Raw genomic sequence first — 55903 nt, forward strand, 5'->3', positions numbered from 1 at the left:
CGGTGGTCGGCTCATGGCGTAGGTCCTCCTCTCAAGCCTGGCACCCGCGGGCGGCTGATGGCTCAACCGCGGTGCAAGAAGCGTAACGACAGCCACCGTGCCCGCACCACTCGCCGGGTACGGTCCGACCCCCGATCCGGGGGTTTTCCGGCGCGGCTGAGGGCAACCCCTTCACCCTGTCGTTGCCCGCAGGTATGGAGTGAACATGGACATCATCACGCCTCGACAGCCCAGCCGCCTCGAAAGCGAACCTGGCCAGCAGGTCCCGGTGCCGACGGAGCCGGTCTCCGACGACGCGGAGTTCGAACCCACCATCGTGCGCGGCCGGGAATGAGACTATGACAGCTGTCATGGTGCCCGGGGCCGTTTTCTGCTGTACTGGGTTTCATGACAGCTGTCATAACCGAGCTGACCGCCGGGGACGCCGTGCAGCGGCTGCTGCTCGCCTGCTCGTCGCAGAGCCTGCGGCAGCGCTTCTTCCTCGGCGGCGAGCCGGACCCGCATGACGTCTGGCGCCGCTACCGGCGGTTCCCCCTGGCCGGCCCGCCGGCCGGGCTCGCGCTGCTGGCCTCGGTCGGCGGCGTGCCGGTCGGCCTGCTGAACCTGGTGCCCGAAACCCCGGTGGTGGCGGAGCTGGGCGTGCTGGTCGCGGACCCGTGGCAGCGCCGCGGCATCGGCCTCGGCCTCGCACAGGCGGTCTGGCGCTCGGGCCACTGGGCAGGTCGCACGGTGCACGCCACCGTGCGACCCGGCAACGTCGCCGCGACGGCCTTCCTGCGACGGCAAGGGTTCCACGCGGTCGCGACCTTCGAGCACGCGCAGTGCGAGTACGAGCTGGAGCTGCCGGCAGCCGGTACCATGACGGCTGTCATGGAGGAGGTGGCGAGATGACCCGGCCTGCCCGCGAGCGGATGGTGTTCAGTGCTGCGCAGCTGATCAGGACCCAGGGCGTCAGCGGGACCGGGATGCGTGACGTCGTGGCACACGCCGAGGCCCCCCGCGGCTCGCTGCAGCACTACTTCCCCGGCGGCAAGGAGCAGCTCGTCGACGAGGCGCTCGCCTGGGCGGGCTCCTACGCCGCCCGCAAGGTCCGCCGGTATGCCGCGGCACTGACGGAGCCCACGCCCGGCAAGCTGTTCGAGGCGATGGCCGGGCAGTGGCGCGAGGAGTTCACCAGTGCGGGATTCGCCGCCGGCTGCCCCCTCGTCGCGGCGACGGCGGACAGCGCCGCCGCGAGCGAACGGCTGCGCGCCGCGGTCAGCAGGGCGTTCGAGGGCTGGCAGGAGCCGGTGGCCGGGGAGCTGCGGCGGATGGGCGTCCCGGCGGCGCGCAGCGCGTCGCTCGCGCTGCTGATGATCAGCGCACTGGAAGGCGCGATCGTGCTGGCCCGCGCGCACCAGGACCTGGCCCCGCTCGACGCCGTGACCAGGGAGCTCGCTCCCCTGCTGGACGCCGCAGCCGGCTGAACAGGGCACTCCCGCCGAATGGAATTCGGAGCACGGTTCGTTCGTTGAACGATGCGGAGATTCCGGAAGGGGGTGATGATCATGGCGAAAAGGACCGAACGGCGCAGCGAGGAGCCCGACTCCGTGCGCGTCTACCTGGACGCGATCGGCAGGGTCCCGTTGTTGACGGCGACCGAGGAGGTCGACCTCGCCAAGCGGATCGAAGCGGGGGTGTACGCCGCCGAACTGCTCCGCCGCGCCGACGCGGGCGAGCAGGACGAGCAGGAGCTGCCCGCCGGGCGCAGGGACCTCGAGCGGATCGCCCGTGACGGCAGCCGCGCCAAGGACCACATGATCAGGGCGAACCTGCGCCTGGTGGTGGCCGCGGCACGCAAGCGGCGCGAGCGGTCGGTACCGCTGCTGGACCTGGTGCAGGAGGGCAACCTCGGCCTGATCCGCGCCGTGGAGAAGTTCGACTACGCCAAGGGCTACAAGTTCTCCACCTACGCGATGTGGTGGATCCGGCAGGCGATGCAGCGCGGTGTCGCGTTCAACAGCCGCACGATCCGGGTGCCCGAGCACGCGAACGACCAGCTGGCGAAGCTGGAGCGGGTGGAGGCGGCGCTGCGGTCGGACGCCGACCACGACCCCACTCCGGAGGAGCTGGCGGAGGCCGCCTCGCTGCCGCTGGCCCGGGTGATCGAGCTGAAGAGCGTGGCCAGGGTGACCACGAGCCTGGACGTGCCGATCGGCGACGGCGAGGTCGAGCTGGGCGACCTGATCGGCGGCACCGAGGACGACCCGGTCGGGGACGCGATCGAGCGGGCGGCGGCGACGCAGCTGCTCGACGCCGCGCTGGAGACCCTGCCCACGCTGGCGAAGAAGGTGATTTCGCTGCGGTACGGGCTCGACGACGGCCGTCAGCGGACGCTGCAGCAGGCCGCCGAGCAGGTCGGGGTGACCCGCGCCCAGGCACGGCGGCTCGAGCAGGAGGCGCTGTCGGAGCTGCGCGCGCCGGACCGGCGTGCGGCGCTGCTCCCGGTCGCCGGCTGACCCGCAGGCGGACGAACGCCCGTGGCCACGAGTGGGCCGCGGGCGTTTTTCGTGCGGACGCGCGCGGCGTTTGCCGCTAGGTTTCCGGTATGGCCAAGGACGAGGCGGTGGAGCTCGAGGTCGGCGCCCGGACGGTGCGGATCTCGCATCCGGAGCGGGTGTACTTCCCGGCACGCGGGGAGACGAAGCTCGACCTCGCGCGCTACTACCTCGCGGTCGGCGACGGCATCGTGCGCGCGCTGCGCGAGCGCCCGTGCATGCTGCACCGGTTCCCGTCCGGGGTCGGCGGCGAGAAGGTGCACCAGAAGCGCGTCCCCGCGGGGGCGCCCCCGTGGCTGGAGACGGTGCGGGTGCACTTCCCGCGGTACAACCGCGACGCCGACGAGCTGTGCGTGACCGAGCTGGCCCACGTCATCTGGGCGGTGCAGATGTCCACTGTGGAGTTCCACCCGTGGAACTCGCGGCGCGCCGACACCGAACGGCCCGATGAGTGGCGCATCGACCTCGACCCCGGTCCGAAGAGCGACTTCGCGCGCGTGCGCCGGGTCGCCCACGTCGCCCAGGAGGTGCTCGGCGAGCTCGGCGCGACGGGCTGGCCGAAGACCTCCGGCGGTGACGGGCTGCACGTGTACGTGCGCATCGAGCCGCGCTGGGGTTTCCACGAGGTCCGCCGCGCCGCGCTCGCCTTCGCCAGGGAGGTGGAGCGCCGTGCCCCGGACGAGGTGACCACGACCTGGTGGCGCAAGGACCGCGACCCGGCGAAGGTGTTCGTCGACTACAACCAGAACACCCGGGACCACACGATCGCGAGCGCGTACTCGGTGCGCGGCGTCCCGGAGGCGACCGTCTCGACGCCGATCACGTGGGACGAGATCGACGACGTGGAACCGCAGGACTGCACGATCGCGACGGTGCCCGGCCGCTTCGCCAAGCTCGGCGACCTGCACGAGGGCATCGACGAGGCCGTGTACTCCCTGGACACCCTCCTGGAGTGGGCCGACCGCGACGGCCTGGAGTGAGCCTCTGGCCCCGCCGGGCCCGCTCCGGGGGCTACGGCTACCCGGCCGTGGCCGGGTAGCCGTACGTCCTACGCCCGCGCCAGGCCACGCTCCACCGCGGCGATGATCTGCGGCCGCAGCTCCTCCGGGCGGATGATGGCGTCCACCGAGCCCACCCGCTGGGCCCGCTGGATCGAGTGCACGCCGTCGAACTCGGTGGCCACCTCGCCCAGTTTCTCGGCCCGCACGGAGGCCCGGACATCGGCCAGGCGGGTGACCAGTGCTGCCCGCTCGGCTCCCTCCGCGGAGGCGATCCCGGCTTCCAGCTCCGCCACGCGCGGGTCGCGGGCGGTGCGCATGTTGACCTCGCCGGCGAACACGACCGCGGCGGCGGGCGCGCCGCCGAGCACGGAGGCGTACGAACCGTCCACGGCGAGCACCGTCATGTTCGGGTTGAGCGTCTTGGAGAACACCACGAATGCGCCACCGTGGTACCGCGAAATGACGCAGAACACGATGGGACCGCGGAAGTTCACGATCGCCCGGCCGATCTCGGCGCCGTACTCCAGCTGCAGCTTGCGCATCGACTCCGGCGAGCCGTCGAACCCCGACAGGTTCGCCAGCACCACCAGCGGCCGGTTCCCGCTCGCCGCGTTGACCGCCCGCGCGACCTTCTTCGACGAGCGCGGGAACAGCGTGCCGGCGGTGTAGGTGTCCGGGCCGTCGGTGGGCGGGAACCCGCGCCGCGGCACCGACCGCGACTCGATGCCCACCAGGCACACCGGCAGCCCGCCAAGGTGCACGTCCTGCACCACCGCGGTCTCCGCGTCCGCCATCCCGGCCCAGCGCTCCAGGATCGGGTGGTCCTGATCGGACAGTGCCCGCATCACCGTGCGGATGTCGAACGGCTTCTTCCGGTCCGGGTTGGTCTCGCGGGAGAAGACCTCCCCCACCGTGGTGAAGTCGCTGTCCACCACCGCGTGCGGGTAACCGGAGACGTCCCGGTCGAGCGGGTCGGTGGTGCCGGCCCGGCGCGGCCCCTCCTCGCCCGGCGCCACATAACTGTGGTCGTAGTGCGACAACAGCACGCCGTACGCGGCCGGCAGGTCCGGCGCCCAGTACTGCGCCTGGCCGTTCGGACCCATCACCCGGTCGTAGCCGCCGATGCCGAAGTTGTCCTCGGCCGACACTCCGCCGGAGAAGTCCAGCGACTCCTTCCCTGTCAGCACCATGGCCGAGTCCGGGGTCATCACCAGGATCCCCTTGGTGTGCATGAGCATCGTGGCCTCGGCGTTCCAGTACGGCTGGGCGCCGACGTTGATGCCGGCCACCACGATGTTGATCTCGCCGCCGTCCTGCGTGAAGTGCACGATGCGGCGCAGCGCGGCCGCGATCCAGTCCATGTTCTCGGTGCCCGAGTCCATCGCGATCCGCGCGCCCGCCGACAACGCGTACCACTCCACCGGCACCCGCCGCCGCTCGGCGAGGTCCAGCGCGGCGATGATCCGGGCGCACTCCGGTTCGGACAGCGCGCCCAGCGCCTTCGTCGGGTCGCCCAGCAGCACCACCCGGGTCATGCCCTCGGGGTACCGCTCGGTCGGGGTGGTCGCCACCCCCGCCACGATCCCGGCCTTGTTGAGCCCCTTCGGCCGGTCCACCGGTGCCAGCGCACCTGCGTCGTCGAGGTCGTACTCGGTGAACGACCCGCCAGGCCCGGCGATCATGCCGGTCAGCTCGTACGGGTAGGCCGTGCCGCGCCGCCGCGCCCGCAGCACCTTCTGGCCGTAGTCGTCCAGCGGCTGGACCGGCTCCGACGGCGGTTCGGTGAGCGCCAGCCGGACACCGGTCGCCGCGTCGTAGGAGATGCGCACGGCGACCGGGTACGGCTGCCCCGTCTCCGCGTCGCGCTGACGGCCGAGGAAGAGCACCTCCTCGACCCCGGCGCCGGCCGTCGTGGGCAGGACGCGCCGCGCGATCGCCTGCAGGTCCTCGCGCGTGAGGTCGCTCGCGGGCCAGACGTAGAGGACGATCCGGTTGGTGTCCAGCCGCTTCTTCGCCGGACGCTGCGCCTGAACCTTGCGGATCGCGTCGAGACAGGCGGCGAGCGCGCCCTCGACCGCGGGCAGCGCGTGGATGCGGCCCTCGTCGTCGCGCAGCGGGGTCAGGTCGCGGACCTGGGCCATCGCGACGAGGCGCTCGTCGGAGGAGTTCTCCGGCGCGACACAGCGCAGCAGATAGACGTCCTCGTCGGCCGACGGCAACCGGGTCAGGTCGAACTCCCGCAGCCGCCACAGCTGCAGCCGCTGCCCGATGAGCGGGTGCAGGCCGCGGATGAGCCTGTCCTCGGCCAGCCCGGCTTCGGCCGGCCGGAACGTGAAGTGGTGGTGCAGCACGGCACCGCTGGTGCCGGCCACGGTCGTGGTGATCCGGCGCAGCCCGGCGGGCAGTCCGGCGGCCGTCAGCGCGGCACGCAGCTCGCCGGCCATCGCGTCCACATCTGACGGCTGGTCCGGCCAGGTGAGGTAGATGTCGGCCGCCGTGGCCCCGTCCACCTTCGCCACCGCCGCCAGCGCCTCGGCCAGCTCGCCGAAGTCGGCGACCGTCGCCAGCAGCCGCTGGGGTTCGCCGTCGAGCTCGTAGCCGCCGGTGACGAACGGCCGGCCACCGACCGGCTCGCTGCGCACGCCGGAGAGACCGTGCTCGCGGTAGTAGCGGCGGCACAGGACTTCGAGCAGCGGGCCGACCTGCGCGGCCGGGCGGCCGATGCGCTGGCCCAGCAGCCGCACGAGCGGCTCGGGGCTGGCGACCATGGCGGCGATGCGCTCTTCGCGGTCGGCCGCGTCCGGATGCCGGTCGAGGTGGCGCAGGTGGCCACGCACCCGGCTGTAGACCTCGGCGCGGGTGCGCCGCAGCAGCGGCTGGGCGAACCAGCGGAACACCAGGCTGCGCGCGAGGTCCCCGATCACCGGGAAGCGCAGCTGGGTCGCCACGATCAGCCGCTCCAGCGCCTGCCCGACGGTCTGCCGGAGCTCGCCGCCGGGCGGCGCCTCGGTGAGCCACTGCTGCAGCAGCGCGGTGACCACCGCCGCGTCGGCGCCGGCGCGCTGCTGCGCGAGGAAGATCCGGAACACGGCCTCCTCGAGCGCCGGCGTGCGGTCCAGCCCGTCGACCCCGTAGTGGCCCAGCACCCGGGTCAGCCGGCCCTGGAAGGTCTCCGACAGCCCGGCGCGCTCGGCGTCGAGGCTCTGCAGATACGTGTGGAAGTGCTCGCGCGGGCTGTGCACCCGCGTCTCGGCCTTGGTCTCCTCGCCTTCGGGCTTGTTGCGGCTGAGCTCGGACAGGTCGGCGAAGACCTCCAGCAGCCCGACCTCGGCCTCCAGCGGCCGCCTCGGCAGCTCCGCGCGCGCGGCGAGGTAACCGGCCAGCGGGCGGCCCCCATCGCGCGGGTCGACGTCGAAGCCGAGCAGCATGCTGCGCAGGTCCGCCAGGCCTCGCTCGGCACGGTGCTCGGCGGCGAGCGTGTCGGGCTCCGCGGGCAGGTCCAGCTCGACCGCGGCCGCGCCGGGCGAGGCCTCCGCGGCCGCGTCGCCGAGCGGTTCCAGGCGCAGCAGCGGCGCGCCGGTGCCGACCTGGCTGCCGACGGAGACCACGCATTCGCGCAGCAGCGCGCGGAACGGCGCCCGCAGCACCGTCTCCATCTTCATGCTCTCCAGCACCAGCACCGGGGCGCCGGCCTCGACCTCGTCGCCGGCCGCGACCGGCGTGGCGACCACCAGCGCGGGCGCCGGGGAACGCACGACCCCGCCCTCGTCCCGGCTGACCCGGTGGGTGACGCCGTCGATCTCGACCAGGTGGATCGGCCCGTGCGTGCCGGTGACCAGGCGGAACCGGTGGCCGTTGAGGTGGATCTGCCCGGTGTGCTCGTCGAACCGCTCCAGCACCGCGTCGACGGTGCGCACCTCGTCGCCGGTGATGAACCCGACGCGGTAGCGGCCAGGACCGGTCTCGGCGACGGTCAGCCGGTAGGCCGCGCCGCGCAGCTTGAGGTCGACCGGGCGGCCGCTCTCGTGCTGCACCTGCGGGCGCCCGCCGTGCGCGGTGGACAGCAGCCGCTGCAGCTCGACCCGCTTCTCGTCCTGGTAGGCCTCGATCCCGGCGACCGCGAGCGCGACACCGGAGTGCTGCTGGGACACCAGCCTGCCCTCGCCGCGGACCCGGTCGATCCAGCCGGTGTCCGCGCTGCCGTCGATGACCTCCGGCTCGCCGAGCAGGTCCAGCACGAAGCTCTTGTTCGTGGTGCCGCCCTCGATGACGACGGTCGTCTCCCGCATCGCGCGGCGCAGCCGGGACAGCGCCTCCTCACGGGTGCGACCGTAGGCGATGATCTTCGCGATCATCGAGTCGAAGTCGGCCGGGATCTCGTCGCCCTCGCTCACCCCGGTGTCGACCCGGATGCCCGGTCCCGCGGGCAGGTCGAGCAGCGCGATGCGGCCGGGGGCCGGCGCGAAGTCGCGGTCGGGGTCCTCGGCGTTGAGCCGGGCCTCGACCGCGTGCCCCAGCTCCGCGGGCGGCGTGCCGGTGAGCTTCCCGCCCGCGGCGACGTGCAGCTGGGCCTTGACCAGGTCCATCCCGGTGGTGGCCTCGGTGATCGGGTGCTCGACCTGCAGCCGGGTGTTCACCTCGAGGAACGCGAACAGCCGCTCCTTCGGGTGGTAGAGGAACTCGACGGTCGCGGCGCCGCGGTAGCCGACGGCCACCGCGAGCCGCTCGGCCGCCGCCTTGAGCTCGCCCGCCTGCTCCGCGGCCAGCACCGGCGAGGACGACTCCTCGATGATCTTCTGGTTGCGCCGCTGCACGGAACAGTCCCGCACGCCCAGCGCCCACGCGGTGCCCTGGCCGTCGGCGATCACCTGGACCTCGACGTGCCGGGCGCCGGTGACCAGGCGCTCCAGGAACACCACCCCGCTGCCGAAGGCGCGCTCGGCCTCCAGGCTGGTGCGCTCGTAGGCGTCGGTGAGCTCGGCGGCGTTCGTGACCACGCGGATGCCGCGGCCGCCGCCGCCCGCGGTGGCCTTGAGCATCAGCGGGTAGCCGATCCGCTCGGCCGCCGCCAGCGCCGCGTCGAGGTCCTCGACCGGGCCGCGGCTCCACGGCGCGACCGGGACGCCGACCTCCTCGGCGAGCAGCTTGGCGCCGATCTTGTCCCCCAGCTTGCGCATCGCGTCCGGGTCCGGGCCGATGAACGTCACGCCCAGCTTCTCGCACAGCTCGGCGAACGCCGGGTCCTCGGCGACGAAGCCCCAGCCGACCCACGCGGCGTCGGCGCCGGTCTCGACCAGCGCGCGCTCCAGCACGGCGAGGTCGAGGTACGGGCGCGCCGCCGCCGGGCCGAGGAGGTAGGTGCGGTCCGCCTCCCGCACGAAGGTGGCCGTGGCGTCGGCATCGGTGTAGAGGGCCACCGTCTCGATCCGCGGCCCGCCCTCCGCGTTGAGCTCACCGACGGCGTGGATGAGCCGCATCGCGGCCTCTCCCCGGTTGACGATCGCGACACGACTGAACACCGAATCGAGCCTCACCTAGTTGACGACACACGGACGCGGCCCCCTGGCCGCCCGTCCAGCATCCCGCTTACCGGCCGGTAGATGCTCGTCCGTGGTGTTGCGTGCCGGAGGGCGATTTTTGTGGGAACCCTCCAAAGGCGCGGCCTGACCGGCCACTTCCCGGCACCCCTCCCGCACCGGTGCCGGTGAGAGCCTGGTCACCCGGCTGCTCGCGGCGCCGGTTCCGGGGCGCGGTGGGCGTGCGCCTGGATGGCCGCGGCGATGTCGGGCAGCCCGAGGACCTCGTGCACGAGGCCGGTGTCGATCGCCGCGCCGGGCATGCCGAAGTACGCCGAGCTGGCCTCGTCCTGGGCGAACACCGTCCCGCCGCAGTGGGAGACGGCGCGGATGCCGGCCTGCGCGTCGTGGCCCTTGCCGGTCAGCACCACCGCGAGCGCGCGGGGGCCGCAGGTGACGGCGAGGGTGGCCAGCAGCAGGTCGGCCGAGGGCCGGTACGGCGGCGCGTTCCCGACGTCGAGCAGCCCGATGCGTGCCTCGGACGTGATGAGCAGGTGCCGGGCCGCGGGCGTGACGAGCACGGTGCCGGGGACGAGCTCGTCGCCGTTGGCGGCTTCGCGGACCGGTAGGGCCGTGCGGGTGCGCAGGATGGCGGCGAGCTGACTGGGGTGCTCCGGGGCCAGGTGCTGGGCCACGACCACCGCGGCGGGCAGGTCGGTCGGCAGCGGCGCGAGGACCTGACTCAGCGCGTCGAGGCCACCGGCGGAGGTGACCAGGGCGACGACCGGGAACCGCAGCGCGTACGGATCCGGCGCGCTCACGGCCGGGACCCCCCGGCTGGGACGGCCCTGGCATCTCTGTGCCCGCACATGAACCCATTCTCACAGACCGCGGCGAGCGTCCAGGATTCGGCGCGCGGCGGCCCTGCGCGGCGGTGCCGGCGCGGTGGGCTGGAAGGTGGGCGCGGGGCAGCGGGAACACCTCGGTGGCATGGTCATCGGGCACCTGCCCTCGGCGACGCGGCTCAGTCCCGGCGGCCGTTACGATCCCGCGGAGATGGTGGCGGACAACGTGTTCCGTCGCGCGTTCGCGCTCGGGCCGTTCCTGCCGGGCTGGAGGCGGATGCCGGCCGAGCTCCTGCACGCGATGGACGAGCCCCTCTCCCCGGGCGAGGCGATCATCACCGGTTCGGTCGTGCAGGTCCCGGTGGCGCCGGGCGACGAGGTGCGGGCGGACTTCCCCCGGGGTCGGCGCAACCGCTCTCCGGAATCGTTACACCCACCGTAGGTAACTATGACCGTCCACTCCCGGAGTTCGGTGACGACCACTGGTTGTAACGAATCGGGGTATGCTCCGGCGCATGGTGCGAACACGCCGGGCAGCGCAGCCGGACACCGCCGCCCAGCGCCCCGGTGGCCGCCCGCGCGACGCGGCGCTCGACGAGGCGATCATCCTGGCGACGAGGGAACGCCTGGTGCGCGACGGCTACTCGCAGATGACGATCGGCGACATCGCGGCCGACGCCCAGGTCAGCCGCCCGACGCTGTACCGCCGCTGGACCAGCAAGTTCGACCTGGTCGTCGACGCGCTGGACTACGGCTTCCGCAAGCAGCACGACATGTACACCCTCGACCTGAGCGCGCTGGAGCCGCGCGAGGCGTTCACCGAGGCCGTCCGGCGGCTGAACCCCGCCTACTACAACCCGGACGCGATGGTGCTGATGGGCAACTTCGCCGGCGAGGCCGGCCGCACCCCCGAGCTGCTCGAGATCCTGCGCAAGCACGCCGTCGAACCGCGCGTCACCCTGCTCGAACGGGTGCTGGCCGAGCTGCGGGAGCGCGGCGCCGTCCAGGACGGCATCGACACGCACACCATCGCCACGATGTGCTTCGGCAGCTACTTCGCCGCGTTCTACCGCGGCGAGCGCACGAAGACGATCCCGGAGAAGGTCGTCGCCGTGCTGTGGCCGGCGATCGCCACGAAACCCAGACGACCTCAGGCCAAACGCGCCGGCGCGTGACTCGGCCTGGACGTCTGCCCACGGCGGCGACACCCAGCGCCGGCATTTCCCCGCGATCTGGAGCGCGCTGCTCGCCGCGCGGGCGGAGGGCGTGGGCGGCGTGCTCACCACTGTCCTGCGCTACGAGGTGGGCAAGGTCCTGGGCGCGATGCGGCGCACGCCGGGCCGCCGAGGGGCGAAGATCGGCATGCCCCCTCCCGATCGTGCCAGAATGGCGTTCGACGAGAGGGAGAGGCGCTTGGCCTGGAACGGGAAGGGGCTGCCCCCGGTCGCCGCGCGGCGGATCGAGCGCGCGCGGGGGTCGGGCGTTCGCACGTCGCTGCTGTCCGTGCCGGCCTCGGTCGCGGTCGAGAGCGCCGGGCTCGACACCGTCGGCGAGGTGATGGGCTGCGTCGTCCAGCAGCGGGTCCCGCCGATGATGCTCACCCCGCTGTCGCTGACCGTCGACTACCGCCCCTACGTGCTGGCCTGGCGGCAGGGGTGGGCGACGGCGCTGGACCGGCTGCGCGAGGAGGCCGCCCGGCTCGGTGCGAGCGGCGTCGTCGGCATCCAGCTGACCCGGCAGCCGCTGACCGACCTGACCGAGGAGATCGTCGCGCTGGGCACCGCCGTCCGCGACCCCGCGGCAGCGGCGCGCCCCCGGCCGTTCACCACGACCCTGCCGGGCACGGACGTCGCCAAGCTCCTCGCCGGCGGCTGGGCGCCCGTCGAAGTGATCGTCGCCGTGGCCGTCACCGGCATGTACCGCGACTACTCGCTCCAGCGGCAGACGTCGGTCTTCGCCGGAAACATCGAGGTGGACGCGCTCACGGCACTGGTGACGCGTGCGCGGTCGGAGGCGCGCCGCGACTTCGCGAACCTGCTGCGCCGCAGTGGGTCGGACGGCGGGATCGTCTCCTCGATGTCGCTGGAGATGCTGCCGATGCAGGAGACCACCGCGGGCGCCCGCGCGGACATCCTCGGCACCGGAATCGCCCGTACGACGCGATCCGCGCCGGCCGGGACGTTGAAGATCATGCCCCTGGGCAACGGGAGGAAACCCGGATGACATCCACCGAAGGACTGCCCGAGGACGCCAGGCACCGGCTGGCGGAGATGCGCCCCGGCCAGTCGACGGAGCTGTTCACCTCCGACCTGAGCGTCAACGAGTTCCTCCTGGTGCGCGAGGCCGGGTTCCGCCCGCTGGGCCTCGTGCTCGGCACCAGCGTCTACCACGTGGGCTTCCAGATGCGCCGGTGGGGACGCAACCAGGAGCTGGAAACGCTGTCCACCGCGATGTACCACGCCCGCGAGCTCGCGATGGACCGGATGGAGGCCGAGGCGGACCTGCTCGGCGCCGACGGGATCGTGGGCGTGCGGCTGGAGATCGACTTCAAGGAGTTCGGCACCGACCTCGCGGAGTTCATCGCGGTCGGCACCGCGGTGCGGGCCGAGGAGCCGGGGCAGTGGCGCAACAACGCCGGGAAGCCGTTCACCTCGGACCTCTCGGGTCAGGACTTCTGGACGCTCGTGCAGGCCGGGTACGCCCCGCTGGGCATGGTGATGGGCTCGTGCGTCTACCACATCGCGCACCAGCGGATGTTCCAGGCGCTGGGCAACATCGGCCAGAACGTGGAGATCCCCCAGTTCACCGAAGCGCTCTACGACGCGCGGGAGCTGGCGATGAGCCGGATGCAGACCGAGGCCGAGCAGCTCGCGGCCGAGGGCATCGTCGGCGTGCAGCTGCTGTCGCTGCCGCACCGCTGGGGCGGGCACACCACGGAGTTCTTCGCCATCGGCACCGCGGTGAAACCGTTGCGGCCGGACCACCTGATCGCCAAACCACAGCTCGTGCTGCCGCTGGTGGACTGATGGGTGGCGAGATGATGGAGGTGCACCTGCTCGCGGCGGCGCTGCGGGCGGACCGCGCGGACGTCGAGTCCTACGCCAGGGTGCTCTCCGACGCGCTCGGCCAGGCCCTGCCCGCCGGGATGGTCGAGGTGGAGCGCCGCCGGCGGTTGCGCGGCGAAGGCGAGCCGGTGGCCGTGCGGGTGCGCACCGACGACCGCGAGCTGGAGCTGCGCACGGCCCGGCACGGCGGGGTGAGCGCCGAGATCCGGCACGTGGTGCGCGGCGTGGTGATCAGCAGGCGCACGGTCGGCGTCGACGAGTGGCTCGAGGCGCTCGCCGGGGAGCTGGCCAAGCTCGCCGCGCGCGACGCCGCGGCGCACAACGCGCTGTCGAGGCTCCTCGAAGGCTGAGCCGCTCGCTCACAGGATGCGCCCCAGCTGGTCGGCGTTTTCCCGCAGTACCGGCAGGAACTCGTCGTACAGCTGCGCCACCGAGACCCGGCTCGCCATCGCGCTGACCGACATCGCCGCGACGGTGCGGCCGCGGGAGTCCCGCACGGGCACGGCCATCGACCGCAGCCCGAGCTCCAGCTCCTCGTCGGTGGTCGCGACGTCTTCGGCCCGGGCCTTTTCCACCCGCTGCCGGATTTCCTCCGCGCTGGTAGGGGTTTTCGGCGTGCGCGCCTTCGGCCGGGCAGTGTCCAGATAGGACTCCAGTTCCTCGGGCGTGAGCCCGGCCAGCAGGACGTGGCCCGTCGCCGAGGCATAGGCCGGCAGGGTCGCCCCGGTGCGCACCCCGGTGTTGACGATCCGCAGCACCTCGCTGCGGGCGACGAACAGCGACTCGCCGTCCTGCAGCACCGCGAGCGAGGCGGACTCCTGCAGCGCCTCGCGCACCGCGGCCAGATGCCGCTGGGCCAGCTGCGGCAGGGCCGAGCTCTCCACGTAGGTGTCGGCCAGGCGCAGCATCCTCGGCGTCGGGAAGAAGTACTTCCCGTCATGGGTCAGGTAGCCCAGCTCCACCAGCGTCAGCAGGCAGCGGCGCGCGACCGCCCGGTTGAGCTCGGTGAGCCGCGCGGCGTCGCTGATCGTGAGCTTCGGCGTGGCCCGGCTGAAGGCTTCGAGCACCGCGAGCCCCTTGGCCAGCCCGGCCATCCCCTCGGCAGCAGGCATCGCACTCCTCACACCGATCTTGACAAGGCAGCGAAACCGGCGTTTGACTGTTCGCGTAGTAGACGCTCGTTCGTTATCCGAACAATAGCACGAGCGGTCAGAGCTGTCGAGAGAAGGAGGCCGGATGGATCGCCTCAGCGGCACGACTGCCGGGCAGGCGCGGGACCGGACATGGCCGCGCTCGCTGACGCAGGTGCCCTACTGGGCCTTTCAGGACGAGGCGGTTTACCGCGCGGAGCAGGAGCGGCTCTTCCACGGCCCGTACTGGAGCTACCTCTGCCTGGAGGCCGAGCTGGCGAAGCCCGGCGACTTCTGCGCCACGTTCATCGGCGAGCAGCCGGTGCTGGTGACCCGGGACGTCGACGGGGAGGTCTACGCGTTCGAGAACCGGTGCGCGCACCGGGGCGCGCTGATCGCGATGGCCGACCACGGCCACGCCCGCGACTTCACCTGCGTCTACCACGCCTGGACCTACAACCTTCAGGGCGACCTCACCGCGGTCGCCTTCGCCGAGGGCATCGGCGGCAAGGGCGGGATGCCGCCGGAGTTCTGCATGGCGAAGCACGGGCCGCGCAAGCTGCGGCTGGCGGTCGTGCACGGCCTGGTGTTCGGCAGCCTGTCCAACGAGGTGCCCGACATCGAGGAGTACCTGGGCGAGGAGATCCTCGACCGGATCGACCGCGTGCTCGGCGGGCGCCGGCCGGTGGTACTGGGCCGGTTCACGCAGATGCTGCCGAACAACTGGAAGCTGTACGTGGAGAACGTCAAGGACTCCTACCACGCCAGCATCCTGCACCTGTTCTTCACCACGTTCGGGATCAACCGGCTGTCCCAGCGCGGCGGGATCATCGTCGACTCCAGCGGCGGGCACCACGTGAGCTACTCGGCGATCGACCGCTCGGCGGCGGCGAGCACCGAGTACAGCGAGCAGCGCATCCGTTCCGACAGCGAGTACCGGCTCGCCGATCCCTCGCTGCTGGAAGGGTTCAGCGAGGTCGGCGACGACATCACGCTGCAGATCCTGTCGGTGTTCCCGGGGTTCGTGCTGCAGCAGATCCAGAACTCCGTCGCGGTGCGCCAGATCCTGCCGCGTTCGGTGGAGCGCACGAAGCTGAACTGGACCTACCTCGGCTTCGAGTCCGACACCGAGGAGCAGCGACTGGTCCGGCTCAAGCAGGCCAACCTGGTCGGCCCCGCCGGCTACGTGTCCATGGAGGACGGTGGCATCGGCGGCTTCGTGCAGCGCGGGATCGCGGGCGCCTCGGGCGAGTACGCCACGGTGCAGATGGGCGGGGAAAGCGCGGCGTCGAGCGAGAGCCGGGTGACCGAGGCGTCCGTACGCGGCTTCTGGAAGGCCTATCGCGGGGCCATGGGCTACGACCTGGCCGACAGCCCGCCGGACGACACCCGCCCGGGCCGGCACCGCCGGGCGCGCGTGTCGCGGGCCGGACGGGAGGACGCGTGATGGACAACTCGGTCGCCATCGGCCGCGCGCAGGCGCGCTACGTGCGGTGCATCGACGACGGGTCGCTGGACGACTGGCCCGGCTTCTTCACCGAGGACTGCCGGTACCGGGTCACCACGGCGGACAACCACCGGCGCGGCCTGCCAGCCGGGCTGATCTGGGCCGATACCAAGGGCATGCTGCACGACCGGGTCTCCGCGCTGCGGGAGGCCAACATCTACGAGCCGCACAGCTACCGGCACATGCTGGGGCAGCCGGCGATCCTCGCGGAGTCCGGTGGCGAGGTCGAGAGCGAGACCTCGTTCCTGGTGCTGCGCATCACCGGCGGCGGCCCGACGGACGTCTTCGCCAGCGGGCGCTACGTCGACCGCTACGTCGTCCGGGACGGCGAAGCCCTGCTCCGCGAACGGGTCGTCGTCTGCGACAGCTCCGAGATCGACACACTGCTGGCGTTGCCGCTGTGAGCGCCGATCGCGTGCTGCTGGCGATCGGCGACCCGAACGGGATCGGGCCGGAGATCGCGGTGAAGGCGGCGAAAGCGTGCGAAGACAACGCGCCGGTGCTCGTCGGGGACCGCCCGGTGCTGGAAGACCTCGCGGCCGGTCAGGGCCTGGTGCTGCGGGACCACGAGACCGGCCGTCCGCCTGAACCCGGGGTGCTCGACCTGGTCGACGTCGGGCACCTGCCGCCCGGCGAGCACCTGCCGGGCGTCGTCAGCGCGGAGGCGGGCGCGGCGGCAGTCGCGTACGTGACCGCGGCGGTCCGGCTGGCGCTCGGCGGCGGGTTCCGCGGCGTGGTCGCGGCCCCGCACTCCGAAACGGCGGTGCACGCGGCGGGCATCCCGTTCCAGGGCTACCCCCCGTTGATCGCCCGGCTGACCGGCGTGCCCGAGGACCGGGTCTTCCTGCTGCTGCTCGGCGGCGGCCTGCGGATCGTGCACGCGACCCTGCACCGGCGGCTGGCCGACGCGATCGCGAGCCTGTCCCCCGGACTGGTCGTCGCGGCGGGCGCGGCCCTGCACGACGCGCTGGAAGCCATGGGCGTGGCCGATCCCCGGATCGGCGTGTTCGGCATCAACCCGCACGCGGGCGAAGGCGGTCTGTTCGGCGACGACGACGAGCGGGTCACCGCTCCCGCGGTCGCCGCACTGACCGAGCGCGGCCTGGCCGTGACCGGGCCTGCCGGGGCCGACGTCCTGCTCACCTCCGGTGGCTACGACGGGTTCGTCGCGATGTACCACGACCAGGGCCACATACCGGTGAAAGTGCTGGCGGGCAAGACCTCCGCCGCGATGACCGTCGGGGCCGGCGTGCCGTTCTGCAGCGTCGGGCACGGCACCGCGTTCGACATCGCCGGACGCGGGCTCGCCGACCCGGCGGCGCTCCTGCGGGCGCTGCGGCTGTTTTCTCCTGCGAAGGCGAGGATGTGATGAACCTGCCCATCCGGGTGGCGGGCACCGGGATCGAGTTCCCGTGCGCGCCCGGCCAGACCGTGCTCGAGGCCGCCGAGAGCGCCGGCTGGTCCATTCCGTACTCCTGCCGCAAAGGCGTGTGCACCACCTGCGCCGGTGGGCTGTGCGCGGGCGAGCTCGCCGTGCGCGGCCGGGGAACGATCGCCGGACCGGCGGAGGGCATCCTGCTCTGCCGCGCCGAACCGCTCGGCCCGGTCGAGATCGCCCCGCGCCGCATCGCCGCCCAGCAGCCGCCGGAGCGCAAGACGCTCACCACCGTCGTCTACCGCGTGCGGCGCCCCGCGCCCCGGGTGACGCTGCTGGACCTGCGGTTCCCGATCGGCAGGCGGGCGCCGTTCCGCGCCGGGCAGTTCCTCGACGTGCAGCTGCCCGGAGGCGACACGAGGCCGTATTCGCTGGCCAACTCCCCGCAGCACAACGACGCCGCGGAACTGCACGTGCGGACCGAGCCCGGCGGCCGGTTCTCCGAGGAGATCGTGGGCGGGCTGCGCCCCGGCGACACCGTGACCGTCGAGACGCCGTTCGGCGAGTTCGTGCTCGACGACGGCGACGGTCCGGTGCTCCTGCTGGCCACGGGCACCGGCTTCGCCCCGATCAAGTCGATCGTCGAGGACCAGATCGCCCGGCGGCGCAGGCGCCCCGTCCACCTCTACTGGGGCGGGCGCACCGAGGAGGACCTCTACCTGGGCGACCTGGCCCGGCGCTGGGCGGCCCGGCACGACTGGTTCAGCTTCACCCCGGTGCTGTCCCGTCCCCCGGCGGGCTGGGGTGGCGCGACCGGCTGGGTCCAGCAGGCCGTGCTCGCGGACTTCCACGATCTGGGCGACCACGAGGTCTTCGCCTGCGGCAGCGAAGCCATGACCACCACCGCACTCGCGACGCTCACCCGGGAGGCGGGCCTGCCCGCGGACCGGTTCCACGCCGACGCCTTCGTCCCGGCGGCCGAGGCCGTCGCGGTCCCCGACTGACCCCCTCCCCTGCCGAAAACGAGGTTCCAGTGTCTCCGACGACGCAGTCACTCAGCCTGCCCGAGTTCATCGACGACAGGCGCACGAGCCTGTTCCAGTACGCCGCGATCGCCCTGTGCGGGCTCGTGATGTTCCTCGACGGCTTCGACACCCAGTCGATCAACTACCTCGCGCCGCACATCGCGAAGGAGTGGGGCCTGTCGAAGCAGTTGCTCGGCCCGATCTTCTCGGCCGCGCTGGTCGGCCTGATGGTCGGCTACCTCGTGCTCTCCCCGCTGTCGGACCGCTTCGGGCACAAGCGGCTGATCATCGCGGGCACCACGGTGTTCGGCGTGTGCACGCTGGTCTCGGTGTGGTCGGGCAACGTCAGCGAGCTGATGGTGCTGCGGTTCGTCACCGGCGTCGGGCTCGGCGCCGCCGCGCCGAGCGCGATCGCGCTCACCGCCGAATACAGCCCGAAGCGGTTTCGCGCCAGCTTCGTGCTCGCGATCTACTGCGGGTTCTCCCTCGGTTTCGTGGTCGCCGGGCTCGTCTCCGGCTGGCTCATCCCCTCGCACGGCTGGCGTTCGGTGTTCGTCGCCGGGGCCATCGCCCCGCTGGTCCTGGTGCCGCTGATGATCCGCTGGCTGCCGGAGTCGCTCGCGTTCCTGATCGGCAGGGGCGCCGCCCCGCTGCGGGCCTACCAGCTCTGCCGCCGCATCGACCGCGGCCTGCCCGCGGACGCGCGGCCGGAGTTCCACGTGCCGAGCGCGCCCGCCGGCAAGCGGGTGCGCATCCGTGTCCTGCTGACGCGGGAGTGGGTGCTGCGCACGCTGCTGCTGTGGCTGGTGTTCGCGATCAACCTCGGCGAGTTCTACGCCCTGCAGAGCTGGCTGCCCTCGATGCTCACCGATCTGCACTATTCAGCCTCGGCGGTCGTCAGCGCGACCACGATGACGACCGTCGGCGGGATCGCGATCGCCCTGCTCGTCGGCCCGGCCATGGACCGGCTCGGCGCGTTCGGCTCACTGGCCGTGCTCTACGTCGCGGGGTTCGTGTTCCTCGCGGCCACCGCCCCGGCCCTGCACGCGCCGGTGTGGGTGCTGCTGGTCGCGGCGTTCCTGGTGGGCTGCGGCGTCAGCGGCGGGCAGAAGAGCCTCATCGCGCTCGCCGCGGTGTTCTACCCCGCGGACGTCCGGTCGACGGGAGTGGGCTGGGCGCTGGGCATCGGCCGGGTCGGCGGCATCCTGGGCCCGCTCGTCGTCGGCGCGGCGCTGAGCGCGGGCTGGTCCGCGGGGACGGTCTTCTACGCGCTGGCCGTGCCGATGCTGGCATCGGCGCTCGTCGTGGTCTACCTGGGCCGCCGTGCCCGGCGGGAGGCGGGCGCCCTTCCCGAACCCGCCGAAGCCCGCAGCTAGACCTGGGAGAGAACGCCCTCGGCCGATGGGTTCCCGGCCGGTTCGGTCGCCCTTCAGGTCGCGTTCGGGCCCGGATCGGCTGGTTCGCCCGCGAGGTGGTGGCCGCCTTCCCGGACGCCGCCTGAGGCCGCGCCGCCGGAAAGCTGGTGGTGCTTGCCTCACGATCGCGGCCGGCAGCGCCACCGCGTCGAGCCGGTTCGCCGAACAAGACAGTGGGCGGTGGTGACCACGTCCAGTCCCGGGCCCGAGCAGTCAGGAGCGCGGGGCGTTCCTCTCCTTGGGGCGCACCGCTTCCTTGCGAACCTCCGCCTGGGTGGCCCGCTCCCGCTCCAGCCACTCGGGGCCTTCGGCCTTCAGCGCCTCGATCTGCTCCGTGGTCAGCGGGTCGGTGATGCCACCGCGGGCCAGGCCGCCGATGGAGATGCCCAGTTTCGCGGCGATGACCGGGCGGGGGTGCGGGCCGTTGCGGCGCAGCTCCCGCAGCCACTCGGGCGGGTCGGCCTGCAGCGCGTTCAGCTCGTCGCGCGAGACGACACCCTCCTGGAACTGCGCGGGGGTGGCTTCGAGGTACACACCCAGCTTCTTCGCCGCCGTCGCGGGCTTCATGGTCTGGGTGGTCTTGTGCGACGTCATGGGGCCAAGGGTATCGAGCGGATGCGTCACCACCGGCCACGCCCGGTAACCTGGCGCGGTGACAGACCCGGAGTTCAAGCTCGGCTACGTGCCGGGGGTGACGCCCGGCAAGTGGGTGCGGACGTGGCACGAGCGCCTGCCCGGGACCCCGCTGACCCTCCTCGGGGTGCCCGCCGCGGATGCGGCCGCCCTGGTGCGCGACGGTGCCGCCGACGCGGTGCTGCTACGGCTGCCGGTCGACCGGACGGGCCTGCACGCGATCCCGCTCTACACCGAGACGACCGTGGTCGTCGTCCCGAAGGACCACCTCGTCGCCGCGGCCGACGAGGTGTCCGCGGCGGACCTTGCCGACGACGTCGTGCTGCACCCCCTCGACGACACCCTCGACTGGGAGCACCCGCCGGGGCTGCCGGCGCTCGACCGCCCCGCCACGACGGGCGACGCCGTGGAGCTGGTGGCGGCGGGCGTGGGCCTGCTCGTCGTCCCGCAGTCGCTCGCCCGGCTGCACCACCGCCGGGACCTCACCTACCTGCCGGTCACCGACGCGCCGCAGTCGCGCGTCGCGCTGTCGTGGCCGGAGGAGGAGACGACCGACCTGATGGAGCAGTTCATCGGGATCGTCCGCGGGCGCACGGTGAACAGCACGCGCGGCCGCCCGGCGGCCGCGCCTCAGCCGAAGGCGAAGCCGAAGCGCCCCGAGGCCGCCACGAAGACCCGGCAGCGAGGCGCGCCCCAGCGCGGTAAACGAGGCAAGCCCCGCCGCCGCTCGTAGCGGCCGTCAGCCCGCGCCCGCCGGAGCCCGCCTCGACGTGGGTGACGAGGCGCCGCCGGAGGCCAGGAACGCGGCCACCGGCAGGGTCGCCGCGCCGCGCGCGACCGCGTCCGGGCCGAGGGCGCCCAGCTGGATCGACGTCTGCGAGAACGGCAGGCGCAGGGAGTGCTCGCGTGCGGCCTCGCGGATGCGGGGCAGCAGCGGCGCCATGGCGAGCCCCGCCCAGCCGCCGATGATCACCTGCTTCGGGTTGAGCAGGTTGACGAGGTTGGCGATGCCCACGCCGATGCGCAGCGCGGTCTCGTCCAGCACCCGCCGGGCGGCGTCGCCCGCCGCCGAGCTGTCGCCGGCCAGTTCGACGATCCGGCCGAGCGCGTTCTCCTCGCCCGGTGCCGCCAGGGCGGCCGCGCCGTCGGCCTCCAGGTAACGCGCGATCACGGCCTCCGCGCCGACGTAGGCCTCCAGGCAGCCCCGCGCGCCGCACCGGCACAGCCGCCCGCCGATCTCGACGTTGGTGTGGCCCCATTCGCCCGCGCTGGTGCTCGAACCGCGCAACAGCGCGCCGTCGGCGATGAGGCAGGCGCCGGCGCCGGACCCGATGAGCAGGAAGACGGCGCTGTCGGTGGTCCGGCCCGAGCCGAACCACATCTCGGCCTGCCCCATCGTCGCCGCGCCGTTGTCGACGAACAGCGGCAGCCCGGTGTGGGCGCGCAGCAGCTCCTCCAGCGGCACCCCGTCCCAGCCCACCGTCTGCCCGTGCACCACCGCGGACGGCTCCTGCCGGACGATGCCGGGCACGCCGATGCCGACCCCCAGGATCCGCCGGTCCGTGCCCGCGGTCAGCTCCGCGAGCCCGCCCGCGATCCCCGCGACCACCTGCCGCGGGTCGGGGCGCGCGCCGTCCACCGGGATGTCGGTCGCCGCCTGCTCGCGCAGGCCGAGGTCGAACCGTTCCACCCGGATGCGGGTCTCGCCGACGTCGATGCCGACCACCTGGAACCGGGCGTCGTCGACCCGGAGCAGGATCCGGGGCCGGCCGCCCTCGGACTCGACCGCGCCGGCCTCGACGACGACCCCGGCCTCGATCAGGTCGGCGGCCACGTTGCTGACCGAGGCGGAGCTCAGCCCGGTCGCCTGGATCAGGTCCTGGCGGCTGAGCGGACCGTGGAAGTACAGCTCGCGCAGCAGCCTGGCCCTGTTGGCCCGCCGCAGGTCGCGGACGTTCCTGCGCCCGGCGTCGGTCATCCGACCACCCTTCGTGCTCCCGCCGCCCGTCGCGGCCGTCCGATTCTCCCCCACGCCCACTGTTGACGCCCGACTTGCCTCACCTGTTAAATCACACCTCGAACTAACTCGTGAGAAAAGTCACGTCCCCGTCCCCATCAGGCTTTCCGACGTCGAAAGGCCCGGCCATGCGCACGTCCACGCGTGTCAGATCCGCCCTGCTCACCATGGTCGTCTCGGCCGCGCTGCTGACCGCGTGCGGCTCCGGCGGCCAGTCGGGCCCGGGCGGGCAGCCCACCATCACCTACTGGGCCAGCGACCAGGGCAGTTCGATCGCCGAGGACGTCAAGGTGCTCACCCCCGAGCTCGACGCGTTCACCAGGCAGACCGGGATCAAGGTGAACCTGGAGGTCATCGGCTGGAGCGACCTGCTCAACCGGATCCTCGCCGCGGCCACCTCCGGGCAGGGCCCGGACGTGGTCAACATCGGCAACACCTGGTCCACCTCGCTGCAGGCCACCGGCGCGTTCCTGCCCATCTCCGCCGACGTGCTGAACCAGATCGGCGGCACCGGGCGGTTCCTGCCCAACGCGATCGCCGCCACCGGTGCGCCGGGCAAGGACCCGGTCGGCGTCCCGCTGTACTCACTCGCGTACGCGCTCTACTACAACAAGGCGATGTTCGCCGCGGCCGGCATCCAGAACCCGCCGGCCACCTGGGAGGAGTTCGTCGCCGACGGCAAGCTGCTGACCCACGCCCAGCAGTGGGGCGTCAGCGTGGAGGGCGCGAGCACGTCGGAGAACGCCCACCACGCCTTCACCTTCAGCCAGCAGCAGGGCGGCGGCTTCTTCGACGCCTCGGGCAAGCCGACCTTCAACACCCCGCAGAACGTCGCCGCGATCAAGCAGTACGTGGACTTCGTGGCGGCGGACAAGATCGCGAACCCCAGCGACGCCGAGTACTCCAACGGCACCGAGGCCGTGCAGGACTTCGCCACCGGCAAGGCCGCGATGATGCTGTGGCAGACCGCCGACGCGCAGCTGGGCAACTACGGCATGGACCCCGCGCAGTACGGCGTCGTCCCGGTGCCGTTCCCGGCCTCGCCGCCGTCCGGCGCCAGGCACGTCGACTCGATCGTCGCCGGCATCAACATGGCCGTGTTCGCCGCCACCAGGAACCAGGACGCGGCGCTGCAGTTCGTGAAGTTCATGACCAGCAGGCAGACGCAGATCGACCTCAACAAGGCCTACAGCTCACTGCCCTCGGTCACCGACGCCTACTCCGACCCGGCCTTCCAGACCCCCACCGCCAAGACCTACCAGCAGATCCTCACCGACTCGGCCGCGCCCATGCCCGCGGTCACCGAGGAGAGCCAGTTCGAGACCGCGATGGGCACGGTGCTGAAGAACCTGTTCGCCGACGCCGCGAGCGGCAAGGCCGTCACCGAGCAGGCGGTGGCAACCCAGCTCGACCAGGCGCAGCAACAGCTGAACGCGGGCGGCTGACCGGCGGCTCCTGCCGTCCCCGCGTCGCGATCCGGTGCGGGGCGGCGGCGCTCGCCGGCCGGCACCACCTGGAAGGACCTCCTGCGATGACCGTCGCCGCGGAACCCACCCGCACGCACGCGGCCCACCCACCGCCCGCCCCCGCGCCGAAGCGCCACCCGTGGCAGCGGGTGGCGCGCCTGGGCCTGCCCTACCTGCTCCTGCTGCCCGCCGTGCTCTTCGAGCTGCTCGTGCACGTGGTGCCGATGCTGGTCGGCATCTTCATGAGCTTCAAGCAGCTGACCCAGTTCTTCATCCGCAACTGGAGCGCGGCCCCCTTCGCCGGGCTGGCCAACTACCGGTTCGCGCTCGACTTCGACGGCGTGGTGGGCCAGAAGCTGCTGCACTCCTTCGAGGTCACCTGCGGCTTCACGGTGCTGACCGTCGGCGTCTCCTGGCTGGTCGGCACCGGCGCGGCCGTGCTGATGCAGGACCCGTTCCGCGGCCGCGGCGTGCTGCGGACCTACTTCCTCGTGCCCTACGCGCTGCCCGCCTACACCGCGGCGATCACCTGGGAGTTCATGTTCCAGCGCGACAACGGGCTGATCAACCGGCTGCTGGTGGACGACCTGCACCTGTTCAAGGAGCCGCCGTTCTGGCTGCTCGGCCCGAACAGCTTCTGGGCCCTGGTGGTCACCGCGGTCTGGCGGACCTGGCCGTTCGCCTTCCTCGTCGTGACCGCGGGGCTGCAGAACATCCCGGGCGAGCTGTACGAGGCCGCCGCCCTCGACGGCGCCGGCGTGTGGCGGCGGCTGCGCTCGGTCACGCTGCCGCAGCTGCGCCCGGTCAACCAGGTGCTCGTCCTGGTGCTGTTCCTGTGGAACTTCAACGACTTCAACACCCCCTACGTGCTCTTCGGCAACGTGGCCCCGCCGCAGGCGAACCTGATCTCCCTGCAGATCTACGACACGTCCTTCCACAGCTGGAACTTCGGCTCCGGCTCGGCGATGTCGGTCCTGCTGCTGCTGTTCCTGCTGCTGCTCACCACGGCCTACCTGCTCGTCACCAACCGGAGAGGGAAGGCCGATGGCTGACCGGATCGCCGCACCGCCCCGCCGGTCCCCGATGGCGCCGCCGCCGTCGTTCCTGTGGACCCGCCGGATCGGGCTGACCCTGCTCGGCCTGCTCACGTTCGTCCCGCTCTACGTGCTCAGCAGCTCGCTGAAACCGCTGCGGGACGTGCAGGCGCCGTTCGAATGGATCCCGGCGCACCTGACGCTTCGGCCGTACGTGGACATGTGGAGCACCGTGCCCCTCGGGCACTACTTCCTCAACAGCCTCGTCGTGTGCAGCTGCTCCACCGCGGTGTCCGTGGTCGTGGCGATCCTCGCCGCCTACGCGGTCAGCCGCCACCAGTTCCCCGGCCGGAACCTGTTCAGCCTCACCGTGCTCTCGACGCAGATGTTCCCCGGCATCCTGTTCCTGCTGCCGCTGTTCCTCATCTACGTCAACATCGGCACCGCCACCGGCGTGCAGCTGTCCGGGTCCCGGCTGGGGCTGGTGATCACCTACCTGACCTTCACGCTGCCGTTCTCGATCTGGATGCTGGTCGGCTACTTCGACTCGATCCCGCGCGAGCTCGACGAGGCGGCGCGGGTGGACGGCAACGGGCCGATCGGCGCGCTGGTGCGGGTCATCCTGCCCGCCGCGGTGCCCGGCATCGTCACCGTCGCGGTCTACTCCTTCATGACCGCCTGGGGCGAAGTGCTCTTCGCGTCGGTGATGACGACCGACGCCACCCGCACCCTGGCCGTCGGGCTGCGCAACTACGCCTCGCAGAACGACGTGTACTGGAACCAGATCATGGCCGCCTCGCTGGTGATCAGCGTGCCGGTGGTGGCGGCTTTCCTGCTGCTGCAGCGGTACCTGGTCGCCGGGCTGACCGCAGGCTCGATCAAGTGAGGCCTGTTTCCCTTCCACCGCACCGAAACCCGAGGAGCCCCATGCCTTACCCCGACCTCACCGCCTTCGGCCCGGACTTCCGCTGGGGCGCGGCGACCGCCGCGTACCAGATCGAGGGAGCGGTCGCCGAGGACGGCCGGTCCCCGTCCATCTGGGACACGTTCTGCCAGGTGCCAGGGGCGATCGAGGGCGGCGACACCGGTGAGCGGGCGTGCGAGCACTACCACCGCTGGCCCGAGGACGTCGCGCTGATGCGCGCGCTGGGCCTGACCTCCTACCGCTTCTCCGTCGCCTGGCCCCGGGTCGTCCCCGGCGGCACCGGCGCGGTCAACCAGGCCGGCCTCGACTTCTACGACCGCCTCGTCGACGCCCTGCTCGAGGCCGACATCCGGCCGAACGCCACCCTGTACCACTGGGACCTGCCGCAGGTCCTGCAGGACCGGGGCGGCTGGCCCGCGCGGGAGACCGCGGCCGCGTTCGCCGACTACGCCGCCGTCGTCGCCGCCCGGCTCGGCGACCGGGTCGCCGACTGGGCCACCCTCAACGAACCGTTGTGCAGCGCGTGGATCGGCTACCTGGAAGGCCGGATGGCGCCCGGGCTCACCGACCTCGCCGCCGCCGTCCGCGCTTCCTTCCACCTGCACCTCGGGCACGGCCTGGCCGCGCAGGCGGTCCGCGCCGCCTCCCCCGGCGAGGTCCGGCTCGGGATCATCAACAACCTCAGCCCGTGCGAACCGGCGAGCCCTGACGAGGCCGACGAAGCCGCGGCGCGCCGCGCCGACGGCCACATCAACCGGTGGTGGCTCGACCCGGTCCTCGGCCGCGGCTACCCCGAGGACATGCGGGCGGTCTACGGCGTGGACCTGCCCGAGCGCGAGGGCGATCTCGCCACGATCGCGCAGCCGCTGGACTGGGTCGGCGTGAACTACTACTTCCGGCAGGTCGCCGCCGCCGACCCGGGGGGCGGCGCGCCGTTCTTCCGGCAGGTGCCGGTGCCCGGGCCGCGGACCGCGATGGGCTGGGAGGTGCACGCGGCCGGGCTCGAGAAGCTGTTGCTGCGCCTCACCCGCGAGTACGGGGTGCGCGAGCTGATGGTCACCGAGAGCGGCGCCGCCTACCACGACGAGGTCGGCCCGGACGGTCAGGTGCACGACGCCGAGCGCGGCGAGTACGTGTCCGAGCACCTCGCCGCCTGTGCCCGCGCCGCCGCGGCCGGCGCACCGCTGACCGGGTACTACGTCTGGTCGCTGCTGGACAACTTCGAATGGGCCTACGGCTACGACAAGCGCTTCGGCCTCGTCCACGTCGACTACGCCACCCAGGCGCGCACGATCAAGGACAGCGGCCACCGCTACGCGGACCTCATCCGGGCGCACCAGCTGGGCACCGTGCCCACCGGTCAGCCCGGGTAGCTGCGGCCCTTCCAGGTGGCGCCCCGCCCGCGCCAGTGCCGCACCGCGGAGTCCACCGTCATCAGCAGGTACAGCGTCGCGGTCACCGGCAGCAGTGCCGCCGCGGCCACCGGCTGCCGGTGGTGGCGCAGCATCGGGACGAAGGTGAGGGCCATGACGAGCCACGCGGCGGCGGCCGGGGCCCACACCAGCTCGTCGCGCAGGAGCGCGCCGGCCACGGTCAGCGCGGGCGGGGCGAGGAAGACCAGCGCCAGGCCAGCCACCGTGCCGGCGAGCAGCAGCGGCGAGTGCCGCAGCTGGGTGTAGGCGCTGCGGGAGATCATCTGCCACAGCGACCGCAGCGTCGGGTACGGGCGCAGGCTGCGCGCGTGCTCGGCCAGCCCGAGCCAGATCCGCCCGCCGCTGCGCTTGATCGCGGTGCCGAGCGCGACGTCGTCGATGATCGCACCGCGGATCGCCGCCACTCCCCCGGCGCGCTCCAGCGCGTCCCGGCGCACCAGGCAGCAGCCGCCGGCCGCGGCGGCCGTCCGCGCGCGCGGACGGTTGACCCGGCGGAACGGGTAGAGCATGGCGAAGAAGTACACGAACGCGGGCACGATCAGCCGTTCCCAGCCGGTCCGGGTCCGCAGCAACGCCATCTGGGACACCAGGTCGCGCTCCCCGGCGGCTTCGACCAGTGCCACCAGCGACTCCGGGTCGTGTGCGATGTCGGCGTCGGTGAGCAGGAGGTGGTCCACCTCGCCGGCCACCGTCACCCCGTGCGCGAGCGCCCACAGCTTGCCCGTCCAGCCCGGCGGGACCGGCGGCGGCGAGGTCACGGTCAGCGGCAGTCCCGGCTGCTCGCGCGCGAGCCGTTCCGCCACCGCCGCCGTGCCGTCGCCGCTGCCGTCGTCGACCAGGATCACCCGCGCCGCACCGGGATAGCGCTGGGCGAGCAGGCTGGGCAGGGTCGACGGCAGCACGTCCGCCTCGTCGCGGGCGGGGACGACGACGGCGACCGACGGCCACCGCGCCGGGGTCCGCCGTGGGGGCAGCCGTTGCCCGGTCCGCCAGAAACCGCCCTGGCACAGGGCCAGCCACACCCACGCCGCCAGCGCCACCCAGGCCACCACCCGTACGACCATCACGGGAGCACCCTGTCAGATCAGCTCTCCCGCGGCTGCCCGGCCGTCCGAAGTGGACGTCGACGAGGTCGTCGTGCGCCCGACGGCACAGCGCTGACCACGGTTGACTACGATTCCGCGGGTGCACGCCTACGACGATCTCGAGTACCTGGACACCTCGGCTCTGCCGCCGCGACAGCAGCGGATCCTGGTCGCGATCCGGGACTGGGTGGTGCGGTACGGCTACTCGCCGAGCACCCGCGAGATCGGCGACGCGGTCGGCCTGCGCTCGTCGTCCTCGGTGTCGAAGCACCTGGCGAGCCTGGAGGACAAGGGATTCCTCCGCCGCGGCAGCGCGGTGTCGCGGCCGATCGACGTGCGGATGTTCCTGCAGGAGCCCGGGCAGCGCGGGCCGGGCGAGGACTCGGTGAGCGTGCCCGTCGTCGGCCACATCGCCGCGGGCACCCCGATCTCGGCCGACGAGCACGTCGACGACGTGCTTACCCTCCCCCGCGGGCTCGCCGGCCGCGGCACCGTCTTCGGCCTGCGGGTGCGCGGTGACTCGATGATCGACGCCGCGATCTGCGACGGCGACATCGTCGTGGTGCGCCAGCAGCCCGAGGCCCACACGGGCCAGATCGTCGCCGCGATGATCGACGAGGAGGCGACGGTCAAGGTGTACAGCCGCCGAAGCGGGCACGTGTACCTCGAGCCGCGCAACCCCGCCTACGACGTCATCGACGGCGACAACGCGGTGGTCCTTGGCATCGTCGTCTCGGTGCTGCGCAGCGTCTGACCCTCACCGGTACCGGGCCGTGCTCCCCCGGGGAATGAGCGTCGGCGCGAACCGCCGCGTCACGGCGGGCAGGCCCGCCTCGATCTGCACCAGCTGCTCGACGGCGGCGTCCGCGATCTCGGCGAAGGGCACCCGGACGGTGGTCAGCGGCACCGGGAGCCGCGCGGCGAGCGGGATGTCGTTGTAGCCCACCACCGACAGGTCCCGCGGCACGCGCAGGCCGGCGCGCTGGACGGCCGACAGCAGCCCGACGGCGGTGTCGTCGTTGACCGCGAACACCGCCGTGGGGCGCGGCTCGGTGGCCAGCAGCAGCCCTCCGGCGTCCTCGCCGCTTTCCATGCTGAAGCTCGACGGGTAGATCAGCTCAGGGGCCACCGCCAGCCCGGCCTCCCGCAGCGCGTCCTCGTAGCCCGCGCGCCGCCCGAGCGCGCTGGACGCGTGGTCCGGCCCGGCGATCAGGCCGATCCGGCGGTGCCCGAGGTCGAGCAGGTGGCGGGTGGCGAGGTAGCCGCCGAGGCGGTCGTCGCCCACCGCGGCGACGCTCTCGCCGAACGTGCGGACCGCGAGCACGTGCGGCACCCCGCGGGCGAGCAGGTCCTGGCAGAAGCCGCCGTCGACCCGGGCGGTGGTCAGGATGAGCCCGTCCACCCGCCGCCCGAGCAGCATCGACCCGTTCTCGCGCTCCAGCTCCGGGTCGTCGTGCGACGTCGCGACCAGGGCGTGGTACCCGCGCCGGACGCAGGCGGCGGAGATCTCCTCGTACAGCATCGCCATCACGGTGTCGGTCAGCCGCGGCACCAGCACGCCGACGGTCCTGGTCTGCTGGCGCCGCAGGTTGGCCGCCGAGGGGTTCGGCTCGTACCCGATGCCCTCGGCGATCTCCCGGCGGGCTCGCGACGAACTACGAGACGTTCCTGCTCACCCGGCTGCTCGCGGGCGTGGGGATGGGCGGGCTGTTCGGCCTGTCCTTCTCCATGTTCACCGAGTGCTGGCGGACCAGCCGCCGCGGCACGATGGGCGGGCTGATCCAGTCGATGTACTTCCTCGGCGAGATCGTCACCGTCGGTGTGTTGTTCGCCTGCCTCACCTGGTTCGGGCACGACTTCGGCTGGCGCGTCGGCTACGTCGTCATCGGCGTTGTCAGTGTCCTCATCGGACTGGCGGCCTTCCGGGTCCTGCCCGAGTCCCGGCACTGGCTCGAGTACCAGCGGCAGCTCAAGGCCGGCACGCTGCCGCCGGAGCTGCGCCGCACCAGGGTTCCGGTGGTCGACGTGTTCCGGTCCAACGTGGTCTACGGCAGCGTGGTGTTCATGGCGTTGTCCACGGCGATGTTCCTGACCACGAACTCCGTCGGCGCCTACCTGTCGACCTACCTGCTCAAGACCCAGCACCTGCCGCTGGGCACCACGAGCCTGGTCGCGCTGGTCGGCTACGTGTGCACCATGATCGCCTACTCGGTCACCGGAGCCCTGTCCGATCTCGTCCGCCGCAAATTCGCGTTCCTCTACAGCTGCCTGTTCGGCGTGCTCGGGTTCGCCTGGTTCCTCGTCCAGGTCAGCACGCACACCGACCACGTCGGCCCGGCCTTCTGGAGCGACAGCACGTTCTGGGCGCTGATGATGTGCGCCGCGGCGTGTGGCGGGTTCGGCGTGCTGGGCGTGTGGATGTCGGAGTACTACCCGACGCGCATCCGGTCGACCGGAGCCAACAGCAGCTACTACGTCGGGCGGGGTCTGGGCGCGGGGGTGTACCCGCTGTTCGCCCTGGCCCTCGCCGGCACGGTGCCGATGGCGCTCGCCCTCGGCATCCTGGGACCTCTGGCGGGCATCGTGTTCTCCGCGATCGCCCCCGACCGGACGGGCCGCACGATCAAGGCCCTGGAATAGCGGTCCGGCACGTCCCGGTTGCGGCCTAGAGCCGGATGGACTTCTTGTTCATGAACTCCTCGATGCCCGCCGCCCCGAGCTCGCGGCCCATGCCGGAACGCTTGATGCCGCCGAAGGGCAGGTCGGCCTGCGAGCCGCCGGCGCGGTTGAGGTAGACCATGCCCGACTCGATCCGCCCGGCGACGCGCCGCATCCGCCCGGGGTCGGTGCCGAACACGCTGGCGCCCAGCCCGAACGGCGAGTCGTTGGCGATGGCGACGGCGTCGTCCTCGGTGCGGGCGCGGAAGACCAGCACGACGGGGCCGAAGATCTCCTCGTAGTAGGCGTCCATGTCCGGGGTCACGTCGGTGAGCACCGTGGCCTCGAGGTAGGCGCCGGGATGCACGCGCTCCCCGCCGGTGCGCAGCGTCGCGCCCTGGGCGACGGCCTTGCGCACCTGCCCGGCCACCTCGTCCGCCGCGGAGATCGACGCCAAGGGCGGCAAGGTGGTCGCCGGGTCGGCCGGGTCCCCGGGCACGTAGTGGTCGGCGACGCGCGCGGTCAGCTTCTCCACGTACTCCTCGTAGATGTCGTCCAGCACGATCATCCGCTTGGGCGCGTTGCACGACTGGCCGCAGTTGCGCATCCGGGCGGTCGCGGTGGCACGGACCGTCTCGTCCAGGTCGGCGGTGTCCAGCACGATCAGCGGGTCCGAGCCGCCGAGCTCCAGTACGCAGCGCTTGAGGTTGCGGCCCGCCTCGGCGGCCACCGAGACGCCGGCCTGCTCGCTACCGGTGAGGGACACGCCCTGGATGCGCGGGTCGGCGAGGATGCCGGGAACCTGTTTGCTGGAGGCGAAGGTGTTGACGTACACGTCCTCGGGCACGCCCGCCTCGCGCAGGATGTCCTCGATCGCGGCCGCGGAGCGGGGGCAGATGGAGGCATGCTTGAGCAGGATCGTGTTGCCCAGCACCAGGTTCGGCGCGACGAACCGGGCCACCTGGTAGCAGGGGAAGTTCCACGGCATCACGCCGAGCAGCGCGCCGATCGGTTCCTTGGCGATGACCGCGTGGCCGCCCTTGATCGTGAGCGGCTCGTCGGCGAGGAGGTCGGGGCCGTGGGTGCCGTAGTAGTCGAAGATGTCGGCGACGACGCCGATCTCGCCGCGGCCCTCGCTGACGCGCTTGCCCATCTCGAGGGTCATCACGGCGGTCAGCTCGGCGGACCGCTCGGCGAACAGCTCGCCCGCGCGGAGCACGATCTTCGCGCGGTCGGTCACGGGGACGTCCCGCCAGCCGGGGTACGCGCGACGCACGCGGCCGATGGCGTCTTCGACCTGCTCGGCCGTCGCGTTCGGGATCTCCTCGACCAGCTCGCCGGTGGCCGGGTTGGTGACTGAGTACATGAGGACGCGAGCCTCCATCGCTTCAGGACAGCACCTCGAACATGAGGAGGTTAGCATACTGTATACGGAATGCGGTGGCGTTGAGGTGGGGCGGCGGTGGGGGCGGCGGTGGGGGTGGGGGTGGGGGTGGAGTGGCGGGGTGGCTCGCGGGTGCGGGAGTGGGCGGCGGCTCGTCCCGGGGGTGGTCCCGGGGGATGCCGGAATGGGGTGGCGGGGGTGGCTCGCCGGGGATGGTGCGAGAGATGCCGGATTGGCGTGGCGGGGGCTCGCGGTGGTGGGAGTGGCGGGGGGCGGCTCGCGGGAGCCGGGGTGGGCGCGGGGCGGCTCGCCGGGGGGTCCCGAGGGGATGCCGGCGCGTCTCGCCGGGCTGCCGGGGTCTCCCCAGGGCCGCACCGGTGAGCCACAACCTGCCCGCTCGCGCGGCGCGAGCGGGCTACTCCCGGCACGAGTGACCCACCGGCGCGGCGCGACTCGCCCAACCGCGCGGGCATGAGTTGACCACCCGTACGGGCCCGAGCCAGCCGCCCGCGCGCCACGACCCGCCCACCGGCGCCTACACGACTTGCCCACTCGCGTGGCACGACCCGCCCAATGACGAGTGCACGAGGTGCCCACTCGCGCGCCACGACCCGCCCACCGGTGCCCCCGGTGACCCACCCCCGAGACGCCTAACTCCCCAGCTGCTGCTGTATCCACCCGACCACGACGTCCACCCGCGCGAGGATCTCGGTGCCAGGCTGCGGGCACTCCGGCCCCGAGTCCTCGATCGCCACCAGCTCGCCGGTCACGTCGTCCGCCGAGACGAAGTACGGCGCGCCCGAGTCGTCGTGGCAGGGGCTGTTCTCCACGGTCCGCGGCACGAGCGGGTCGGCCTCCAGCGTGCTCGCCTTGATCTTCGACACCTCGAACTGACCCCGCTTGAGGTGGTCCGACGGCACGACGACCGTCGCCGACGTCGAACCCCACCCCGCGAACTGCAGGTGCTGCCCCGCCGTCGGCGGGCGCCCGGGCAGGGTCAGCGGCACGATGCCGGTGACCGGCGTGCTCAGCTTCGCCACCGCGAGGTCGTTCACCGGCGACTGCCGGACGTCCACCACGTCCGCCGTCCGGCCGTCGGGGTCGCCGTCCCTGGTCTTGCCCACCGTCACGGTCATCCGGTACTGCGGCCTGCCCCCGACCCGGGCGCCATCGATGTCATGGAAACAGTGCCCCGCCGTGACGATCCAGTCCGGGTCGATCAGCGCCCCGCTGCACCCGCCGTCGCGTACCCCGCCGCCCGCGACCGGGATGTCGTGCGAGGTCAGCTTCGCGTTGAACGGCAGCACAGGCAGCACGGCCGGCGCTGTCGCCGCCGGACCACCCGAAGCAGGCCCGGCGGCGACAGCGGTCCGGACTGGCTGGTCCGCCGCATTGCCCTGCTCCGACACGGCGTAGGTGTACGCGCCACCGGCTCCCGCCATGACGGCCACGGCCAGCGTGCAGTGCCAGGTGAACCGGCCGCCCCTCGAACTCCTCGTCACTCCTTCTACGACGGCCAGGACCACCCGAACGGTTCACGTCCTGTGATCTCCGCGACGGCCAGACCACACATATGGCACGTTCACCCCGCGCGCGCTGGCCGTTCAGGCCCTGGGTGGCGGCCGGGCGCCGCCACCCAGGGCCGGCCTCAGACCTTCGCGCGCAGCGGGGTGCGGGCCCGCAGGTCGAGCTCGATCTGCTCCAGGCTCCGCCCCTTGGTCTCCGGCACCAGCCACTTCGTCAGCACGAACAGCACCACGTTGACCCCGGCGAAGACGAACATCGACCCACCGATGCCCAGCGCCTTCGGGTCGGACATGAGCGGAAACACCGCGCTGACGATGCCGGTCGCCGCCCACAGCACGACGCTCGCGACGCCCATGCCGGCCGCGCGCTCGCGCAGCGGGAACACCTCGGACATCATCACCCACACGACCGCGCCCCAGCCCAGCTCGTAGCCGACCAGGTACAGCACCATCATCACCAGCATGAGCACGCCGAGCGTGCCGGTGTCGTGCACGTTCAGCACGACCAGGCCGGCCCCGACCAGCGTCAGCACCATGATCACGTTGCCGATCAGCAGCAGCGGCTTGCGGCCCCACCGGTCGACGACGAACACGACCCACGCGGTGAACAGGAACTTCGTGATCCCGAGCAGCACGCCGGACAGCAGCGCCGCCTGGGTGGCGAAGCCGAGGCCGATCAGCATGGTCGGGAAGTAGGCGTTGACGGCGTTGACGCCGCTGAACTGCTGGCCGACGGCGAGCAGCAGGGCGACGATCAGCATCGGCCGCACCCACGGCGCCCACAGGTCGCGGATGCGCCCCTTCTGCTCGGTGTCGAGCCGGATCACCTCACGGATCCGGCCGAGCTCGTTGTCGACGTCATCCTCCCCGCCGTGCGAGCTGACCAGGACCGACCGCGCCTCGTCCGCGCGGCCGTTCTTCAGCAGCCACCGCGGCGTCTCCGGCAGCAGGATCAGGCCGAAGAACAGGATCACCGCGGGCACGATCGCACCGGCGAACATGAGCCGCCAGTTCGACGAGGACCCCAGGCCGTAGCTCACCAGGAACGCGATGAGGATGCCGAGCACGATGAAGATCTGGTTCAGCGCCCCCATCGCGCCACGCAGCCGCGCCGGGGCCAGCTCCGAGAGGTAGGTCGGCACCGTGGACGAGGAGAACCCGATGCCCACGCCGATGACCAGCCGGGAGACCACCAGCAGCGTGAACGACGGCGCGAAGGTCGCCGCCAGCGTGCCGATCACGACGATCACCGCGGCGACCATGATCGTGCGCCGCCGGCCCATCCATTCGTTCATCCGGGGCGAGAAGATCGCGCCGACCACCGCGCCGACCGAGATGCTGGCGGTGATCACCCCCTTGTCCCAGCTGGACAGCGACCACAGCTTGCCGATGAACGGCAGCACCCCGGAGATCACCCCGAGGTCGTAGCCGAACAGGATGCCGCCGAGCGCTCCGAAGAAGTACAACGTCGTCCTGCTGATGTTCCGCCGTGGCGGCGCTGTCCGCGTCATTGCCGATTCGCCTCTCTTCTTGCCGTACCGATGGGGTCACAGGGGGTTGGGGATCACGACCGGCCGAGCCGGACGGTTCTGGTCGCGCCGAAGGCGCCGGACACCGGCACGCTCACGGCCTGGCCGCGGGCGGTGACGCGAACGGTGTCCTGCAGCTGGGTCGGGTCGGTCACCGCGAGCTGCCAGGCGCCGCCGACCCGACCGAGGGCGACCGACGCCGGACCGGAGACACGCACCCCGCCGAGAGCGCCCGCCGCGAAGAAGTTGGCCAGCAGCGTGCCGTCCGACAGCTGGATCGCCTGCACCGCAGGGGTGTTCGCGAGCACCCGCCACGCGAGCACCGCGGCCGCGGTCTCGACCACGGACGCCGTCGGCAGCACCGCGTAGGCGTAGCTCGCGCCGGACGGGCGGACGCCGTGGTCGAGGATCAGCTTCTGGTAGCGCCGGGTGCAGGGCACGGTGGTGCCCTTGGTGTTCGCGCCGGTGTCGACGTCGCGCCACGCGCCGGTCCGGTCCTCCCGCAGCGCCGTCACCCGGGCGCCGTCGAGCACCAGGTAGCCGCCGACGTCCTGCAGATGCAGCCAGCGCGACCGGAGGGTGCCGCTGGGCCCGGCACGCCGGCCGTCCGCCAGCAGTACCGGGTCTCCGCGCTCGCCGAGGTTGCGGTTCTCGATCGTCGTGCGCACCCGTTCGCCCGAGTCGTCGGTGATCCCCGCGCCCAGGCAGACGATCCCGGCAGGCGTGCAGAACCACGACTTCTTCGCGGTGAGGGTGCCGTCGGCGGAGACGAAGTCGAGCGCGTACGCGCCGTGCCCGTCGTCGTGGCGGACGCCGCCGGTGTGCGCCCTCGTCGTCAGCGGGGTCGCCGCGAGCGGGCCGGGATCGCCGGACTTCGCCGTGGTTCCCGGTAGCAGCAACGGATCCACGGTCGGCCAGTAGGCGTCTGAGTAGTGCCCGCGCGCGTTCGCCAGGAAGGTGTAGAGCACGCCGTCGCCGGTGTACCAGCCGTGCAGGTTCATGGAGTTGATGGACTCGTACCGCGCGATCCGCGTCGAGCCCACGCCGAGCGAGGCGGACCAGTCGCGGGTGACGTGCACCATCCGGTCCTGCTGACCGAAGATCCGATGGGTGGCCACGGTGGGCGCCGGGCGGACACCGGTGGCCAGCAGCTCCTGGGCCAGCTCGATACCGGGAACGGCGACCAGGTCGGGCCCCGGTGCGAACCGCTCCGGGTCGGGGATCTGCAGGAACGGCGCGTAGGTTCCCTCGCCGATCCACTTCGCGACCAGCCCGCCGAGAACGGTCTTCGCGGGCTCCGGCGCCGTCTGCGCCAGCACCGCGGCCGCGACCGTGAGCTGGTGGCCGATGTCGTGCCCCGTCTCGCCCTGGCGCGACAGCATCCGCCCGCGCACCGGCTCCATCAGCGCGCCGCCGACGACGAACGGCGCGAACGTGTCGGAGACCAGCGCGCACACCTGGTCCTTGACGTCGGCGGGAAGGGCGAACGAGGTGCCTTCGGTGACGTGGACGGCACCCGCGAGGGCGGTGAGCAGCACGATGCCGTAGTGGCCCGGGTACGGGACCGTCTCGTGCTGGATGAACGAGCCGTCGGTGTGGAAGCCGTCCCCGGCGGCGCGGTCCAGCTTGGCCAGGACGCTGTCCGCTCCCCCGCCCGCGACGTCGGTGATCGCGTCGATGCCGGTGCGGATCCACCCGGTGTCGCCCGTCAGCGCGCCGGACACGATGGAGATCAGCGCCTTGTCGGCCCGGTTCGCACCGGTCTCCACAGTGGACGGACTGTTGGCGCGGCGGTTGGGGTCGCCGACGAACCGCGCGACCGGGCGCACGTAGCGGGCGAGGTCCGCGGCATCGAGCTCACCGGCGACCGTGACCAGGGTGTGCAGCAGGTAGTACGGGACGCCGATCTCGTAGGTGTACCAGTTGCCCAGCTCGGCGACGTTCTCGTTGTACTGGACGGTGTAGAGCAGGTCCAGCGCCTTCTTGACCCGGTCGAGCACACCGGCGTCACCGGCCAGGGTGCCGCCCGGAGTGCCCCAGTCGACGGCGATCGCGCGCAGCCTGCCGTACATCGAGGTGGTGTAGTCGCTACCCGGCCCGAACGGCAGGTCTGTCCACAATGGTCCACCGGCGGTGACCGACATGCTGTCGTGGTAGGACTTCGCGACCCGGCCGAGGTTCGCCAGCGCCGCGGTGCGTTCCGGTGACGCCCGGTCGGTGCCCGTCTGCAGCTCGCGGTAGGCGGCGACGACGGCCGCCGTCGGCGCGGGTGCGGCGGCGAACGCCGGGCGGGTGCCCACCGCGCCCAGCACCACCGGCGCGAGCGCACCGGCTCGCAGGACCGTTCTCCGGCTGATCATGACAAGGCCTCCACGTCGAGACTCGTCGGGTCTATGCGGACTCGATGCCCTTCAGCACGGCGAAACCGTGGTCGACGATCTTCTCCAGCCGGTCGAGCTGGGCGGGCGAGGGCTCGGCCAGCGGCGGCCGCACCGAGCCCGCCTTGACGCCGCGCAGCCGGGCCGCGGCCTTCACCAGTGACACCGCGAAGCCCGGCCCTTCGTCGCGCAGCGCCACGAACGGCAGGTAGAAGCCTTGCAGCAGCGCGTCCATCACGGCGGCGTCCCCCTCGGCGAGGGCGCGATGGAAGCGGTGCGCGATCTCCGGCGCGAAGCAGTGCACGGCGGAGGAGTACCGCGCCACGCCGATCGCCGAGTACGCCTTCGCCGACATCTCGGCCGTCGGCAGCCCGTTGAAGAACAGGAAGCTCCCGGACCGCTCGGTGCCGGCAGCGCGGATCTCGGTGACGATGCGGGTCATCAGGTCGACGTCGCCGTAACCGTCCTTGAGCCCGGCCACCGAGGGGATGTCCAGCAACGAACGCGCGGCGGCGGGGGTGAACACACCCGGCGAGCGGTGGTAGACGATCACCGGGACCGAGGTGCCCCCGATGGCGAACCGCACGTGGTCGAGCAGTCCGCTCTGCGGCCCGGTCACCAGGTACGGCGGCAGCAGCAGGACGCCGTCGGCACCGCCCTCCTCGGCGGCGGCGACACCCGCCCTGGCCGTGGCGGCACCACCGCCGGCGCCGACCCAGACCGGGACCCGGCCGTGGGCCACGTCCCGCGCGGTGCGCAGGAGCGCCGCCAGCTCCTCAGGCGCCAGCGAGCTGAATTCGCCGGTGCCGCAACCGACGAACAGCGCACCCGCCCCGGCGGCGAGGTGGCTCTCGACGTTCTCCGCGAAGACGTCGAGGTTCACCGACAGGTCCTCGGTGAACGGGGTGAGGGGAAACGCGAGCAGACCGTCGAGCTCGACCCTGGACCGCACCATCAAGAATGTCCGCCTCTCGCCAGTTCCGATTGTTCACATATCTGAACATTCATCTCTTGCTTGGACCAGTTCAGAGATGCGAACATGTTTCGGAACGCTAGTATGACGGCGGTCACAAGTCAATGTCCGCTCCGCGCACCGTCCCCACCGAGGAGAAGCGATGACCTCGACCCAGCCCCAGCCCTCCGCGCCGGCGCCGCTCGCGGCGACGCCGGACCGGATCAGCGGACTGTCGCTGGCGCTGGTGTACCTGCCGCTCGCCAGTCCGATCAGCGACGCGAAGGTGCTGACGGGGCGGCAGAAGCCGCTCACCCAGGTCGCCGTGCTGTTCGCGCGGATCCGGACCGAAGGCGGTCACGAGGGGCTGGGCTTCAGCTACGCCAAACGCGCGGGCGGGCCTGGTCTGTACGCGCACGCGCACGAGATCGCGCCCGAACTGGTCGGCGAGGACCCCAGCGACATCGGGAGGCTGTGGGACAAGCTGGTCTGGGCCGGGGCCTCGGTCGGGCGCAGCGGCCTGGCGACCCAGGCCATCGCCGCGTTCGACGTCGCGCTGTGGGATCTCAAAGCCCGCCGCGCCGGGCTGCCGCTGGCGAAGCTCCTCGGCGCGCACCGCGACGCGGTCAGCTGCTACAACACTTCCGGCGGTTTCCTGTCCACGCCACTGGAGTCCGTGCTGTCCAATGTGGACGCCGCGCGGGAACGCGGGATTGGCGGCATCAAGATCAAGGTGGGACAGCCCGACGCGCACGCCGACCTGGAGCGGGTCGCGGCCGTGCGCGAGCACCTCGGCGACGGGTTTCCGCTGATGGTCGACGCGAACCAGCAGTGGGACCGGCCCGCCGCGCTGCGGATCGGCCGCAAGCTGGAGCGGTTCGACCTGACCTGGATCGAGGAGCCGCTGGACGCCTACGACGCCGAAGGCCACGCCGCCCTCGCCGCCACGCTCGACACCCCGATCGCGACCGGCGAGATGCTGACCAGCGCGGCCGAGCACTGGAACCTCATCCGCCAGGGCGCCTCGGACTTCGTCCAGCCCGACGCACCGCGGGTCGGCGGCATCACGCCGTTCCTGCGCATCATGGCGCTGGCCGACCACAGTGGACTCTCGCTCGCGCCGCACTTCGCGATGGAGCTGCACCTGCACCTCGCCGCCGCGTACCCGCGCACGACGTGGGTCGAGCATTTCGAGTGGCTGGAGCCGCTGTTCAACGAACGCCTCGAACTGCGCGACGGGCGCATGCTCGTGCCCGCCCGGCCCGGCCTCGGCCTTTCGCTCAGCGAGCAGACCGCCGCGTGGACCGCCGAGGAGGCCACCTTCTGAGCCGGCCGCCGGTCACGGTGGCGCTCGGACGGCCCGCGGAGACCGGTCATCTGCTAGCTTTCCGCGGGAACCGGACGAAACGATCGGGAGTGGCCCATGGCCGGCAACGGTGTCTTCCGCCGCAAGCCCATCGAGGCGATCGAGACCGTAGACACCGGTGGGCTGCAGCGGACCCTCGGGCTCTGGCAGCTGACCGCCATCGGGATCGGCGGCATCATCGGCGCCGGCATCTTCTCGCTCGCCGGGGCGGTGGCGAACGAGACCGCGGGCCCCGCGGTGCTGATCTCGTTCCTCATCGCCGGGATCGCCAGCGCCGCCGCCGCGTTCTCCTACGCGGAGTTCGCCGGGCTCATCCCCCGCGCCGGGTCGGCCTACACCTACGGCTACGCGGTGCTGGGCGAGCTGGTCGGCTGGTTCATCGGCTGGGACCTGCTGCTGGAGTACACCGCGATCGTCGCCGTGGTCGCGATCGGCATCTCCGGCTACTTCAACGACCTGCTGAGCTTCTTCCACGTCGAGCTGCCGCTGTGGATGTCCGGAGCGCCCGGCACCGAGCCCGACGGGGTCGCCGCGGGCTCGTACAAGGTGAACCTGTTCGCCGTCGTGCTGTGCCTGCTGATCGCGTTCGTGCTGAACCTCGGCATGCGCTCAGCGGCCCGGTTCGAGACCCTGCTGGTGTACCTGAAGATCGCCCTCGTGGTCGTGGTCATCGTGGTCGGCGCCTTCCACGTCGACGCCGGCAACTGGTCGCCGTTCCTCCCGTTCGGCATCAGCGGCGCCTTCACCGGCGCGGCGACGGTCTTCTTCGCCGTGTTCGGCTACGACGCGATGTCCACCGCGGCCGAGGAGTCCCGCGACTCGCAGAAGCACATGCCCAAGGCGATCCTGTACTCGCTGGGCATCTCGATGGTGCTCTACGTGCTGGCCTGCCTCGTGCTCACCGGCATGGTCGACTACCACGACATCGACCCGGAAAGCGCCTTCTCGAGCGCCTTCGCCTCCGTCGGGCTGCGCGTGCTCGGCGCCGTGATCGCGGTCGGGGCGATCCTCGGCATCCTCACCGTGCTGTTCACGTTCCTGCTCGGCGCGACCCGGGTGGGCTACTCGATGAGCCGGGACGGCCTGCTGCCGAGGTGGTTCTCCGGCACCCACCCCACCCGCCGGGTGCCGGTCCGGATGACCTGGGTGCTCGGTGTCGCCGCCGCGGTGATCGCGGGCCTGCTGCCGATCGGCGAGGCCGCGGAGCTGACCAACATCGGCATCCTGCTCGCGTTCGTCGTCGTGTGCGTGGCGGTGATCGTGCTGCGCTACCGCCGTCCCGAGCTGCCCCGCACGTTCCGCACCCCGGGCATGCCGGTGGTCCCCGCGATCGGCGTGGTGTTCTCCATCTGGCTGATCACGTTCCTCAAGCCCGAGACCTGGCTGCGCTTCGCGATCTGGTTCGTCATCGGGCTGGGCGTCTACTTCGGGTACTCCCGCCGCCACTCGCGGCTCGCCACGGCGAACGAGGAGTGAGGGCTCAGCCGGCCTCGCGCACCTCGCCGTCGTCGACGACGAGCCGCCGCGTGGTCCGGACCACGTCCAGCATCCGGCGGTCGTGCGTGACGAGCAGGAGCGTGCCGGGGTAGCCGTCGAGGGCCGATTCGAGCTGCTCGATGGCGGGCAGGTCGAGGTGGTTGGTCGGCTCGTCGAGGACCAGCAGGTTCACCCCGCGCCCCTGCAGCAACGCGAGCGCGGCCCGGGTCCGCTCCCCCGGCGACAGGGTGGCCGCGGTGCGGGGCACGTGGTGGGCGCCGAGGCCGAACTTGGCGAGGAGCGTGCGGACCTCGGCGGGTTCGGTGTCCGGCACTGCGGCACGGAACGCGTCGAGCAGCGTTCCCGAGCCGTGGAACAGGGCGCGGGCCTGGTCGATCTCGCCGACGCGGACACCCGAGCCGAGCGTCGCGTGCCCCGCGTCCAGCGGCACCCGGCCGAGGAGCGCGCCCAGGAGCGTCGACTTGCCGGAGCCGTTGGCGCCGGTGATCGCGATCCGGTCCGCCCACTCGACCTGCAGCGTCACCGGCCCGAGCGTGAAGCCGCCGCGCCGGACCTGCGCCCCCTGCAGCGACGCCACGATCGTGCCGGAGCGCGGCGCGGCCGCGATCTCCATCCGCAGCTCCCACTCCTTGCGGGGCTCCTCCACGACGTCGAGCCGCTCGATGAGGCGCTCGGTCTGCCGCGCCTTCGCGGCCTGCTTCTCGGTCGCCTCGGCGCGGGTCTTGCGGGTGATCTTGTCGTTGTCGGTCGCCTTGCGGCGGGCGTTGCGGGTGCCCTTGTCCAGCCACGCCCGCTGCGTGCGCGCCCGTGTCTCCAGGTTCGACCTGCGGTCGGCGTACTCCTCGTACCGTTCCCGCGCGTGCCGCCGGGCGACCTCGCGCTCCTCGAGGTAGGCGCCGTACCCGCCGCCGTACAGGTTGATCTGCTGCTGGGCCAGGTCCAGCTCCAGGACCTTGGTGACGGTGCGGGTGAGGAACTCGCGGTCGTGGCTGACGATCACCGCGCCCGCCTGCAACCCGGTCACGAACCCTTCGAGCCGGGCCAGCCCGTCCAGGTCGAGGTCGTTCGTCGGTTCGTCGAGCAGGAACACGTCGTAGCGCGACAACAGCAGCGACGCGAGCCCGGCGCGCGCCGCCTGGCCGCCCGAGAGCGCGACCATGGGCTTGCCGAGGCCGACGGCGAGCCCGAGGGAATCGGTCACCGCCTCGGCGCGCTCGTCGAGGTCCGCGCCGCCGAGGCCGAGCCACCGCTCCAGCGCGTCGGCGTACGCCTCGTCCGCGCCCGGGGCACCATCCACGAGGAGCTGGGTGGCCTGGTCCATCGCCTGCTGGGCGGCGCCGACCCCGGTGCGGCGGGCGAGGAACCCGCCCACCGTCTCGCCGGGCCGGCGCTCCGGCTCCTGGGGCAGGTACCCGACGGTCGCGGTGGGCGGGGACAGCAGCACCTCGCCCTGCTCCCCGCGCTCGAGCCCGGCCAGCAACCGCAGCAGGGTCGACTTCCCGGCCCCGTTCGCGCCGACGAGGCCGATCACGTCGCCGGGCGCCACCACCAGTTCGAGCTCCGCGAACAGCGAACGGGTGCCGTGCCCCGCGGCGAGGTCCTTGGCGACGAGAGTGGCCGACATGCTGCCGATGGTACGGAGGCGTCCCACGCACGAGCGGCCGGCGGGTTCAACTCGCGGGCCGGAGTGTGAGCACGCTCGCGACCGTGAACCCGCGCCCAGCCCGTGCCGGGGTCTTGCGTGCAGGCAGTTTTTCGGTGCGGAGGGAAGAAAGCGTTACCGGGAAATGGGTTTCACCGGCCTCGCGGCGTCGTTCGCGGCCGGTTGTGGCGCCCCGGCGGCGCGGACCACCGGTGACGGCGTCGTGGGGGCTACTGACCGTCCTCATCGGACCGGGCGTGCGTGGCACGGCCGGCAACGGTCAGAGGCGGCCGGAGCGGAACCGGTCGAGCACGCGGCGCTCGCGCTTGGTCGGGCGGCCCGCGCCCCGCTCACGCCGGGCGACCGGCAGAGCCGTCTCCGGCGGCGGGGCGGGCGTCCGGTCGACGAAGCAGGTGGCGGCGTCGGCCGCGCCGACCCGCTTCTGGATCACCCGCACCACCTCGACGACCCGGGTGATGTCGCCGACGCGGGCCCGCACCTCGTCACCGGGCGACACCGTCGTCGCCGGTTTCGCGGGGCGGTCGTTGACCCGCACGTGCCCGCCGCGGCAGGCCGCCGCGGCGTCCGGACGCGTCTTGGTCAACCGGACCGCCCAAAGCCAGCGATCCACACGAGTGGACTCCACAACGTCCCATCATGGCCCATGCCGCCGCCCTCACGCGCGGCCCGTGCCCGGCGGGGCGAACGGCCGGCGCCGGCCGATCCCGACGTGCAGGATGATCGACGTCCCGATCGCGTTCAGGCCGACGGGCCCGACGCAGCCCTGCGCCGAGGCACGCGTCCACTCCAGACCGCCGGCGAGCCACGCCAGGAGCAGGTACACCACCGCGGCACAGCCGAGCACCAGCCCCAGCGACAGCGCGCGCTCCCGCCCGGGGGAAAGCCGGGCCGGGAGCGCGCCCTCGAAGAGCATGCCCACGACCAGCCCGCCCGCGACGAACGAGCCGGCCAGCGCGCCGAGCGTCTCGGTCGGCAGACCGGCCCAGCCGTACAGCAGCGTGTAGCTCAGCCCGCCGGCCAGCAGGACGCCCGCGTTCGCGGCAAGCAGCCGGACCGGGCGGCGGGCCAGCCCGGCGAACGGTCAGCCGCGCCACACCACGAACACCCACACCTGCCACGCCCCGACCAGCGTGAGCAGCGCGCCCAGCTCTCCCCCGGGTGAGCACGCCGTGCCCGGGACCGCGAAACGGCCGGCCGCCCAGCAGCACGGCGTACAGCGCGACCGCGACCAGCCACGACAGCGCGAGCGCGAGCGGCGCGGCCGCCTCGAGCGCGGCGCCGAGGTCGTGCAGCACCCAGTACCGGGCTTCGGCCGCGCCGCCGAGCTGACGCGCCACGCGCGGATCGACCACCGGTGGCTCGCCGTCGGCCAGTGCCGCGAGCAGCGGGGCGAACGGGACGCCCTGCCGGCTTTCGAACGCCTCGCCCAGCAGCGGCCGGACACCCGCTTCCCGCGCCAGCGCACGGATCTCGGCCAGCAGCCTGGTCTTGCCGATGCCCGGCGGCCCCTCGAACACCAGCACCTGGCCGTGCGTGTGCGGCATCGTGGCCAGCGCCGCCTCGGCCACGGCCAGCTCCGCGTCCCGCCCCCGGAGGGCGGGCCGCACGGTGTCAGGTCGGCTGTGCATCGCGGGCTCCGGCGAATTCGGCTTCAGGCAGCCTAACCCCGGCCGGCCCCTGGTCCCGTCGATGTCGCGCGACGGGCACGAAAGTTCACCGAACGCGTCCCCATCCGGCATCGACAGTGGAGCCGGTCGGGATGTCCTGGGTCACCGGGCTTCACGACCGGCTCTTGGTGGCTCTCCTGGGTGGACAGCCTTCAGCCCGCCGGTGCGACGTCGCTCCCCGGCTCGACGGTCGTCGTCCCGGTGCTCGACCGCGTGTTCGACCTTGTCCATCAGCACGGCGAACACGAGCACGAGCAGCGGGACGCACAGCCCAAGCCACATGACCAGGGGTTACCCCCCAGGCACGAGTCGTAATCGTCTGAGGTCCTAGCGTTGTGCGGCGGCGAGCGCGGCCCGCAGGACCTCCACACCGGCGGGCTCGCCGGGAAGGTCCGCGAAGTTCGGCTTCCCGCCCACGTACGGCTGCCCGTACGCCGGGGTGCCGGGCTCGAAGCGCCGGCCCTCGGCCAGCGGGCCGGCATCGAGGGCGTCGTAGCCGATGGCGTCGAGGAACTCCCGCACCGTCTCCTTGGCCTGCGCGTCGTCGCCCGCGATGGCGAGCGCGCTGCGTTCGGGGGAACCGGCCGGACGGGCCAGCTCACCGAGGTGGCGGTAGAAGATGTTGTTGAAGCCCTTCACCACCTTCGCGCCCGCCAGGTGCCGCTGCACAAGCTCGGTCGTCGTGGTGGTCCCGGAGTCGAGCTCCGGGATCCGCCCGTCCCGCGACGGGTAGTAGTTGCCGGTGTCGATCACGACCTTGCCCGCGAGCGGCGCGGCCGGGACGTCCTGGTAGCCCTTCAGCGGGATCGAGACGAGGACGAAGTCGCCCGCCTCGGCGGCCTCGGCCGCGGTCGCGGGCCGCGCGTGCGGCCCCAGCTCGCCGACCAGTTCCTGGAGGGTTTCCGGCCCGCGGGAGTTGCTCAGGACCACGTCGTACCCGGCCGCCACGGCCAGCCGGGCGACGGTCGAGCCGATCAGGCCGCTGCCGATCACGCCGAGTGTTGTCACACCGGCTCGCAACACCGGAGCGATCAAGCCGTATTCCCGCGGCGCGGCGAGCCGGACGTCCACCGTGGGCTCGACGTGGCGGGCGAGGCGCGCGGGTGCGACCGGGACCACACCGGCGGATGGGCCGGTAGCGGGCGATAATGACCGGGTGCCCGACGCCGCCGCGAACCTCCGTACCCAGCCGGTGGCGGCGTGACCGCATGGCCCGGCCGTGGCCTCGCGCTCCTGGTCGCCGGCACGTTCTTCATGGAGAACCTGGACGGCACCATCATCGCCACCGCCGCGCCCCGGATGGCCGCCTCCTTCGGTGTGCCTTCGGTCGACATCAGCGCCGCGATGACCGCCTACCTGGTCACCCTCGCGGTCGGCATCCCCGCCAGCGGCTGGCTCGCGAGCCGGTTCGGCACCCGCGCGGTGTTCGGCTCGGCCATCGTGATCTTCACCGTGGCCTCGGGCCTGTGCGCCGCCAGCGTCAGCCTCCCCATGCTCATCGGGATGCGGGTGCTGCAGGGCCTGGGCGGCGCGATGATGGTGCCGGTCGGCAGGCTGGCGGTGCTGCGCAGCACGGACAGGCGCGACCTGATCCGGGCGATCGCCTACCTGACCTGGCCGGGGCTGATCGCGCCCGTGCTGGCGCCGGTGCTCGGCGGGTTCTTCACCCAGTACGCGTCCTGGCGCTGGATCTTCCTGGTCAACCTCCCGCTCGGCGTGCTCGCCGGGCTGCTCGCGGCGCGCATGGTGCCCGCCGCCCGCGCCGGCGTCGAGTCCACCTTGGACTGGCTCGGCTTCCTGCTCACCGGCGTGAGCCTGGCCGCACTGGTACTCGGGATGCACTGGGTCGGCCAGTCGCCGGTCCACTGGGGCGGCGTGGTCGCGGCGCTGGCCGTCGGCGCCGGCACCGGCCTGCTCGCGGTGCGGCACCTGCGGCGCGGCGCACAGCCGCTGATGGACCTGCGGACGCTGCGGGTGCGCACCTACCGGATCGCCACCGCAGGCGGGTCGGCCTACCGGGCGGTGATCACCGCGGTCCCGTTCCTGCTCCCGCTGCTGTTCCAGGACGCGTTCGGCTGGGACCCGGTGCATTCCGGCCTGGTCGTGATCGCCGTGTTCGCGGGCAACGTCGGGATCAAGCCCTTCACCACCCCGATCATGCGCCGGTTCCCGTTCCGGCCGGTGCTGCTGGCGAGCCTCGCCGGTGGGGTGGCCACCCTCGTCGGCTGCGCCCTGCTGACCACCGCCACCCCGCTGTGGCTGATCCTGGCGGTGCTGTTCGTCAGCGGCGTGTTCCGCTCGATCGGCTTCACCGCCTACAACACGCTGCAGTTCGCCGACGTCGGCAAGGCGGAGCTGCCGAGCGCGAACACCCTGGCGGCGACGAGCCAGCAGCTCGCGGCCGGGCTGGGCGTCGCGCTCGGGGCGCTCGCGCTGCGCGTCGGCGTGCCCATCGCCGGTGACGCGGGCACCGGCGCCTACCGGGTGGCGTTCGTCATCCTCGCCGCCGCGATGGCGGCCTGCGCGCTGGAGGTCGTCCGGCTCCCGGCCGGAGCCGGGGACCAGGTCCGCGCCGGCTCCCGCTAGCGCGGCTCGTCACCGGCCTCCCAGCGGATCTCCGCCCAGGGCACCTCCCGCGGGCGCCCGAAGACGATCCCGGCGAACTGTGACAGCAACCAGGGCCCCTGCCGGCCGGGCCGGTCGTAGCCGAGCAGTCGCCCGCGCCTGCGACGGGACACCAGCACCGCCACGAGCACCGGGCTGCCCGTGGCGTCCGGGCCGACGACCAGGTCGATCACCTTGCCCAGCGGCCGCCCGGCGCGGTCGGTGACCCGGCGGTGCAGCAGCTCACTCGCCCGCACGGTCCGCTCCCGGGATCCGGCCGATCAGCCGCCGGCGCAGCAGGCTCTCCAGCGGCGGGACGTCGAGCACCTCGGCCCGCAGCGACAGGGTGACGTGGCTGCCGACCTCCAGCACGTGGTCGTAGGTGATGCGCAGTGCGCCGGGGCGCGCCCGCCGCAGAGCGCGCCCGAGCAGGCCGCCGACCCGCTCCGCGAGCACCCGCCTGCCGGTCAGCAGCGCCACCACCCGGTAGCCGCCGTCTCCGGTGGGCTCCAGCTCGACGTCGTCGACCTTGCCCACGAGCTGCCCCTCGACGTCGACGATCTGGCGGTCGAGCAGGTCGAACACGATGCGGAGCTGGTCGGGTCTGCGCACGCTCACGACTCCCCCATCCCGGTGAAGATCATCAGCGGCAGCGCGGCGACCGCGGCGACCAGGATGATCACCAGGAAGATCACCCCGAGCACGTTGGTGATCCGGCCGTTGACCTTGTCGCCCAGGTAGTCCCGGTCGTTCGCGACGACGAGGATCGGCAGGTAGGTCAGCGGCAGCACGACCGCGCTGAACACCAGGGACAGCTCGGTGATCTGCACCGGGTCCACGGTGGTCAGCAGCAGCGCCGTGCCCAGCAGGACGCTCACCAGCACGACGGTGTGGAACCGGGCGGCCTGGCGGGGCCGCACGAGCTTGCCCCACTGCCAGCCGAAGTACTGCGCGACGGAGTAGCCGGTGGACAGGCCGGTCTCCAGCGCCGCGCCGAAGGTGGCGGCGAAGAACCCGATCATCACCACCACCAGGCCGATCTTCCCCAGCCCCAGCGCGACCGGCAGCGCGGTCTGGCTCAGCTGGTCGACCTGGATCCCGCCCGGCTCGAACACGGTCGCCGCGCAGGCCATGATCGCGAGCCCGAGCAGGCCGCCGAGCGGGAAGCCGACGAACGTGTTGGTGCGCTCGGTGGCCAGGTCCTTCGGGCTCCACTTCTCCTCGACGCCGCCGGAGGAGAAGAAGAACACCTCGTACGGGGTCAGCGCCGAGGCGAACAGCGAAACCGCCATGTACCCGTAGGTGCCCCAGTTCTCCCCGTCCGGCGGGCTCGAATGCACGACGTCACTGGCGAAGCTCCCCCATGGCGGGTGCAGCGCGAAGAGCGCGATCACGAACACCACCAGCGCGAGCCCCGCGAAGCCGAAGATCTGTTCCATCAGCTCGAACTTCACCCGCCACAGCACCACCCATACCGCGAACCCGGCCAGCGGCACCCACAGCAGGTGCGGCAGGCTCGTCGCGAGCTGGAGGGTCAGCGCCACGCCGCCGATCTCGGCGGTCAGCGTGAGCAGCGTGACCGCGTAGGAGCCCACGAGGTTCGCCATCGCCATCCGCGGCCCGAGCCGTTCCCGCACCAGGTCGAACACCGGGCGGTGGCTGACCGCGGCGACCCGGCCCGCCATCTCGGCGAACAAGCAGATCCCGACGACCCCGACGACCACCACCCACCCCTGGCGCAGGCCGAACCGCGCGCCGGACTGGGCGTTGGCGACCAGGTCCCCGATGTCGACGAACCCGCCGATCGCGGTCAGGATGCCCAGTGTGACGGCCAGGCCCTTCTTCATTGCCGGCTCCGCACGAACGCGTCCAGCTGGTCACGCACCTCGGAGAGCCGCCGATCCGCCGCCGCGGCCCGCGGCCCGTCGCCGAAGGCGTCCCGCACCTCGGTGGCGGTGGCGACCAGTCCCTGCAGCTGGGGATGCAGCCGGCCGAAGACCTGGGCTGCTTCGGGTCCGGGCGGCGGCTCGCTCTCCAGGTCGTCGAGGGCCTTGGTCGCGGTGCTGAGCACGTCGTCGACCGCGACCGCCCGGTACGGCGGCAGCAGGCGTCCCGCCGAGTCCGCCCTGATCAGCTGTTCGAGCGTGCCGGCGGCGCTGAGCCCCTCTTGCGCGGACTGCTCGGCGCTGCTCAGGTAACCGCTTTCCGAGCCGCCGGAGCACGCGGTCACCGCGACAGCGGAGACCGCGATGATCCACTTTCCGCGCACGGGCCGGAGTACCCGAAGGTCCTCCCGGCAAACCCGGGAGAGCGTCACCGCGCGGGCGAGCCGTCCTCCAGCGCGGAGATCGCGGCCGCCGTGAGGCTCTGCTCGATGTGCTCGCGCATGAGCCGCCCGGCCGCCTCGGCGTCGCCGTCGATCACCAGCCGCATCATGGTCTGGTGCTCGGCGTGGTCGCGCAGCCGCGGCTCCTCGCCCGGCGGCAGCTCCAGGCCCATCCGGCGGTAACGGTCCGACTTGTCCCACAGCCCGTCGAGCATGCCGACCAGGTTCTCGTTGTGGGAGGCCCGGTAGAGCGCACGGTGGAAGGCGTGGTGCGCGACCAGCGCCTCCTCCCCCCACTGGCGCGTGACCGGCAGCAGCCGGCCCGCCGTCTCGCGCAGCGCCGCCATGTCCTCGTCCGTGCGGCGGCGCGCGGCCAGCCCGGCGGCCAGCGGGTCCAGCGCCAGCCGGATCTCGAACAGCTCGCGGGCCTCCGCCGCGTGCAGCGGCGCGACCCGCGCGTCGCGGTGCACGTCCAGCTCGACCAGTCCCTCGCCCTTGAGCCTGCGCAGGGCCTCGCGCAGCGGGGTGATGCTCATCGACAGCGACTCCGCGAGGTCGTACTGCGCGAGCACGGATCCCGGGGCCAGCTCCCCGGACAGGATCCGGCGGCGGACCTCCGCGTAGGCCGCGTCGCTCTTGGTGAGGAAGACGTTCGGGCCGGTCACTGCACCCTCTCTTGCGCCGGGACGAGGTCCGACCCTAACATCGGCTCGTATCTTATAAGTTATGACAGGCAGGTCATGAAGATAGTCTCCGTGCACGAGGGCACCGTCCCGATCAGCTCCGCCATCCGCAACGCGTGGATCGACTTCAGCTCGATGGACTGCTCCGTCGTCGCCGTGGTCAGCGACGTGGTCCGCGAAGGGCGCCCGGTCGTGGGCTACGGCTTCAACTCCAACGGCCGCTACAGCGCCGGCGAGATCCTCCGCCGCCGGATGATCCCGCGCCTGCTCGCCGCCGAGCCCGCGGAGCTGCTGGCCGACGACGGCGACTTCGTCGACCCCGCGAAGGCGTGGGCGGTCATGATGCGCAACGAGAAGCCGGGCGGGCACGGGGAACGCTCGGTGGCCGTCGGCGTGCTCGACATGGCCCTGTTCGACCTCGCGGCGAAGATCGCCGGGGAGCCGCTGTACCGGTGGCTGTCGCGGCGCCACGGCGACGGGCAGCCCGACGAGTCGGTCTTCGTCTACGCGGCAGGCGGCTACTACGCGCCCGGCAAGGGGCTGCGTGAGCTGCAGGACGAGATGAAGGGCTTCCTCGACCTCGGCTACCGCGTGGTCAAGATGAAGATCGGCGGGGCCTCGCTGGCCGAGGACCTCGAACGGATCGAAGCCGTCCTGGAGGTGCTGGGCGGCGACGGCTCCCGCCTCGCGGTGGACGTCAACGGCCGGTTCGACCTCAGGACCGCGCTGGAGTACGGCGCCGCGCTCGAGCCGTACGGGCTGTTCTGGTACGAGGAGGCCGGCGACCCCCTCGACTACGCGCTCAACGCGACGCTGGCCGAGCACTACCCCGGCCCGCTGGCGACCGGGGAGAACCTGTTCTCCCTGCAGGACGCGCGCAACCTCATCCGCTACGGCGGGCTGCGCCCGGACCGCGACTACGTCCAGGTCGACCCGGCGCTGAGCTACGGGCTGGTGGAGTACCTGCGGATCCAGCGGATGCTCGCCGGGCACGGCTGGTCCTCGCGGCGCTGTGTCCCGCACGGCGGGCACCAGTTCTCGCTGCACCTGGCCGCCGCGCTCAAGCTCGGCGGCAACGAGTCCTACCCCGGCGAGTTCCAGCCCACCGGCGGGTTCGCCGACGACGCCGTGGTGCGCGACAGCCGGGTGGGCCTCACCGAGATCCCCGGCATCGGCTTCGAGGCCAAGGCGGCCTTCCACCGGGTGCTGCGCGAGCTGCACGACTGACCTTCCCACGCCGCCTGAAGGAGACGACGATGTCACGGTTGCGGTTCTTGAAGCAGCTCTGGGTGCAGGTCCTGCTCGGCGCGGTGCTCGGCATCGCGGTGGGCCTGGCCTTCCCCGGTTTCGGCGGTGCGATGAAGCCGCTGAGCGACTGGTTCATCGCGCTCATCACGATGATCGTGGCGCCGGTGATCTTCTGCGTGGTGACCACGGGCATCGCGTCGATGGACAACGTGCGCCGCGTCGGGCGGATCGGGGTGAAGGCCCTGGTCTACTTCGTCGGGCTGTCGCTGCTGTCCATGCTGATCGGCCTGGTGGTGGCGAACGTGTTCAAGCCCGGCGCGGGCATGCACGTCGACGTCGGCTCGCTGGACGCGAGCTCGGTGCCGGGTGTGAAGAACACCCACACCGGCTTCACCGACTTCGTCTCCGGCATCATCCCGGACACCCTGCTCTCGGCCTTCACCGGCGACAACATCCTCTCCGCGCTGTTCGTGGCGATCCTGTTCGGGTTCGCCCTCAACGTCGCGGGCGAGCGCGCCAGGGTGCTGACGAACCTCATCTCCGGACTGTCCGACGTGGTCTTCCGGATCGTCTCGTGGATCATGCGGCTCGCCCCGATCGGCACGTTCGGCGCGCTCGCCGCGGTGGTGAGCACCTACGGCGCGGGCAGCCTCGCCCAGCTCGGCTACCTCATCCTGCTGTTCCTCGCGACCTGCGTGCTCTACGTCCTCGTGGTGCTGGGCGGGGTGATGCGCGCCTGCCGGCTCGGCCTGTTCGCCCTCATGCGGTTCCTCAAGGACGAGCTGCTGATCGCGCTGAGCACCTGTTCGAGCGAGGCCGTGCTGCCGCAGTTCATCCGCAAGCTCGAGACGCTCGGTGCGGGCAGGCCGGTCGTCGGGATCACCGTCCCGGCGGGGTTCTCGTTCAACCTCGACGGCTCGGCCGTCTACCTCACGATGGCCTCGCTGTTCCTGGCCCAGGCCGTGGACATCCACCTGTCCTGGCAGCAGCAGCTGGTGATGGTCGGGGTGATGATGCTGACCAGCAAGGGCACCGCGGGGGTCGCGGGCGGGGCGTTCGTGGTGCTGGCGAGCAGCGTCACCGCGATCGGGCACGTGCCGCTGGCCGCGCTCGCGCTGATCGTCGGCGTGGACCGGATCCTCAACGAGGGGCGGGTGTTCATCAACGTGCTGGGCAACGCCGTCGCCACCATCGTGGTCGGCAAGTGGGAGAAGGACTTCGACCACGCGCGGGCCCGCCGGGTCCTGGCGGGCGAGGACCCGGTCGAGCACGAAGAGCCGGCGCGGGAGGCCCGGGTCACCACCGGCTGACCTGCTCGGCGTCGGCGGCGGGAACGAGCTGGGCCCGGGTGAGCGCGAGCAGCCGGTGCAGCCCCGCCCATCGCAGTCCGGCCTCGTGCGCCGCGGCGTCGCGACCCCGCCGGCCACCACCACCTGCGGTTATCCAGCGAAGCTGGGCCGAACGGGTTACCGTCGGGAAACGGCGGGCCCGGTGGAACGGAGGTCGGTATGGCGCGCGTCGCCCCGAGTGCCCGGTCCCGCGTCCCGGACTGGGTCGAGCCGATGCTCGCCAAGCCCGACGGTGGCCGGCTGCGCAGCGGGCCCGGCTGGGCCTACGAGTACAAGCTGGACGGCTACCGTTGCGCCATGCGGATCGCCCCGTCCGGCACGACGGTGCTGACCAGCCGCAACGGGATCGACTTCACCGACGAGTTCCCCACCCTCGCCGGCGCGCTCGGCGTCGCCCTCGGCGGCCGTGCCGCCGTGCTCGACGGCGAGATCGTCGCGTGCAACGAAGCCGGCCAGATCGAGTTCGGCCTCCTGCAGGAACGCCGGGGCCGCTACCAGAAGTACCGCACCGCGGGCCACCACGAGCCGTTCGAGGACGCCCGGGTGCGGTTCCTGGCGTTCGACCTGCTCCAGCTGGGCGACACCCGGCTGCTGGAGCAGCCCTACGACGAGCGCCGCCGGCTGCTCGCCGCGCTGCCGATGCCCGCGCCGGACCGGGTGTCGATCGTGCCCGCCTTCACCTTCGACGAGCTCGCCGGCGACGGGCTCACCCCGCAGGACCTGCTCGACCGGGCCGGCTCCGAGGGGTACGAGGGCCTGATCGCGAAGCTGCGCAGCTCGATCTACGTGCCGGGGCACCGCCCCGACGCGTGGCTGAAGCATCCGCTGATCCAGACCCAGGAGGTCATCCTGTGCGGCTGGCGGCCGGGGCAGCGCGGGTTCACCGGCACGCTCGGCAGCCTCCTGCTCGGCGCGCACGACCCCGGCACCGGCGACCTGGTCTACCTCGGCGACGTCGGCACCGGGTTCAGCCGGCACGAGCGAGCCGAGCTGCAGGCCCGGCTGGAAGAGCTCGAACGCCGCACGCACCCGTTCGCCACCGCCCCACCGCGGGAGGACGTCGTGCGTGCCCACTGGGTCGAGCCGGTGCTCGTCGGCGAGGTCCAGTACCGGCAGTTCACCCGCGGCGCGGGCCGCCTGCGGCACACGTCCTGGCGGGGCCTGCGCGCCGACCGCAGCCCCGACGAGGTGATCGCGCCCCGTGCCGTCGAGCCGGCCGCGGCCCCGCCGCCCCCGGCTAAGAGAATCACCGTGCAGGCCGGAAAACGACGGCTCACACTGTCCAACCTGGACAAGCCGCTGTACCCGGACGGCTTCACCAAGGGCGAGGTCATCAACTACTACTCGCACATCGCGCCCGTGCTCCTGCCCCACCTGGCGGGCCGTCCGGTCACGTTCATCCGGTTCCCGGACGGCGTCGGCGGGCAGCAGTTCTTCGAGAAGAACGTGGCCAAGGGCGCGCCGGACTGGCTGCGCACCGTAGTGCTGCCCAGCAGCGGCTCCCGCGGCAACGGCGACTCCGTCGAGTACGCGCTGATCGAGGAGCTGGCCGCGCTCGTGTGGGCGGCCAACATGGCCGCGCTCGAGCTGCACGTTCCACAGTGGAAGGTGGGCCGCGAGGCGAAGGCCCGGCACCCGGACCGCCTCGTGTTCGACCTCGACCCCGGCGAGGGGACCACCATCGTGGAGTGCTGCCGGGTGGCCGAGCGGCTGCACGACGCGCTCGTCGCCGACGGGCTCACCCCCTACGCCAAGACCTCGGGCTCCAAGGGGATGCAGGTCTGCGCCGGCATCCGGACCCGCAGCCCGCGGGCGCCCTCGGCCTACGCCAAGGCGCTCGCCGAGCAGTTCGCGGCGCAGACCCCCGCGCTGGTCACCGCGAAGATGGCCAAGGCACTGCGCCCGGGCAAGGTGTTCATCGACTGGAGCCAGAACAACCCCGCGAAGACCACCATCGCGGCGTACTCGCTGCGCGGCCGCGACCGGCCCACCGTCTCCACCCCGCTCACCTGGGACGAGGTGCGCGCCTGCCGCCGCGCCGCGGAGCTGGTCTTCACCGCCGACGACGTCCTCGGCCGGGTCGAGGACCTCGGCGACCTGATGGCCGGCATCGACGACACCCGGGCCCGGCTGCCGAACCGTCTTCCGGACGGGCACCGGACGGCGTCATGATCGTCGGATGAGCAGTGCACGACGCAAGCGGGTCTTCCTGACCCGCGCGACCGGCAACTGGGGCCGCCACGTACTCGCTTAGTTCGCGAGCCGGTCCGCCGAGTTCGAGGTGACGGCGCTGGTCCTGCCGACCGAGCAGGACCGCGCGATCATCCGCGGCTACCGGGACATGGACAACCTGCGGGTGGTCGAGGGCGACGTGACCGACTACGCGGCCGTCGAACCGGCTCTGCGTGGCGCCGACTTCGTCCTGCACACCGGCGCGGTGGTGTCCCCGGTGGCCGACGACCACCCGGAGCTGACCCACCGGGTCAACGTCGGCGGTGCCCGCACGATCATCCGGGCGGTCCGGGCCCAGCCCGACCCCGGCACCATTGGCGTGGTGATGATCGGCTCGGTCGCCGAGACCGGCGACCGCAACCCGCCGCACCACTGGGGCCGGGTGGGCGATCCGCTGCGGGTGTCCCGCTACGACGAGTACGGGCAGAGCAAGGTCGCCGCCGAGCGGGAGCTGGTCGACTCGGGCCTGCCCCGGTGGGCGTGGCTGCGCCAGACCGGCATCTTCCACCCCGGCCTGCTCCGGGTCCGTGACGCGATCATGACCCACACCCCGATCGGCGGCGTGCTGGAATGGGTGTCCGCGGAGGACGCCGCCCGGCTGCTCGCCGGCATCTGCGAGGACGACGTGCCGGCTGGGTTCTGGGGCCACGTGTACAACATCGGCGGCGGCGAGGGCTGGCGACTGACCAACTGGGAGTTCCAGACCCGGATGATGGCGGCGCTGGGGGTGCCGGACGTGCGCCGGTGGTACGACCGGGACTGGTTCGCCACGCGCAACTTCCACGGCCACTGGTACACCGACTCCGACCGGCTGGACGAGCTGGTGCCCTTC

The 55903-nt window shown here is 72.4% G+C and carries 53 protein-coding genes (2 of these 53 only partly in view); 30 read left to right on the plus strand and 23 right to left on the minus strand.

What is annotated here, in order from left to right; translation table 11 throughout:
- Positions 1–15, minus strand: partial view of an STAS domain-containing protein gene (locus tag LWP59_RS20350; RefSeq protein WP_144637104.1) — the start only. The gene continues 372 nt to the left of window position 1, outside the view; only the first 15 of its 387 coding nucleotides appear in the window; it begins with the start codon at positions 13–15; its stop codon lies beyond the left edge, outside the window.
- A 190-nt stretch (positions 16–205) separates the two neighbouring features.
- Here LWP59_RS20350 and LWP59_RS40395 point away from each other — a divergent pair, with 190 nt between their 5' ends.
- The 5 genes from LWP59_RS40395 (at position 206) to ligD (LWP59_RS20370) (ending at position 3517) form a co-directional block, all read left to right on the plus strand.
- Complete coding sequence (locus LWP59_RS40395; protein ID WP_267903754.1) at positions 206–334, plus strand: hypothetical protein; 129 nt, start codon at positions 206–208, stop codon at positions 332–334.
- A gap of 53 nt (positions 335–387) precedes the next feature.
- Positions 388–891 (plus strand): GNAT family N-acetyltransferase, encoded by a 504-nt coding sequence (locus LWP59_RS20355; RefSeq protein ID WP_229857494.1) that lies wholly within the window; start codon positions 388–390, stop codon positions 889–891.
- Positions 888–1466 carry a TetR/AcrR family transcriptional regulator gene (locus LWP59_RS20360; RefSeq protein ID WP_144637106.1) on the plus strand — a complete coding sequence of 193 codons (579 nt, stop codon included), beginning with the start codon at positions 888–890 and terminating at the stop codon, positions 1464–1466. Before LWP59_RS20355 ends, LWP59_RS20360 begins: the two co-directional genes overlap by 4 nt.
- 81 nt (positions 1467–1547) lie before the next feature.
- Entirely contained in the window at positions 1548–2498 is a 951-nt protein-coding gene (locus tag LWP59_RS20365; protein WP_229857493.1) for a sigma-70 family RNA polymerase sigma factor, read from the plus strand.
- A gap of 89 nt (positions 2499–2587) precedes the next feature.
- The gene (gene ligD / locus LWP59_RS20370) at positions 2588–3517 is read left to right on the plus strand and encodes a non-homologous end-joining DNA ligase (RefSeq protein WP_144637107.1); all 930 of its coding nucleotides are present in this window, start codon (positions 2588–2590) and stop codon (positions 3515–3517) included.
- A gap of 68 nt (positions 3518–3585) precedes the next feature.
- On the opposite strand, the gene LWP59_RS20375 is transcribed toward ligD (LWP59_RS20370), so the two are convergent.
- Together LWP59_RS20375 and LWP59_RS20380 are read right to left on the minus strand one after the other, a co-directional pair.
- Complete coding sequence (locus LWP59_RS20375; protein WP_144637109.1) at positions 3586–9057, minus strand: ATP-binding protein; 5472 nt, start codon at positions 9055–9057, stop codon at positions 3586–3588.
- A 197-nt stretch (positions 9058–9254) separates the two neighbouring features.
- Positions 9255–9875 carry a chemotaxis protein CheB gene (locus LWP59_RS20380; protein ID WP_144637110.1) on the minus strand — a complete coding sequence of 207 codons (621 nt, stop codon included), beginning with the start codon at positions 9873–9875 and terminating at the stop codon, positions 9255–9257.
- 124 nt (positions 9876–9999) lie between these two features.
- On the opposite strand from LWP59_RS20380, the gene LWP59_RS20385 reads away from it, so the two are divergent.
- From LWP59_RS20385 to LWP59_RS20405, 5 genes are all read left to right on the plus strand, one after another.
- Complete coding sequence (locus tag LWP59_RS20385; protein ID WP_144637112.1) at positions 10000–10341, plus strand: hypothetical protein; 342 nt, start codon at positions 10000–10002, stop codon at positions 10339–10341.
- A gap of 73 nt (positions 10342–10414) precedes the next feature.
- On the plus strand, positions 10415–11074 hold the full coding sequence (locus tag LWP59_RS20390; RefSeq protein WP_144637114.1) for a TetR/AcrR family transcriptional regulator: 660 nt from the start codon (positions 10415–10417) through the stop codon (positions 11072–11074).
- 100 nt (positions 11075–11174) lie between these two features.
- The gene (locus LWP59_RS20395) at positions 11175–12122 is read left to right on the plus strand and encodes a heavy metal-binding domain-containing protein (RefSeq protein WP_144637115.1); all 948 of its coding nucleotides are present in this window, start codon (positions 11175–11177) and stop codon (positions 12120–12122) included.
- The gene (locus tag LWP59_RS20400; RefSeq protein ID WP_144637117.1) at positions 12119–12925 is read left to right on the plus strand and encodes a heavy metal-binding domain-containing protein; all 807 of its coding nucleotides are present in this window, start codon (positions 12119–12121) and stop codon (positions 12923–12925) included. The genes LWP59_RS20395 and LWP59_RS20400 overlap by 4 nt, the downstream gene beginning before the upstream one ends.
- Positions 12925–13314 (plus strand): hypothetical protein, encoded by a 390-nt coding sequence (locus LWP59_RS20405; protein ID WP_144637119.1) that lies wholly within the window; start codon positions 12925–12927, stop codon positions 13312–13314. Before LWP59_RS20400 ends, LWP59_RS20405 begins: the two co-directional genes overlap by 1 nt.
- 9 nt (positions 13315–13323) lie before the next feature.
- Here LWP59_RS20405 and LWP59_RS20410 read toward each other — a convergent pair whose 3' ends face one another.
- On the minus strand, positions 13324–14076 hold the full coding sequence (locus LWP59_RS20410) for an IclR family transcriptional regulator domain-containing protein (RefSeq protein ID WP_222425495.1): 753 nt from the start codon (positions 14074–14076) through the stop codon (positions 13324–13326).
- Between the two features lie 124 nt (positions 14077–14200).
- Between LWP59_RS20410 and LWP59_RS20415 the strand changes: the two genes are divergently transcribed.
- From LWP59_RS20415 to LWP59_RS20435, 5 genes are read left to right on the plus strand one after another with little or no spacing between them, the layout of a single operon-like run.
- Positions 14201–15541, plus strand: coding sequence for an aromatic ring-hydroxylating dioxygenase subunit alpha (locus LWP59_RS20415; RefSeq protein ID WP_144637120.1), 1341 nt, complete (start codon positions 14201–14203; stop codon positions 15539–15541).
- On the plus strand, positions 15541–16005 hold the full coding sequence (locus LWP59_RS20420) for an aromatic-ring-hydroxylating dioxygenase subunit beta (protein ID WP_144637122.1): 465 nt from the start codon (positions 15541–15543) through the stop codon (positions 16003–16005). The genes LWP59_RS20415 and LWP59_RS20420 overlap by 1 nt, the downstream gene beginning before the upstream one ends.
- Positions 16002–16970: a PdxA family dehydrogenase gene (locus tag LWP59_RS20425; protein WP_144637124.1), complete on the plus strand. Its 969-nt coding sequence runs from the start codon at positions 16002–16004 to the stop codon at positions 16968–16970. Before LWP59_RS20420 ends, LWP59_RS20425 begins: the two co-directional genes overlap by 4 nt.
- On the plus strand, positions 16970–17980 hold the full coding sequence (locus LWP59_RS20430) for a 2Fe-2S iron-sulfur cluster-binding protein (RefSeq protein WP_144637126.1): 1011 nt from the start codon (positions 16970–16972) through the stop codon (positions 17978–17980). Before LWP59_RS20425 ends, LWP59_RS20430 begins: the two co-directional genes overlap by 1 nt.
- Positions 17981–18009: 29 nt before the next feature.
- Positions 18010–19377 (plus strand): MFS transporter, encoded by a 1368-nt coding sequence (locus tag LWP59_RS20435; protein ID WP_144637128.1) that lies wholly within the window; start codon positions 18010–18012, stop codon positions 19375–19377.
- Between the two features lie 252 nt (positions 19378–19629).
- Here LWP59_RS20435 and LWP59_RS20440 read toward each other — a convergent pair whose 3' ends face one another.
- Positions 19630–20010, minus strand: coding sequence for a DUF5997 family protein (locus LWP59_RS20440; RefSeq protein ID WP_144637130.1), 381 nt, complete (start codon positions 20008–20010; stop codon positions 19630–19632).
- Between the two features lie 58 nt (positions 20011–20068).
- Here LWP59_RS20440 and LWP59_RS20445 point away from each other — a divergent pair, with 58 nt between their 5' ends.
- A complete protein-coding gene (locus LWP59_RS20445) occupies positions 20069–20782 on the plus strand; it encodes a LysR family substrate-binding domain-containing protein (protein ID WP_144637132.1) in 714 nt (237 codons plus the stop codon).
- A gap of 6 nt (positions 20783–20788) precedes the next feature.
- Here LWP59_RS20445 and LWP59_RS20450 read toward each other — a convergent pair whose 3' ends face one another.
- Positions 20789–22027, minus strand: a complete 1239-nt coding sequence (locus LWP59_RS20450; protein ID WP_144637134.1) for an ROK family protein — start codon at positions 22025–22027, stop codon at positions 20789–20791.
- Positions 22028–22194: 167 nt separating this feature from the next.
- On the opposite strand from LWP59_RS20450, the gene LWP59_RS20455 reads away from it, so the two are divergent.
- The 4 genes from LWP59_RS20455 (at position 22195) to LWP59_RS20470 (ending at position 26864) form a co-directional block, all read left to right on the plus strand.
- Positions 22195–23511, plus strand: coding sequence for an ABC transporter substrate-binding protein (locus LWP59_RS20455; protein ID WP_144637136.1), 1317 nt, complete (start codon positions 22195–22197; stop codon positions 23509–23511).
- 86 nt (positions 23512–23597) lie between these two features.
- Positions 23598–24584: a carbohydrate ABC transporter permease gene (locus LWP59_RS20460; RefSeq protein ID WP_191334805.1), complete on the plus strand. Its 987-nt coding sequence runs from the start codon at positions 23598–23600 to the stop codon at positions 24582–24584.
- Entirely contained in the window at positions 24577–25452 is an 876-nt protein-coding gene (locus LWP59_RS20465; RefSeq protein WP_144646099.1) for a carbohydrate ABC transporter permease, read from the plus strand. Before LWP59_RS20460 ends, LWP59_RS20465 begins: the two co-directional genes overlap by 8 nt.
- Positions 25453–25493: 41 nt before the next feature.
- Positions 25494–26864 (plus strand): GH1 family beta-glucosidase, encoded by a 1371-nt coding sequence (locus LWP59_RS20470; protein WP_144646097.1) that lies wholly within the window; start codon positions 25494–25496, stop codon positions 26862–26864.
- On the opposite strand, the gene LWP59_RS20475 is transcribed toward LWP59_RS20470, so the two are convergent.
- Positions 26852–27988, minus strand: a complete 1137-nt coding sequence (locus LWP59_RS20475) for a glycosyltransferase (RefSeq protein WP_144646103.1) — start codon at positions 27986–27988, stop codon at positions 26852–26854. The genes LWP59_RS20470 and LWP59_RS20475 overlap by 13 nt on opposite strands.
- A gap of 121 nt (positions 27989–28109) precedes the next feature.
- Between LWP59_RS20475 and lexA the strand changes: the two genes are divergently transcribed.
- Positions 28110–28763, plus strand: a complete 654-nt coding sequence (gene lexA, locus LWP59_RS20480; RefSeq protein WP_144646095.1) for a transcriptional repressor LexA — start codon at positions 28110–28112, stop codon at positions 28761–28763.
- 3 nt (positions 28764–28766) lie between these two features.
- Here the strand turns inward: lexA and LWP59_RS20485 are convergent, their stop codons facing one another.
- Positions 28767–29567 (minus strand): substrate-binding domain-containing protein, encoded by an 801-nt coding sequence (locus LWP59_RS20485; RefSeq protein WP_229857492.1) that lies wholly within the window; start codon positions 29565–29567, stop codon positions 28767–28769.
- Positions 29568–29707: 140 nt separating this feature from the next.
- Here LWP59_RS20485 and LWP59_RS20490 point away from each other — a divergent pair, with 140 nt between their 5' ends.
- A complete protein-coding gene (locus LWP59_RS20490; RefSeq protein WP_229857491.1) occupies positions 29708–30649 on the plus strand; it encodes an MFS transporter in 942 nt (313 codons plus the stop codon).
- Positions 30650–30674: 25 nt separating this feature from the next.
- Here LWP59_RS20490 and LWP59_RS20495 read toward each other — a convergent pair whose 3' ends face one another.
- The 5 genes from LWP59_RS20495 to LWP59_RS20515 form a co-directional block, all read right to left on the minus strand.
- On the minus strand, positions 30675–32033 hold the full coding sequence (locus tag LWP59_RS20495; protein ID WP_144646089.1) for an NAD-dependent succinate-semialdehyde dehydrogenase: 1359 nt from the start codon (positions 32031–32033) through the stop codon (positions 30675–30677).
- Between the two features lie 668 nt (positions 32034–32701).
- Positions 32702–33553 (minus strand): S1 family peptidase, encoded by an 852-nt coding sequence (locus LWP59_RS20500; RefSeq protein WP_229857490.1) that lies wholly within the window; start codon positions 33551–33553, stop codon positions 32702–32704.
- A gap of 146 nt (positions 33554–33699) precedes the next feature.
- Positions 33700–35088 carry a sugar porter family MFS transporter gene (locus LWP59_RS20505; RefSeq protein ID WP_144642727.1) on the minus strand — a complete coding sequence of 463 codons (1389 nt, stop codon included), beginning with the start codon at positions 35086–35088 and terminating at the stop codon, positions 33700–33702.
- A gap of 53 nt (positions 35089–35141) precedes the next feature.
- Positions 35142–37466, minus strand: a complete 2325-nt coding sequence (locus LWP59_RS20510; RefSeq protein ID WP_144642728.1) for a polysaccharide lyase 8 family protein — start codon at positions 37464–37466, stop codon at positions 35142–35144.
- Positions 37467–37497: 31 nt separating this feature from the next.
- A complete protein-coding gene (locus LWP59_RS20515) occupies positions 37498–38439 on the minus strand; it encodes a 5-dehydro-4-deoxyglucarate dehydratase (protein ID WP_144642729.1) in 942 nt (313 codons plus the stop codon).
- 160 nt (positions 38440–38599) lie between these two features.
- Between LWP59_RS20515 and LWP59_RS20520 the strand changes: the two genes are divergently transcribed.
- Together LWP59_RS20520 and LWP59_RS20525 are read left to right on the plus strand one after the other, a co-directional pair.
- On the plus strand, positions 38600–39763 hold the full coding sequence (locus tag LWP59_RS20520; RefSeq protein WP_144642730.1) for an L-talarate/galactarate dehydratase: 1164 nt from the start codon (positions 38600–38602) through the stop codon (positions 39761–39763).
- A gap of 96 nt (positions 39764–39859) precedes the next feature.
- Positions 39860–41278 (plus strand): amino acid permease, encoded by a 1419-nt coding sequence (locus LWP59_RS20525; RefSeq protein ID WP_144642731.1) that lies wholly within the window; start codon positions 39860–39862, stop codon positions 41276–41278.
- A 4-nt stretch (positions 41279–41282) separates the two neighbouring features.
- Here LWP59_RS20525 and LWP59_RS20530 read toward each other — a convergent pair whose 3' ends face one another.
- The 3 genes from LWP59_RS20530 to LWP59_RS20540 form a co-directional block, all read right to left on the minus strand.
- A complete protein-coding gene (locus LWP59_RS20530) occupies positions 41283–42923 on the minus strand; it encodes an ABC-F family ATP-binding cassette domain-containing protein (protein WP_144642732.1) in 1641 nt (546 codons plus the stop codon).
- Positions 42924–43221: 298 nt separating this feature from the next.
- Entirely contained in the window at positions 43222–43587 is a 366-nt protein-coding gene (locus tag LWP59_RS20535) for an RNA-binding S4 domain-containing protein (protein ID WP_144642733.1), read from the minus strand.
- 30 nt (positions 43588–43617) lie between these two features.
- Positions 43618–43875: a hypothetical protein gene (locus tag LWP59_RS20540; protein WP_186383419.1), complete on the minus strand. Its 258-nt coding sequence runs from the start codon at positions 43873–43875 to the stop codon at positions 43618–43620.
- Positions 43876–44131: 256 nt separating this feature from the next.
- Between LWP59_RS20540 and LWP59_RS20545 the strand changes: the two genes are divergently transcribed.
- On the plus strand, positions 44132–44626 hold the full coding sequence (locus LWP59_RS20545) for a hypothetical protein (RefSeq protein WP_222425663.1): 495 nt from the start codon (positions 44132–44134) through the stop codon (positions 44624–44626).
- Positions 44627–44731: 105 nt separating this feature from the next.
- Here the strand turns inward: LWP59_RS20545 and LWP59_RS20550 are convergent, their stop codons facing one another.
- Positions 44732–44911 carry a hypothetical protein gene (locus tag LWP59_RS20550; protein ID WP_144642734.1) on the minus strand — a complete coding sequence of 60 codons (180 nt, stop codon included), beginning with the start codon at positions 44909–44911 and terminating at the stop codon, positions 44732–44734.
- 45 nt (positions 44912–44956) lie between these two features.
- Complete coding sequence (locus LWP59_RS20555; RefSeq protein WP_229857488.1) at positions 44957–45748, minus strand: NADPH-dependent F420 reductase; 792 nt, start codon at positions 45746–45748, stop codon at positions 44957–44959.
- Positions 45749–45829: 81 nt separating this feature from the next.
- On the opposite strand from LWP59_RS20555, the gene LWP59_RS20560 reads away from it, so the two are divergent.
- The gene (locus tag LWP59_RS20560; protein WP_222425658.1) at positions 45830–47215 is read left to right on the plus strand and encodes an MFS transporter; all 1386 of its coding nucleotides are present in this window, start codon (positions 45830–45832) and stop codon (positions 47213–47215) included.
- On the opposite strand, the gene LWP59_RS20565 is transcribed toward LWP59_RS20560, so the two are convergent.
- From LWP59_RS20565 to LWP59_RS20585, 5 genes are read right to left on the minus strand one after another with little or no spacing between them, the layout of a single operon-like run.
- Positions 47212–47490: a PRC-barrel domain containing protein gene (locus LWP59_RS20565; protein WP_144642735.1), complete on the minus strand. Its 279-nt coding sequence runs from the start codon at positions 47488–47490 to the stop codon at positions 47212–47214. The genes LWP59_RS20560 and LWP59_RS20565 overlap by 4 nt on opposite strands.
- Positions 47477–47845 (minus strand): hypothetical protein, encoded by a 369-nt coding sequence (locus LWP59_RS20570; protein WP_229857485.1) that lies wholly within the window; start codon positions 47843–47845, stop codon positions 47477–47479. The genes LWP59_RS20565 and LWP59_RS20570 overlap by 14 nt, the downstream gene beginning before the upstream one ends.
- A 2-nt stretch (positions 47846–47847) precedes the next feature.
- Complete coding sequence (locus tag LWP59_RS20575; protein ID WP_144642737.1) at positions 47848–49080, minus strand: NRAMP family divalent metal transporter; 1233 nt, start codon at positions 49078–49080, stop codon at positions 47848–47850.
- Positions 49077–49502, minus strand: coding sequence for a hypothetical protein (locus LWP59_RS20580; RefSeq protein ID WP_144642738.1), 426 nt, complete (start codon positions 49500–49502; stop codon positions 49077–49079). The genes LWP59_RS20575 and LWP59_RS20580 overlap by 4 nt, the downstream gene beginning before the upstream one ends.
- A gap of 44 nt (positions 49503–49546) precedes the next feature.
- Positions 49547–50224, minus strand: a complete 678-nt coding sequence (locus tag LWP59_RS20585) for a GntR family transcriptional regulator (protein WP_144642739.1) — start codon at positions 50222–50224, stop codon at positions 49547–49549.
- 75 nt (positions 50225–50299) lie between these two features.
- Between LWP59_RS20585 and LWP59_RS20590 the strand changes: the two genes are divergently transcribed.
- The 4 genes from LWP59_RS20590 to LWP59_RS20605 form a co-directional block, all read left to right on the plus strand.
- Complete coding sequence (locus LWP59_RS20590; RefSeq protein WP_144642740.1) at positions 50300–51469, plus strand: mandelate racemase/muconate lactonizing enzyme family protein; 1170 nt, start codon at positions 50300–50302, stop codon at positions 51467–51469.
- A gap of 29 nt (positions 51470–51498) precedes the next feature.
- Positions 51499–52800: a cation:dicarboxylate symporter family transporter gene (locus tag LWP59_RS20595; protein ID WP_144642741.1), complete on the plus strand. Its 1302-nt coding sequence runs from the start codon at positions 51499–51501 to the stop codon at positions 52798–52800.
- 198 nt (positions 52801–52998) lie between these two features.
- Entirely contained in the window at positions 52999–55011 is a 2013-nt protein-coding gene (ligD, locus tag LWP59_RS20600; protein WP_144642742.1) for a DNA ligase D, read from the plus strand.
- Positions 55012–55120: 109 nt separating this feature from the next.
- Positions 55121–55903, plus strand: partial view of an NAD-dependent epimerase/dehydratase family protein gene (locus tag LWP59_RS20605; RefSeq protein WP_222425659.1) — the 5' portion only. It continues 567 nt past the right edge of the window; 783 of the gene's 1350 nt are visible here — the first part of the coding sequence; the start codon lies at positions 55121–55123; its stop codon lies off the right edge, out of view.

Origin of the sequence: Amycolatopsis acidiphila (assembly GCF_021391495.1) — a bacterium.
Lineage (GTDB): Bacteria > Actinomycetota > Actinomycetes > Mycobacteriales > Pseudonocardiaceae > Amycolatopsis_E > Amycolatopsis_E acidiphila.

Coding starts and splice junctions, on each gene's coding strand:
- LWP59_RS40395 (WP_267903754.1), top strand. CDS start 206: ATGGACATCATCACGCCTCGACAGCCCAGCCGCCTCGAAAGCGAACCT.
- LWP59_RS20355 (WP_229857494.1), top strand. CDS start 388: ATGACAGCTGTCATAACCGAGCTGACCGCCGGGGACGCCGTGCAGCGG.
- LWP59_RS20360 (WP_144637106.1), top strand. CDS start 888: ATGACCCGGCCTGCCCGCGAGCGGATGGTGTTCAGTGCTGCGCAGCTG.
- LWP59_RS20365 (WP_229857493.1), top strand. CDS start 1,548: ATGGCGAAAAGGACCGAACGGCGCAGCGAGGAGCCCGACTCCGTGCGC.
- ligD (WP_144637107.1), top strand. CDS start 2,588: ATGGCCAAGGACGAGGCGGTGGAGCTCGAGGTCGGCGCCCGGACGGTG.
- LWP59_RS20390 (WP_144637114.1), top strand. CDS start 10,415: ATGGTGCGAACACGCCGGGCAGCGCAGCCGGACACCGCCGCCCAGCGC.
- LWP59_RS20400 (WP_144637117.1), top strand. CDS start 12,119: ATGACATCCACCGAAGGACTGCCCGAGGACGCCAGGCACCGGCTGGCG.
- LWP59_RS20405 (WP_144637119.1), top strand. CDS start 12,925: ATGGGTGGCGAGATGATGGAGGTGCACCTGCTCGCGGCGGCGCTGCGG.
- LWP59_RS20410 (WP_222425495.1), bottom strand. CDS start 14,076: ATGCCTGCTGCCGAGGGGATGGCCGGGCTGGCCAAGGGGCTCGCGGTG.
- LWP59_RS20415 (WP_144637120.1), top strand. CDS start 14,201: ATGGATCGCCTCAGCGGCACGACTGCCGGGCAGGCGCGGGACCGGACA.
- LWP59_RS20420 (WP_144637122.1), top strand. CDS start 15,541: ATGGACAACTCGGTCGCCATCGGCCGCGCGCAGGCGCGCTACGTGCGG.
- LWP59_RS20430 (WP_144637126.1), top strand. CDS start 16,970: ATGAACCTGCCCATCCGGGTGGCGGGCACCGGGATCGAGTTCCCGTGC.
- LWP59_RS20440 (WP_144637130.1), bottom strand. CDS start 20,010: ATGACGTCGCACAAGACCACCCAGACCATGAAGCCCGCGACGGCGGCG.
- LWP59_RS20450 (WP_144637134.1), bottom strand. CDS start 22,027: ATGACCGACGCCGGGCGCAGGAACGTCCGCGACCTGCGGCGGGCCAAC.
- LWP59_RS20455 (WP_144637136.1), top strand. CDS start 22,195: ATGCGCACGTCCACGCGTGTCAGATCCGCCCTGCTCACCATGGTCGTC.
- LWP59_RS20460 (WP_191334805.1), top strand. CDS start 23,598: ATGACCGTCGCCGCGGAACCCACCCGCACGCACGCGGCCCACCCACCG.
- LWP59_RS20465 (WP_144646099.1), top strand. CDS start 24,577: ATGGCTGACCGGATCGCCGCACCGCCCCGCCGGTCCCCGATGGCGCCG.
- LWP59_RS20470 (WP_144646097.1), top strand. CDS start 25,494: ATGCCTTACCCCGACCTCACCGCCTTCGGCCCGGACTTCCGCTGGGGC.
- LWP59_RS20475 (WP_144646103.1), bottom strand. CDS start 27,988: ATGGTCGTACGGGTGGTGGCCTGGGTGGCGCTGGCGGCGTGGGTGTGG.
- LWP59_RS20490 (WP_229857491.1), top strand. CDS start 29,708: ATGGGCGGGCTGTTCGGCCTGTCCTTCTCCATGTTCACCGAGTGCTGG.
- LWP59_RS20495 (WP_144646089.1), bottom strand. CDS start 32,033: ATGTACTCAGTCACCAACCCGGCCACCGGCGAGCTGGTCGAGGAGATC.
- LWP59_RS20505 (WP_144642727.1), bottom strand. CDS start 35,088: ATGACGCGGACAGCGCCGCCACGGCGGAACATCAGCAGGACGACGTTG.
- LWP59_RS20510 (WP_144642728.1), bottom strand. CDS start 37,466: ATGATCAGCCGGAGAACGGTCCTGCGAGCCGGTGCGCTCGCGCCGGTG.
- LWP59_RS20515 (WP_144642729.1), bottom strand. CDS start 38,439: ATGGTGCGGTCCAGGGTCGAGCTCGACGGTCTGCTCGCGTTTCCCCTC.
- LWP59_RS20520 (WP_144642730.1), top strand. CDS start 38,600: ATGACCTCGACCCAGCCCCAGCCCTCCGCGCCGGCGCCGCTCGCGGCG.
- LWP59_RS20525 (WP_144642731.1), top strand. CDS start 39,860: ATGGCCGGCAACGGTGTCTTCCGCCGCAAGCCCATCGAGGCGATCGAG.
- LWP59_RS20530 (WP_144642732.1), bottom strand. CDS start 42,923: ATGTCGGCCACTCTCGTCGCCAAGGACCTCGCCGCGGGGCACGGCACC.
- LWP59_RS20540 (WP_186383419.1), bottom strand. CDS start 43,875: ATGCTCTTCGAGGGCGCGCTCCCGGCCCGGCTTTCCCCCGGGCGGGAG.
- LWP59_RS20550 (WP_144642734.1), bottom strand. CDS start 44,911: ATGTGGCTTGGGCTGTGCGTCCCGCTGCTCGTGCTCGTGTTCGCCGTG.
- LWP59_RS20575 (WP_144642737.1), bottom strand. CDS start 49,080: ATGAAGAAGGGCCTGGCCGTCACACTGGGCATCCTGACCGCGATCGGC.
- LWP59_RS20590 (WP_144642740.1), top strand. CDS start 50,300: ATGAAGATAGTCTCCGTGCACGAGGGCACCGTCCCGATCAGCTCCGCC.
- LWP59_RS20595 (WP_144642741.1), top strand. CDS start 51,499: ATGTCACGGTTGCGGTTCTTGAAGCAGCTCTGGGTGCAGGTCCTGCTC.
- ligD (WP_144642742.1), top strand. CDS start 52,999: ATGGCGCGCGTCGCCCCGAGTGCCCGGTCCCGCGTCCCGGACTGGGTC.